The 55995-nt window shown below is 62.6% G+C and carries 56 protein-coding genes, 4 pseudogenes and 1 riboswitch; of the genes and pseudogenes, 23 read left to right on the top strand and 37 right to left on the bottom strand.

What is annotated here, in order from left to right; genetic code table 11:
* Positions 1–156 precede the first annotated feature (156 nt).
* From BFL43_RS06005 to BFL43_RS28430, 3 genes and pseudogenes are all read left to right on the top strand, one after another.
* The gene (locus BFL43_RS06005; RefSeq protein WP_084889687.1) at positions 157–1398 is read left to right on the top strand and encodes an IS701 family transposase; all 1242 of its coding nucleotides are present in this window, start codon (positions 157–159) and stop codon (positions 1396–1398) included.
* A gap of 25 nt (positions 1399–1423) precedes the next feature.
* Positions 1424–1516 (top strand): annotated as a pseudogene (locus tag BFL43_RS29860) (RNA polymerase subunit sigma-70); the annotation flags it as partial.
* Between the two features lie 120 nt (positions 1517–1636).
* Positions 1637–1924 (top strand): hypothetical protein, encoded by a 288-nt coding sequence (locus BFL43_RS28430; RefSeq protein WP_143695131.1) that lies wholly within the window; start codon positions 1637–1639, stop codon positions 1922–1924.
* A gap of 325 nt (positions 1925–2249) precedes the next feature.
* Here the strand turns inward: BFL43_RS28430 and BFL43_RS06020 are convergent, their stop codons facing one another.
* Positions 2250–2792 (bottom strand): TetR/AcrR family transcriptional regulator, encoded by a 543-nt coding sequence (locus BFL43_RS06020; protein WP_084891689.1) that lies wholly within the window; start codon positions 2790–2792, stop codon positions 2250–2252.
* Positions 2793–2849: 57 nt separating this feature from the next.
* Between BFL43_RS06020 and BFL43_RS06025 the strand changes: the two genes are divergently transcribed.
* Together BFL43_RS06025 and BFL43_RS29375 are read left to right on the top strand one after the other, a co-directional pair.
* Positions 2850–3671: an SDR family NAD(P)-dependent oxidoreductase gene (locus tag BFL43_RS06025; RefSeq protein WP_206186621.1), complete on the top strand. Its 822-nt coding sequence runs from the start codon at positions 2850–2852 to the stop codon at positions 3669–3671.
* A gap of 193 nt (positions 3672–3864) precedes the next feature.
* Positions 3865–4011: pseudogene (locus BFL43_RS29375) on the top strand (patatin-like phospholipase family protein); the annotation flags it as partial.
* 855 nt (positions 4012–4866) lie between these two features.
* Here the strand turns inward: BFL43_RS29375 and BFL43_RS06040 are convergent.
* The 8 genes and pseudogenes from BFL43_RS06040 to BFL43_RS06075 all read right to left on the bottom strand — a co-directional run bounded on the left by BFL43_RS06040 (position 4867) and on the right by BFL43_RS06075 (position 13360).
* Positions 4867–5649 (bottom strand): ABC transporter ATP-binding protein, encoded by a 783-nt coding sequence (locus BFL43_RS06040; RefSeq protein ID WP_143695132.1) that lies wholly within the window; start codon positions 5647–5649, stop codon positions 4867–4869.
* Positions 5646–6641, bottom strand: a complete 996-nt coding sequence (locus BFL43_RS06045) for an iron ABC transporter permease (protein WP_240498100.1) — start codon at positions 6639–6641, stop codon at positions 5646–5648. The genes BFL43_RS06040 and BFL43_RS06045 overlap by 4 nt, the downstream gene beginning before the upstream one ends.
* A 116-nt stretch (positions 6642–6757) precedes the next feature.
* Positions 6758–7783, bottom strand: coding sequence for an ABC transporter substrate-binding protein (locus BFL43_RS06050; protein WP_084891694.1), 1026 nt, complete (start codon positions 7781–7783; stop codon positions 6758–6760).
* 134 nt (positions 7784–7917) lie between these two features.
* A riboswitch (cobalamin riboswitch) is annotated at positions 7918–8049 on the bottom strand.
* Between the two features lie 108 nt (positions 8050–8157).
* Positions 8158–9090, bottom strand: a complete 933-nt coding sequence (locus tag BFL43_RS06055) for a carbamate kinase (RefSeq protein WP_084891695.1) — start codon at positions 9088–9090, stop codon at positions 8158–8160.
* Between the two features lies 1 nt (position 9091).
* Positions 9092–10111 carry an ornithine carbamoyltransferase gene (gene argF / locus BFL43_RS06060; protein WP_084891696.1) on the bottom strand — a complete coding sequence of 340 codons (1020 nt, stop codon included), beginning with the start codon at positions 10109–10111 and terminating at the stop codon, positions 9092–9094.
* Positions 10108–11340 (bottom strand): annotated as a pseudogene (locus BFL43_RS06065) (arginine deiminase). The gene argF and the pseudogene BFL43_RS06065 overlap by 4 nt, the downstream one beginning before the upstream one ends.
* Before the next feature lie 31 nt (positions 11341–11371).
* Positions 11372–12814, bottom strand: coding sequence for an amino acid permease (locus BFL43_RS06070; protein WP_084891697.1), 1443 nt, complete (start codon positions 12812–12814; stop codon positions 11372–11374).
* A 279-nt stretch (positions 12815–13093) separates the two neighbouring features.
* Complete coding sequence (locus BFL43_RS06075; protein WP_084835907.1) at positions 13094–13360, bottom strand: metal-sensitive transcriptional regulator; 267 nt, start codon at positions 13358–13360, stop codon at positions 13094–13096.
* A 246-nt stretch (positions 13361–13606) separates the two neighbouring features.
* Between BFL43_RS06075 and BFL43_RS06080 the strand changes: the two genes are divergently transcribed.
* The 4 genes from BFL43_RS06080 to BFL43_RS06095 are packed head-to-tail and all read left to right on the top strand — an operon-like array spanning position 13607 to position 17048.
* A complete protein-coding gene (locus BFL43_RS06080) occupies positions 13607–15676 on the top strand; it encodes an MMPL family transporter (protein ID WP_143695133.1) in 2070 nt (689 codons plus the stop codon).
* A 35-nt stretch (positions 15677–15711) separates the two neighbouring features.
* Positions 15712–15942, top strand: coding sequence for a DUF2892 domain-containing protein (locus tag BFL43_RS06085; protein ID WP_084891698.1), 231 nt, complete (start codon positions 15712–15714; stop codon positions 15940–15942).
* Positions 15943–15983: 41 nt separating this feature from the next.
* Positions 15984–16385 (top strand): DUF302 domain-containing protein, encoded by a 402-nt coding sequence (locus BFL43_RS06090; RefSeq protein ID WP_084891699.1) that lies wholly within the window; start codon positions 15984–15986, stop codon positions 16383–16385.
* A 54-nt stretch (positions 16386–16439) separates the two neighbouring features.
* Positions 16440–17048 carry a DsbA family protein gene (locus BFL43_RS06095; RefSeq protein WP_084891700.1) on the top strand — a complete coding sequence of 203 codons (609 nt, stop codon included), beginning with the start codon at positions 16440–16442 and terminating at the stop codon, positions 17046–17048.
* Here BFL43_RS06095 and BFL43_RS06100 read toward each other — a convergent pair whose 3' ends face one another.
* From BFL43_RS06100 to BFL43_RS28830, 11 genes are all read right to left on the bottom strand, one after another.
* A complete protein-coding gene (locus tag BFL43_RS06100) occupies positions 17049–17936 on the bottom strand; it encodes a universal stress protein (RefSeq protein WP_084891701.1) in 888 nt (295 codons plus the stop codon). It abuts the gene before it with no gap.
* A complete protein-coding gene (locus tag BFL43_RS06105) occupies positions 17929–18336 on the bottom strand; it encodes a hypothetical protein (protein WP_084891702.1) in 408 nt (135 codons plus the stop codon). The genes BFL43_RS06100 and BFL43_RS06105 overlap by 8 nt, the downstream gene beginning before the upstream one ends.
* Before the next feature lie 112 nt (positions 18337–18448).
* A complete protein-coding gene (locus BFL43_RS06110; RefSeq protein ID WP_084891703.1) occupies positions 18449–18883 on the bottom strand; it encodes a pyridoxamine 5'-phosphate oxidase family protein in 435 nt (144 codons plus the stop codon).
* 49 nt (positions 18884–18932) lie between these two features.
* Complete coding sequence (gene adhP, locus BFL43_RS06115) at positions 18933–19961, bottom strand: alcohol dehydrogenase AdhP (RefSeq protein WP_240498093.1); 1029 nt, start codon at positions 19959–19961, stop codon at positions 18933–18935.
* A complete protein-coding gene (locus tag BFL43_RS06120) occupies positions 19958–20437 on the bottom strand; it encodes a hypothetical protein (RefSeq protein WP_084891704.1) in 480 nt (159 codons plus the stop codon). The genes adhP and BFL43_RS06120 overlap by 4 nt, the downstream gene beginning before the upstream one ends.
* Before the next feature lie 131 nt (positions 20438–20568).
* Positions 20569–22155, bottom strand: a complete 1587-nt coding sequence (locus tag BFL43_RS06125) for a hypothetical protein (RefSeq protein ID WP_084891705.1) — start codon at positions 22153–22155, stop codon at positions 20569–20571.
* Positions 22152–23069, bottom strand: a complete 918-nt coding sequence (locus BFL43_RS06130) for an ABC transporter ATP-binding protein (protein ID WP_168176540.1) — start codon at positions 23067–23069, stop codon at positions 22152–22154. Before BFL43_RS06130 ends, BFL43_RS06125 begins: the two co-directional genes overlap by 4 nt.
* Entirely contained in the window at positions 23066–23608 is a 543-nt protein-coding gene (locus BFL43_RS06135; RefSeq protein ID WP_084891707.1) for a flavodoxin domain-containing protein, read from the bottom strand. The genes BFL43_RS06130 and BFL43_RS06135 overlap by 4 nt, the downstream gene beginning before the upstream one ends.
* Entirely contained in the window at positions 23608–25137 is a 1530-nt protein-coding gene (locus BFL43_RS06140) for a DUF4389 domain-containing protein (protein ID WP_084891708.1), read from the bottom strand. Before BFL43_RS06140 ends, BFL43_RS06135 begins: the two co-directional genes overlap by 1 nt.
* Before the next feature lie 24 nt (positions 25138–25161).
* On the bottom strand, positions 25162–26115 hold the full coding sequence (locus tag BFL43_RS06145) for a universal stress protein (protein ID WP_168176541.1): 954 nt from the start codon (positions 26113–26115) through the stop codon (positions 25162–25164).
* Positions 26116–26219: 104 nt separating this feature from the next.
* Positions 26220–26390 (bottom strand): hypothetical protein, encoded by a 171-nt coding sequence (locus BFL43_RS28830; RefSeq protein ID WP_168176542.1) that lies wholly within the window; start codon positions 26388–26390, stop codon positions 26220–26222.
* 216 nt (positions 26391–26606) lie between these two features.
* On the opposite strand from BFL43_RS28830, the pseudogene ppsA reads away from it, so the two are divergent.
* Positions 26607–28927: pseudogene (ppsA, locus tag BFL43_RS06150) on the top strand (phosphoenolpyruvate synthase).
* Here ppsA and BFL43_RS06155 read toward each other — a convergent pair.
* The gene (locus BFL43_RS06155; protein WP_346425945.1) at positions 28897–29805 is read right to left on the bottom strand and encodes a 1-phosphofructokinase family hexose kinase; all 909 of its coding nucleotides are present in this window, start codon (positions 29803–29805) and stop codon (positions 28897–28899) included. The pseudogene ppsA and the gene BFL43_RS06155 overlap by 31 nt on opposite strands.
* Before the next feature lie 81 nt (positions 29806–29886).
* Positions 29887–30897, bottom strand: a complete 1011-nt coding sequence (locus BFL43_RS06160; RefSeq protein ID WP_084891711.1) for a nitroreductase family protein — start codon at positions 30895–30897, stop codon at positions 29887–29889.
* A gap of 153 nt (positions 30898–31050) precedes the next feature.
* On the opposite strand from BFL43_RS06160, the gene BFL43_RS06165 reads away from it, so the two are divergent.
* The 3 genes from BFL43_RS06165 to BFL43_RS06175 are packed head-to-tail and all read left to right on the top strand — an operon-like array spanning position 31051 to position 34224.
* Positions 31051–31824 carry an SDR family NAD(P)-dependent oxidoreductase gene (locus BFL43_RS06165; RefSeq protein ID WP_084891731.1) on the top strand — a complete coding sequence of 258 codons (774 nt, stop codon included), beginning with the start codon at positions 31051–31053 and terminating at the stop codon, positions 31822–31824.
* Positions 31821–33284 carry an AAA family ATPase gene (locus BFL43_RS06170; RefSeq protein WP_084891712.1) on the top strand — a complete coding sequence of 488 codons (1464 nt, stop codon included), beginning with the start codon at positions 31821–31823 and terminating at the stop codon, positions 33282–33284. The genes BFL43_RS06165 and BFL43_RS06170 overlap by 4 nt, the downstream gene beginning before the upstream one ends.
* A gap of 16 nt (positions 33285–33300) precedes the next feature.
* Positions 33301–34224 (top strand): hypothetical protein, encoded by a 924-nt coding sequence (locus BFL43_RS06175; protein ID WP_143695134.1) that lies wholly within the window; start codon positions 33301–33303, stop codon positions 34222–34224.
* A gap of 46 nt (positions 34225–34270) precedes the next feature.
* Here BFL43_RS06175 and BFL43_RS06180 read toward each other — a convergent pair whose 3' ends face one another.
* Positions 34271–35149, bottom strand: coding sequence for a universal stress protein (locus BFL43_RS06180; protein ID WP_084891714.1), 879 nt, complete (start codon positions 35147–35149; stop codon positions 34271–34273).
* Positions 35150–35374: 225 nt separating this feature from the next.
* Between BFL43_RS06180 and BFL43_RS06185 the strand changes: the two genes are divergently transcribed.
* Both BFL43_RS06185 and BFL43_RS06190 read left to right on the top strand, forming a co-directional pair.
* Complete coding sequence (locus tag BFL43_RS06185) at positions 35375–37090, top strand: GAF domain-containing sensor histidine kinase (RefSeq protein ID WP_084891715.1); 1716 nt, start codon at positions 35375–35377, stop codon at positions 37088–37090.
* A gap of 108 nt (positions 37091–37198) precedes the next feature.
* Positions 37199–38080, top strand: a complete 882-nt coding sequence (locus tag BFL43_RS06190) for a universal stress protein (protein ID WP_084891716.1) — start codon at positions 37199–37201, stop codon at positions 38078–38080.
* Between the two features lie 56 nt (positions 38081–38136).
* Here BFL43_RS06190 and BFL43_RS06195 read toward each other — a convergent pair whose 3' ends face one another.
* The 5 genes from BFL43_RS06195 to BFL43_RS28440 form a co-directional block, all read right to left on the bottom strand.
* A complete protein-coding gene (locus tag BFL43_RS06195) occupies positions 38137–38577 on the bottom strand; it encodes an Hsp20/alpha crystallin family protein (RefSeq protein WP_084891717.1) in 441 nt (146 codons plus the stop codon).
* 113 nt (positions 38578–38690) lie between these two features.
* Positions 38691–39674: a hypothetical protein gene (locus BFL43_RS06200; protein WP_084891718.1), complete on the bottom strand. Its 984-nt coding sequence runs from the start codon at positions 39672–39674 to the stop codon at positions 38691–38693.
* 39 nt (positions 39675–39713) lie between these two features.
* Positions 39714–40310 (bottom strand): hypothetical protein, encoded by a 597-nt coding sequence (locus BFL43_RS06205; protein ID WP_084891719.1) that lies wholly within the window; start codon positions 40308–40310, stop codon positions 39714–39716.
* A 126-nt stretch (positions 40311–40436) separates the two neighbouring features.
* Entirely contained in the window at positions 40437–41087 is a 651-nt protein-coding gene (locus BFL43_RS06210; RefSeq protein ID WP_084891720.1) for a response regulator transcription factor, read from the bottom strand.
* Positions 41088–41181: 94 nt separating this feature from the next.
* A complete protein-coding gene (locus BFL43_RS28440) occupies positions 41182–42069 on the bottom strand; it encodes a universal stress protein (RefSeq protein ID WP_168176543.1) in 888 nt (295 codons plus the stop codon).
* Between the two features lie 193 nt (positions 42070–42262).
* Between BFL43_RS28440 and BFL43_RS06225 the strand changes: the two genes are divergently transcribed.
* Entirely contained in the window at positions 42263–43150 is an 888-nt protein-coding gene (locus BFL43_RS06225; RefSeq protein WP_168176544.1) for a universal stress protein, read from the top strand.
* A 9-nt stretch (positions 43151–43159) separates the two neighbouring features.
* Here BFL43_RS06225 and BFL43_RS06230 read toward each other — a convergent pair whose 3' ends face one another.
* The 6 genes from BFL43_RS06230 to BFL43_RS06245 are packed head-to-tail and all read right to left on the bottom strand — an operon-like array spanning position 43160 to position 48468.
* Positions 43160–43705, bottom strand: coding sequence for a GNAT family N-acetyltransferase (locus BFL43_RS06230; RefSeq protein WP_084891722.1), 546 nt, complete (start codon positions 43703–43705; stop codon positions 43160–43162).
* Positions 43702–45444, bottom strand: a complete 1743-nt coding sequence (locus BFL43_RS29380) for an HAD-IC family P-type ATPase (RefSeq protein WP_346425946.1) — start codon at positions 45442–45444, stop codon at positions 43702–43704. The genes BFL43_RS06230 and BFL43_RS29380 overlap by 4 nt, the downstream gene beginning before the upstream one ends.
* 54 nt (positions 45445–45498) lie before the next feature.
* Complete coding sequence (locus BFL43_RS29385; RefSeq protein ID WP_240498094.1) at positions 45499–46470, bottom strand: HAD-IC family P-type ATPase; 972 nt, start codon at positions 46468–46470, stop codon at positions 45499–45501.
* Positions 46454–46894 (bottom strand): helix-turn-helix transcriptional regulator, encoded by a 441-nt coding sequence (locus BFL43_RS28445; RefSeq protein WP_143695136.1) that lies wholly within the window; start codon positions 46892–46894, stop codon positions 46454–46456. The genes BFL43_RS29385 and BFL43_RS28445 overlap by 17 nt, the downstream gene beginning before the upstream one ends.
* Positions 46881–47912: a zinc-binding alcohol dehydrogenase family protein gene (locus tag BFL43_RS06240; RefSeq protein ID WP_084891723.1), complete on the bottom strand. Its 1032-nt coding sequence runs from the start codon at positions 47910–47912 to the stop codon at positions 46881–46883. The genes BFL43_RS28445 and BFL43_RS06240 overlap by 14 nt, the downstream gene beginning before the upstream one ends.
* A 19-nt stretch (positions 47913–47931) precedes the next feature.
* A complete protein-coding gene (locus BFL43_RS06245; protein ID WP_240498095.1) occupies positions 47932–48468 on the bottom strand; it encodes a flavodoxin domain-containing protein in 537 nt (178 codons plus the stop codon).
* Positions 48469–48662: 194 nt separating this feature from the next.
* Here BFL43_RS06245 and BFL43_RS06250 point away from each other — a divergent pair, with 194 nt between their 5' ends.
* The gene (locus BFL43_RS06250) at positions 48663–50954 is read left to right on the top strand and encodes a heavy metal translocating P-type ATPase (RefSeq protein ID WP_084891734.1); all 2292 of its coding nucleotides are present in this window, start codon (positions 48663–48665) and stop codon (positions 50952–50954) included.
* A gap of 105 nt (positions 50955–51059) precedes the next feature.
* Here the strand turns inward: BFL43_RS06250 and BFL43_RS06255 are convergent, their stop codons facing one another.
* Both BFL43_RS06255 and BFL43_RS06260 read right to left on the bottom strand, forming a co-directional pair.
* Positions 51060–51335: a DUF1876 domain-containing protein gene (locus tag BFL43_RS06255; protein ID WP_084891735.1), complete on the bottom strand. Its 276-nt coding sequence runs from the start codon at positions 51333–51335 to the stop codon at positions 51060–51062.
* A 37-nt stretch (positions 51336–51372) separates the two neighbouring features.
* On the bottom strand, positions 51373–51711 hold the full coding sequence (locus BFL43_RS06260; protein ID WP_143695137.1) for a hypothetical protein: 339 nt from the start codon (positions 51709–51711) through the stop codon (positions 51373–51375).
* A gap of 251 nt (positions 51712–51962) precedes the next feature.
* Here BFL43_RS06260 and BFL43_RS06265 point away from each other — a divergent pair, with 251 nt between their 5' ends.
* The 6 genes from BFL43_RS06265 (at position 51963) to BFL43_RS29140 (ending at position 55417) form a co-directional block, all read left to right on the top strand.
* Positions 51963–52868, top strand: a complete 906-nt coding sequence (locus tag BFL43_RS06265) for a slipin family protein (RefSeq protein ID WP_084891725.1) — start codon at positions 51963–51965, stop codon at positions 52866–52868.
* An 11-nt stretch (positions 52869–52879) separates the two neighbouring features.
* Complete coding sequence (locus tag BFL43_RS28835; protein WP_168176545.1) at positions 52880–53050, top strand: hypothetical protein; 171 nt, start codon at positions 52880–52882, stop codon at positions 53048–53050.
* Positions 53047–53637 carry a hypothetical protein gene (locus BFL43_RS29135; protein ID WP_206186622.1) on the top strand — a complete coding sequence of 197 codons (591 nt, stop codon included), beginning with the start codon at positions 53047–53049 and terminating at the stop codon, positions 53635–53637. Before BFL43_RS28835 ends, BFL43_RS29135 begins: the two co-directional genes overlap by 4 nt.
* A 170-nt stretch (positions 53638–53807) precedes the next feature.
* Entirely contained in the window at positions 53808–54296 is a 489-nt protein-coding gene (locus BFL43_RS06275) for a hypothetical protein (RefSeq protein WP_240498096.1), read from the top strand.
* Complete coding sequence (locus tag BFL43_RS06280; RefSeq protein WP_240498097.1) at positions 54289–54993, top strand: HEAT repeat domain-containing protein; 705 nt, start codon at positions 54289–54291, stop codon at positions 54991–54993. The genes BFL43_RS06275 and BFL43_RS06280 overlap by 8 nt, the downstream gene beginning before the upstream one ends.
* Positions 54994–55000: 7 nt before the next feature.
* Entirely contained in the window at positions 55001–55417 is a 417-nt protein-coding gene (locus BFL43_RS29140; RefSeq protein WP_206186623.1) for a hypothetical protein, read from the top strand.
* Positions 55418–55505: 88 nt separating this feature from the next.
* On the opposite strand, the gene BFL43_RS06290 is transcribed toward BFL43_RS29140, so the two are convergent.
* Positions 55506–55889 (bottom strand): SHOCT domain-containing protein, encoded by a 384-nt coding sequence (locus BFL43_RS06290; RefSeq protein ID WP_084891739.1) that lies wholly within the window; start codon positions 55887–55889, stop codon positions 55506–55508.
* Positions 55890–55995: the final 106 nt, after the last annotated feature.

Here is a 55995-nt window from a genome sequence, read left to right on the forward strand (position 1 = left end):
TACTACAGCCGTAGATAGGTAGTTTCGGCGTGTTTGCGCTGGTAGGCGCGGTTGCCGCGGCATGATCTCGAGTTTGTGAAGACATCCAGATCAGCTGCGGCAACCGCAGCACTGAGGGTAGACCATGAGCGGTGGCATGCGGGCCTGGATGGGTTGTTGGAGTCGTTCTCGTCGCGGTTCGCGCGGGTCGAAGCACGACGCAACGCCGGTGCGCTGGTGCTGGGTTTGCTGGCCGATATAGGTTCCAAGAACTGCTGGACTATCGCCGAACTATCGGGCCATGGCACCCCTGACCGACTGCAGCACTTGCTGTCCCGCGCTAAATGGGACGCTGATCTGGTCCGCGATGACGTTCGCAGCTATGTCATCGACCACCTGGCCGACCCTGATGCGGTGCTTGTCGTTGATGAGACCGGCGACTTGAAGAAGGGCACCAACACCGTTGGGGTACAACGCCAGTACACCGGAACCGCCGGACGCACGGAGAACTGTCAGGTCGCGGTCTACCTGACCTACGCCGCCGCTCGCGGACACACCCTGATCGACCGAGCGCTGTACCTGCCGCAGCACACCTGGGCCACCGACCCGCAGCGAAGGACCAAGGCCGGGGTCCCTGACACGGTCGAGTTCGCTACCAAACCAGCCCTGGCAACCACGCTGGTCGAGGCGGCCCTCGACGCCGACGTTCCGGCCTCGTGGGTCGCTGGCGATGAAGTGTACGGCGCAGACCCGAACCTACGAAAAGCGTTGCACAACAGACAGATCGGCTACGTCCTGGCCGTCGGATGCAATCGGCAGGTCCCCACAGCCGCCGGGAAGATCCGGGTCGATGCCCTTGCTGAGAATCTACCGCCGCGGTCCTGGCACAAGATGTCTGCCGGCGCCGGTAGCAAAGGACACCGCTGGTACTCCTGGGCCTTGATCGCGACCACCGAGCGTCCCGATGTTGGCCTCTGTCACGTGTTGGTGCGGCGCAACGATAGCTCCGGCGAGCTCGCCTTCTATCGCTGCTACAGCCCGGCACCGGTGCCGCTGAACCAGTACGTCCGAGTCGCCGGGCGGCGGTGGACGGTCGAGGAATCGTTCCAGAGCGGCAAAGGCCTGACCGGTCTGGATCAGCATCAAGTGCGGACGTGGACGTCCTGGCACCGCTGGATTACCTTGGTCATGGCTGCGCACGCCTTCCTGGCCGTGCATACCGCCACTGAACGCCTGGCCCAACCCTCAGAACCTGGACTGATCCGGTTGTCGGTCAACGAGTTCCGCAAACTCTTCACGATCCTCGTCCTCACACCACTGCATGCCATCGCTGACCCCCTCCGCTGGTCACTCTGGCGACGAAAACACCAATACCGAGCCCGACAACACCACTATCAACGCAGGTCACAACAACAATGAACCCTATCTACGGCTGTAGTACTACGTGCTGCATGACCTGTTCGACATTCCGTTCGGCCGGGTCGCGGAGGTTCTCGGCGTTAGTGTGGCGGCGGCGAAAAAGCATGCCAGCAGAGCGCGTCAGCGAATCGATCCACCGCCAGCGGGTCGTGACACGGTTTCGGCCGCAGAAGACGCTGTGGTTGATGCGTTTCTGTCTGCGGCGGCGGGTGGCGATCTCGGCCGCATGCTATCTCTGATGGCCCCTGACTGTGCGCGGCATGCAGATGCAGCCCTCATCCCCGACGGCGCGCAAGCCGTCGTATCCGGAGCCGTCGCAGTGGCAGAAGAAACCCGACTCTTCGCCGAACGCATCCGTGCCAGCACAGCCATCATGGTCGATGGTCGTCACGCTTTCGCCATAGCGCCGGGGGGACACCTCATCGCAATCATCGACATCGCCACCAAGGACCGGCTCGTCACGCGGATCGACATCACTCGCCCGACCGTGCCCACAGTTCTCAGCATGCCGTCTACGACGTCTTGACCGGCAATGCCTACTTCCCGCTACGTTCGGGACTGTGAGATCTCGTAGTCGATGGGGAGTTGAATCAACTGTGAACCGGCGCAGGCAATTCGGTCTGGTGTACGTAACTGTGGCGGGTTCGTGCGGTCATATCAACCGCATCGGTCACCAGGTCAGCGCGCATGTGGTCGGCCACCGCACAGCCCAATGCCCGTTTGGAGTGCACGTCTTCGATTACGCACAGGTCCACGTCCGGGTCAAACATCGGTTGACCGGAGTGTGGTCGGGAAACCCAGGATCGTACATTCACACTGTCGGCGCGAATTGCTCTGGCAAAGCGTGTATTTCAGGACGCAGCGCGCAGCGTAAGAGCGACGTGACCTGCTACCCATGCGGCGTCGAATGGCCCGGTACGGAGCAGCCATCGATGAAAGATGGGGCCTATGAATACCTCAGTGACGGCATCGGGATCAGATACGTTCCCTTCCCGTAGTCGATCTGAGATGCCACTGAATTGCGGGCGAAAGAGTAGATCGCGATATTGCGCGGCGAGATTCTCATCTGCCTGTATCTCGGCTGTGACCGCCCGAAGTAAGGGTTCTTGGGTGGGATCGGTCAACTCTGCGATGGTCGCAGCCGCCAGCGTCTCCAAATCTGCTGCCAACTTACCGGTATTGGGTACTGCGACAACCCCAGCCGCGTTTGTGCTCCGAGACAGCAAGGCGTCAAATAGAACCGCTCCGGTAGATGGCCACGTTCGGTAGAGGGTCTGCTTGCTGACGCTCGCGCGCGCGGCTATCCCCTCCATGGTTATGGCTCCGACCCGGTTGTCGCGGGTAAGAGATAACACCGCTTCAAATACCTTGCTGCGGGTTCGGGACGTCGCCATAGCCGCACTCTACTTAGAAACGAGACGGAACGTCCATTTTCGGCTAAGGTGGCTGGCATGAGCGAACCGCAGACATGGATGATCACCGGGGCCAATCGGGGGCTGGGCCGCGCACTCACACTCGCTGCTTTGCGCGCCGGCCACTCAGTTGTCGCGACCGTGCGCAGCGCGCACTCCCTACCTGAGCACGACCGCCTCCACGTGCAGACGCTCGACGTGCGCGATCGGCGTGCGGCGCAGCAGGCAGTGGAGTTGGCCGCAGCACGCCTTGGCGGTCTGGACGTCCTGGTAAACAACGCCGGGTACGGACTAATCGGGGCAATCGAGGAGATCGGTGAAGACGAAGTACGTGCCATCCTCGACACCAACTTGTTGGGACCTCTCTGGCTGAGTCAGGCTGCTGTTCCGATCATGCGCGGTCAAGGCGGCGGGCACATCGTGCAGGTTTCCACCGTTGGTGCGGTGGGCACGATGCCAATGCTGGGGCTCTACAACTCCTCGAAGTGGGGACTGGAGGCGTTCAGTGAAGCGATGGCATCGGAAGTGAAAAGGTTCGGCATCCGCGTGACGCTCGTTGAACCCGGCGCGCTCGACACTGACTGGGCTGGCGGGAGCATGCGGTTCAGCACACCGTCAAGCGAATACGATGCGCTGCGGACCGACCTGTTCGGCACCAATGAAATCCCCTGGCCGCCGGGCGAGTCCGGCGAAGGAACAAAGCCTGAAGATGCAGCGTCAGCAATCCTTGCTCATGTCGCGGCAGAAGGTGACCAGCGCCTTCGCCTGCTCGTGGGCGACGACGCCCCCATCCAGGTCCACGAAGCGCTACAAAGGCGGCACGAGGACTACGCCCGCGACCCCCGCTACCTCGCCGGCTAGCGCACGGGTCTGATCGCACCTCTTTCGGGGATCCCGAAAACAAGCTTTGACTCGCATCGACGTCGTGGTTCTGGCACCGTCGCGGGAGCCACGCGCCAACAAGAGTCGGCCAAAGCGATCGGGGCCGACTCTCCTGGGTGGCACCTTGGTGGAGGAGGCCGCGGCGCTGAAGACTTCCGTGGTGCATATCGCTTTCGCGGACGACGCCTCCGTCGATGCGTTCGGCGTGAACCCGCTCGATCCCTCGACACGACGTGCGTCGGCGACGGCAGGTAGGGCCCAAGGTGCGCGGGAAGCTCGGGAAGTGGTCGAGTTTCTTGGCCTATCCGCGGACGCCTGAGTGTGTCAGCGCACCGGACCAATACGTGTCAGCAATGCGCGACGGCTTGACCACTTGACGTGCTCCGCTCCGGAGGTGCTCCGCCCTCAGCGCACTAGAAGCGGAGCGCTTGCTGGAGTTCGAGCCATGTTCGTTACTGCGCGTTCGCGGTGATACCTAGGCCTGCCGGTGAATCAGGTTGCTGCGGGGCGTCCGGATCGGACGGGCTGCCGAGGCCGTCGGGGGCAACTCGTGCATTTATCGCCGCCGGTTGTTTGGTAGATCAGGCAGCATGAGGTGCGTCGTATGATCGGCGTGCCGGAGGGCTGTCTGGATGTCTCAGCACTCGTGGTTGGTGGTGTGGTCGTGAATCGTGGGCGTATGAACGGTGGGCGGCATAGCGCTGCGGCGAGCGTGCAGGCGTCGGGGATTCGGTTGAGGGCTGTGCCTGCATCGAGTGCACGGTTCGCCACCGAATCGGATGCGATGGCCCACAGGGCACGCGGCGCTGCACCGGATATGGCTGCCAAGGGCGTGATGATGTCGGCGTACGCGCCGACGAGCGCGTGCGAGTAGCGTTCGGCGCCGTCGACGGTCCCCGAGGAGTGGGTTGTTGCCAGGTAACCGTTGCCGCGCAGAGTAAATCGAAGTTGGTGAAGGTGTGGTGCCGGTGCGCGTCTTGTCGTCAGTAAGGCTTCGATGGGGTGTGCGATGAAGGTTGAGCTGGCCGAGTACCACCAGAGGGTGGCGTTGATGCGCGCGTTGGCACAGTCCCACCGTCGACCGGTGTCGGTGATGCGGTCGGAGAGCCATGTTGGATCGGTCAGCAGTGTGCCGCGAAGGGGCCGACCGTCGTTTCGGTGTGGTGGGTGGTTGTCAGACATCAGCGAGGCCGTGGATGTCGAGTGTTCGTCGCCCCCGTTTGTTCGAGATGACGTGCGCATTCACTCCGAATACTGTTGCGAGCAGGTCGGGTTGCAGGACGGTGTCCGGGGTGCCGACGGCGACGAGTAGACCATCGTCGAGGACGGCCATCTGGTCGCTGTAGGTGGTCGCCATGCTCAGGTCGTGCAGGGTCACCAAGACTGCTGTTCCTTGCTCTGCCAGGTCGCGGAGGAGTTGCAGGATTGTCAGCTGATGACGCAGGTCGAGGTGGTTGGTCGGCTCGTCCAGAAGCAACACCTGTGGTTGTTGGGCCAGTGCCCGGGCGATGGAGACTCGTTGTCGCTCACCGCCGGAGAGTTCGAGAAGGTCGCGATCTGCTAGGGCGGTGAGGCCGACTTTGTTGAGGACGTCGCTGACCACGGAGCGGTCCTGGACGTTGAAGGATTCGAGCCACCGTCGGTGTGGGGTGCGGCCGAGCTGTACTGATTCGCGGACGGTCAGGCCCCCCAGCGAGGCCGGTTCTTGAACACTGGCTCCAATGGTGCGCGCCAGATCTCGCCGGTGCAGGGTGCTGATGTTGTTGTCGCCGAGTGTGATGGAACCGGCGTGGACGGCCAGGGCTCGGTAGCAGGTGCGCAGCAGCGTTGTTTTGCCGCTGCCGTTGGGCCCGACCAACGCCAGTACTTGCCCGGGTGCGACCTCGAGGTCGACGCCACGTAGAACGGTTCGTTGGCCCAGTCGTGCGTGCACCGTGTGGGCGCGAAGCCGGTTCACTGTGGTTTTCCGTATCGGTGCCACAGCATCACCAGAAACAGTGGGGCGCCGATGAGACCGGTGACCACACCGACAGGTAACTCGGTGGAGTTGAGGACTGCTCGGGCGATGATGTCGGCGACGACGAGCGCCAGGGCGCCGGACACGGCAGCGACAGGAATCAATCGGGCGGAGTTTCGGCCTACCAGGTAGCCGGCGGCATGGGGTATCAACAATCCGATGAACCCGATGGTGCCCGAGACTGCGACTGCCGCGGCGGTCAGCAGCGACACGGCGAGCAAGGTCAGGATGCGGAAACGCTGCACGTTCATGCCCAGGGCAGCGGCACCGTCATCACCGACGAGAAGCAGGTTGAGCTGGCGGCTGCACGCCACAACGCCGGTGCCCACGACGAGCAGGACCGCCGTAGGGATGGCGAGCATGGTCCAGGTCGCGTCCCCGAAACCTCCTGCAAGCCAGCGCATCACGGTCCCGATCTGATGGTCGTTGCCGATGACGAGCAGGGTGAAGGTGATCAGGGCAGAGAAGACCATCGACATCGCCACCCCCACCAGGACGATCGCGGTCACCGCCTGGGTTCGGACGCTGATCGCGATGGCCCCCGCCAAGGGGAGCAAGGCGCCAAGGAATGCCGCAGCAGGCAGCGTGAAGACGCCCAGAGCGCCGCCGCCTACCCCGAGGACGGTCACCAGCACCACCCCGAACCCCGCACCCGAGGACACTCCCAGCAGGAACGGATCCGCCAGGGGATTTCGGGTTACCGCCTGAGCGACTGCGCCGGCGATCGCCAGTGCGGCACCCACCACGGCTGCGGTCAACGCCCGGGGCAGCCGTGAGTCGATCACGATGGCGTCGCGGGCTTCGGTCCACCAGATATCGAACGAACCCGGGGCGATGCGCTGGCCGACGATGGCCCAGACGTCCCCGAAAGGGATGTTGACCGTACCCACCGATACGGCGCCGGCGACGGCCAGCGCCAACCCGCAGAGCATCGGCGCCAGGATCGTCCACAGTGGCAAACGTTCTCGGGTCTTGATCTCTGCGGTGTCGGGCGCAGGGGCGGGCGTAGCTCGTGTTTTTGCGGTGGAGGTGGTGACACTCATCGGCGTTATCGGGCAGTGGTGAACGCGGCGGGGTGTAGCCCGCGGGCGATGGCTTCCACTGACGTTGCCAGGCGGGTACTTTCGAAGAAGTCGTCGAGCGGTACGACGACTATCCGGTTGTTGCGGATTGCGGGCGTGGTGGCCATGATCGGTTGGCTCTTGAGGTAGGCGATCTTGCCGTCGGCGTTGGTGTCGCCGTAGTCGAGAACGACGATGGCCTCGGGGGCGCGTTCGCCGACCACTTCCCAGCTGGTGGTGAAGTACGGCTTGGGTCCTTCAGGGGTGATGTTCTGTGCGCGGGCGTAATCACCGATGAGGTTGCCGACACCGACGCCGCCGACGGTGAAGGGCTGGTCTTCGCCGGAGTCGTAGAAGAACGTCCGCGTGGGTTCTACGCCTGCGGCATCGAGGCGTTCGCGCACGGCATCGAGCCGCTCGGTGATCGACGTCGTCAGCTTTTCGGCGGCGTCTGGTACTCCCAAGATGTCGCCGAGTTGGGTGAAGTCGGTGCGCAGCACGCCAATGTCGGAGAAGCCGGCGGTGCAGTATTCGGCAAACAGGAAGGTCTCGATACCGTTCTCCTCGAGACGGTCTCGGCCCAGTCCGTTCTTGTCGTCGAATGCGCTGCGCATCCCGCCCACAACCAAGTCTGGATCGAGATCCCTGATCTGTTCGAACGTCGGGTATTCCGCGGCCAACGATGGAATGGCTTTGAACTGTTCTGCGACCTCGGGTAACGGATTGTCCTTCTCGCCATAACCCATGCCCACGATCCGGTCGCCCACGCCCATCTGGATCAGGGTTTCGGTGACGTGATCGTTCATCGACACGATCCGTTGGGGCGGGACGTCGAAGGTTGCCGGCCGGTCGCAGTTGGTGATGGACACCGGCTCGGCAAACCCGGCGACCGTCGTCTCGCTCGGTGCGGTGTCCTCGCCCCGAGAGCAGCTGGTCAGGGCCATGACGGCGGCCGTTGACAGTGCAACGAGCGCGAGCGTACGCAAGTGGAATGACGGGGTGCTGATCGACATCGGACCTCAAGATCTTGCTCAGGTGGTGTACGAGTCGATCCAGCACGACAGGGGTCACCCTGGGCGCGTGCGCACACGCCAGAGATCAACCAGCTGCCTCACTGGACTCCCATTCGCAAACCACGACGACATAACGGAGTCACAAGCCCCCATGCGGGCGATCGGGCTCACCGTCAGATGACGGCCTACCGTTGCGGGACAGCGCCGGACTTCGACCGGCTTCCCCCACCATGGGTGCTAGCAATGCAAACTCACTATCGCACCGACCGGTGCAAGGACGAGCGGCAGGGTAGGCCCTAACCGATCGAAAGCGCCGATCAACGATACTTTCGATGCGCCGTACACGTTGAAGACGACAGCTGGAACGAGTGGTGCTAGATGCGAGCGGGTGTGGAGTGGGTGATACCACTGTATTGGGTGCTGATGGTTGTGCCGGCATCTGCGCTGAGCAGTTGCGGGAGGTCAGCGAGAGCGCCGATCGTCGAGATTCCCCCGGCCCAGGCGAAATCGCACGCCGCTGCCACTTTCGGTCCCATCGAGCCGGCTGGAAAGTCCATCCTCTCGAGTGCGGCCGGGTGCGCTCGAGAGATCGGGCGTGGACGGCGCGTTCCGTAGCCCTCGATGACTGCGTCCACGTCGGTGGCGATGATCAGGAGATCTGCATGGAGGTCTCGGGCCAGCGCGCTGCTGCTCAGGTCTTTGTCGACGACGGCTTCGACTCCGACCAATTGGTGCGCGTCGTCGACCATGACGGGCACACCACCACCGCCGCAACAGATCACGGTGGTTCCAGAGGTCAAGAGTTGTCCGATCACTGCGGACTCGAGAATGTGCAGTGGCACCGGCGAAGCCACGACCCGACGCCACGACGGTCCGTCCGGACGTACCGTCCAATGATGTTCTGCCGCGAGCTGTCGTGCGGTATCTGCGTCGTACACGGGCCCGATGAACTTGGTGGGATGATCCAATGCGGGGCCGCCGTCGACGTGGGTGAGGGTGACCAGTGTCGCAATCGATGCCCCGATACCGAGCGTGTTCCGCAGTGCCCGTTCGAGTTCATAACCCAGAGCACCCTCGGTCTCCGCGCCGAGGATGTCGAATGGATCATCACGGCCTTGGGCTGTAGACATCAGGGCCAAATCTCCGACCTGGGGTCCGTTGCCGTGGGTGATCACTACTTCGTGGTGCGCGGTGATCGGTGCAAGCGAAGCAGCAGCAGCTTCGATGGCAGCCGTCTCGGCCGCGCGGGACAGCGGCTTCCCCCGTGGTGCGATGGCGTTGCCGCCCAACGCGATCACGATCCGCATGTCAGCGGCCCAACGCTGCGACGAGAACGGCCTTGATGGTGTGCAGTCGATTCTCGGCTTGATCGAAAACAATCGACTGAGGTGACTCGAACACCTCATCGGTCACCTCCAACGCGGTCAGGCCGCGACCGGCCATCGCTCGGGCCCCATCGTCGGTGGCGGTGTTGTGAAATGCTGGTAGACAGTGCATGAACCGCACATCGGGATTTCCCGTGGCGCGCATCATCTCTGCGTTCACTTGGAACGGGAGCAGCGCGTCGATTCGTTCGTCCCAGGATGCCTGTGGCTCGCCCATCGAGAGCCATACGTCCGTGTAGAGGAAGTCGCAGCCTGTCACAGCTCCCAGTGGGTCGTCGCTGTACTGCAGACTCGCTCCGGTGTGGGTGGCGAACTGTTCGGCAACGTGTCTCGTTGCCGTGGTGGGCCAACGCGATTTGGGGCCGATCATGCGAACGTCCATGCCGGCCATGGCGCCTGCGACCAGCAAGGAATTGGCCACATTGTTGCGGCAGTCGCCAAGATATCCGACAACGATGGGCCGATCGACCGGGCCGACATGTTCGGTCATCGTGAGTACGTCGCAGAGTGATTGGGTGGGATGCCATTGATCGGTCAAACCATTGAAGACGGGTACGCCGGAGTGGATTGCGAGATCCTCGACGGTGGACTGGGCGAACCCGCGGTACTCGATGCCGTCGTACATCCGGCCGAGTACTCGGGCGGTGTCAGCGACTGTCTCTTTGTGTCCGAGTTGAGAGGCCTGCGGGTCCAGATAAGTGACGTGCGCTCCCTGATCGTACGCGGCGACCTCGAATGCGCACCGGGTCCGGGTGGAGGTCTTCTCGAAGATCAGGGCGATGTTCCGGCCGGCGAGGTGCTGCTGTTCGAGCCCGGTGCGTTTATCCGTCTTGAGATCGCGCGCAAGGTCGAGCAGTGACATCCATTCCGGCACACTGAAGTCCGATTCCTTCAGAAATGACCTCCCGGAGAGATCGGTGGTGACTGCTGCTGCGGCGGTCATGACGACACCGCGTCGCGAACGATGGGGCAGGTCATGCACCGAGGCCCCCCTCGACCGCGTCCGAGTTCGGACCCGGCGATTCCGATGACCTCGATTCCGTTGTCGGTCAAGTAGGCGTTCGTGGTGGTGTTGCGTTCGTAGCCGACGATGACCCCAGGTGAGAGCGCAAGAAAATTGTTGCCGTCGTCCCACTGTTCGCGTGCGGCCCCACTTCTGTCGATCGGGGTGCGCAGCACCCGAACTCGTTCGAGCTAGAGTGTCTCGGCGACCACGGTGAACAGATCGTCGTTTTCCTCCACCTTGTACCCACCCGAAGACCCGGTGGCGGTGAGAGTGAATGAGCGGAGCTGTTCGGGCAGGAACGGATAGACGCAGAAAGTGTCTCGGTCGATCATCGTCATCGCGGTGTCGAGATGCATGAATGCTCGCGTCTTCGGCAACTCGACCACGATCACCTTCTCGGCAATCCCCGTCTCGAAGAGACGCTCGCTGAGGATCTCGACGCCTTGTGGGCTGCTGCGTTCCCCCATTCCGATCATCACCGCGCCATTGCCGATGACGGTGATGTCGCCGCCTTCGATGGTGGCCGGTTCGTGCGGTAAGGAGTCATTGCCGTAGAGAAAGGTGAACTCGGACCCGGTGAAGCGTGGATGGAACGTGTAGATGAGACGCGAGTTCAGCGTTTCGCGCTTGCGCGCAGTCTTCGCCATCGGATTCACGCTGACTCCGTCGTACATCCATGCCGAGTTGTCGCGCTGGAAAAGATGATTCGGTAGGGGAGCCAATACGAAGTCGTCGTCGGCGAGATATTCCCACAGCAAGCTCGAGATGCTGACCAGCGGCAGCAACTCACGTTTGGTCACGCCGCCGATCAACAGATCGGTCAACTCGCGAGCAGGGGTCGCTTCGATCAGCGCCTGCAGAGGGCCCTCCAGAGAGGGACCGAACCGATTCTCGGTGACCAGTCGCTCGGCCAGAAAATCGCGGGCGCCGATGACATCGAGAGCCTCGGCCAGCAGATCACCGTATTCGTGAACCACGGTCCCGTGCTCGCGCAACACAGTTGCGAATGCAGCGTGCTCTTCGCGGGCACGTTGTGCCCACATGATGTCGTCGAACAGCAGGCTGTCGACATTGTCGGGGGTCAGGCGGTCGAGCTCGGGTCCAGGGGAGTGCACGATGGCCTCGCGGAGAACGCCGACCTCGGAATCAACATGAAGTTTGTTCACGGTAGTGCCGTCCTGTCTCTTGTGCTGCGGGTTATTTCGCGGAATCGTCGGATGTCGAGGCGAGAGGGATGGGCGGGAGCATGTGCTTGCGTTGCAAGGCGTAGACAGGGACGCCGAGTGCGAGGGCGCCGGCGGTCATCAAGAAGGGGCCCCAGACGACGTACCAGTCGGCTCCGGTGTTGCGGGAGTAGTAGATGAACGCGCCGGAGAAGACCAGGGCAATCACTGCCACCAGCATGTCGCGGAGGGTGCGACTGCGTTGCTGCCGGTTCTGAGTGGTTCCCCGATCGCGTACGGTCCAGACGATCTGTGCCAGAGCCGAGAAGGCGTAGGGGACTGCTGCGGTGATGCCGCTCATCAAGACCAGCGTGGTGAACACGGTTGCCCCGCTGGCGCCCATGAAGCTGATGACGACAGCAACTGAGGCGAGCACTGTCGAGGAGACGATGCCGAACGCCGGCACCTTCCGCCGTGATTCGCGGGCGAAACGTTCAGGGAATAGGCCGTCGTGTGCGGCCGCCCGCGGCATTTCGGCGCAGATGAGAGTCCATCCGGTCAAGGCGCCGAGTCCGGAGATGATGACGGCGATCGCCACGAGGTTACCGGCCCACCCGCCACCGAACATATGATCGGCTGCAACTGAATACGACGCCTTGTTCGCGTCGAGCGAGAGGTCTTGCGTCGAGATCATGCCGAAGATGGCGACCATCGACAGCAGGTACACGAGCGCGCTGGCCGAGGTGCCCAGGATGGTCGCACGCGGAACATTGCGTTCCGGGTTGCGCACTTGGCCGGCGGCGACCGCCGCGGTCTCGACGCCCAGATAGCTGAACAGACAGATGGCCATCGCGCCACCGATCGCCGACCACGTGGAGTCGCCGCTGACGTTCCACGGGGTGAAGTTGGCGCTCTTGACGAAGAACAGGCCGACAGTCGCCACCAAGAGCAAGGGCAGGAACTTGAGGACGGTGGTGACGACCTGGAAGCTGCCGACATTCTTCAGGCCCGTGAGGTTGACGGCTGCGGGTACCCACAACCCGACCAGGGCGATGACGATGGACCACCCGGTCGAGCCGCCCTTGTTGATGAAATGTTCGACGTAGTAGACCCAGCCGACGGCAATTGCAGCATTACCGGCCCATGCGGTGATCCAATACGTCCAGGCGTTGCCGAAGCCGACCGCATTGCCGAACGCCGCACGCGCGTAGGCGTAGGGGCCTCCTTCAGCGGGGATGCGTCGGGTCAATGCTGCGAAGAGCAGTGCCAGCGCCAGAGCGCCCACCGTGGCCAGGCCCATGGCAACCAGGCTGATCGGACCATAACCGGATAGAGCGTAGGGGAGGCTGAAGACACCGACGCCGATGATGCTGCCAACGATGAGTGCTGTTGACGTCACCAGGCCGAGCCGAACGTTTTTGTCCACGGGGCCGCCCGGAGGAGTGCCGGCACCGGGCGCCGATTCTTTCAGAGCCATCTTGAGATCCTTTGTCCCGAAGGGCCACTGATCGGATGTCAGTGCGCTACGGGAGAATCGTCGCGAATCGTCTGCTACTCGAACAAGTGCCGACCGGACACCGAGAGAGGACCTTGGTCACCGGGTTGCGCCGTCGTCGATTTGATGGTCGATGCACGCGCGTCGCATGTGACAGAGGGCCTGTTCATTGATGACTTACGGCTGCGGTGCCCGGATCGCGGCCGTGGTGGGGTACTCCATGGAGTATGTGGCGGGGAAGCGAGCCGATGCGGACGTCGGTTACGCCAGCGCCAGAAACAGCTTCTCCAGTTCGGCTTCGGTCAACGGTGCTTGGTCACCGTCGGCACCGTTGATGCACTGCCGCATACCCGAGGCAACGATCTTGAAGCCGGCGCGGTCAAGCGCACGGGACACGGCGGCGAGTTGGGTGACCACATCCTTACAGTCCCGGCCGGCCTCGATCATGGCGATGACCCCGGCCAGCTGTCCCTGTGCTCGCCGCAAGCGATTGAGCACCGCGGTCATTGATTCTTCGTCACCGGTCACGGTAGTGGTCCCTTCACTCTTATCGCTTCTTGAAAGGGTACCCCAGGGGGTACTCGGGGTCGACGACGAAGCGCACTTGACGGCAATGCCCTATGGGGTATCGTGGGTCGGGTCAAGTACCCCCGGGGGTATATGGGACCTCTGCGAGGAGCAGTCAGCATCATGGCGACCACCACATCCACCGACAGTCACCCACGGTCCCCGTCGGGGGCTCCACCCAGCGCCCTCGGGCGATGGGGCGCAACGATGGCTGCACACTCAAGGCTGGTTTTCGGCGTCTGGTTCTTGCTGCTGATCGGGCTGGGTGCGGCGGCGCCGTCGGTGTTCTCTTCGCTGGCGGGCGCAGGCTGGCAGGCCAACGGTTCGGAGTCGGTACAGGTTCGTGAATTGGCGCAGCAGCATTTTGGTGGCAATTCGTCGGCGGCCGTTCAGGTGGTGGTCCACTCCGACGCTCTCCGTGTCCAAGATCCTCGAATGCAGCAGACGCTGGCCGAGGTCACAGCGATCTTCGCCGGCGACTCTCGATTCGGTGACGTCGTGGCGCCGCAGCCAGGTATGACGATCAGTCGCGATGGCCATACCGGCATACTCATCGCGGGTGCTGATGCCAACACCGACGACATGGTTCGCGCTGTCGATGACGTCAAAGCTGAACTGACCGGGTTGTCCGGCGACGGGATCGAGGTGTATCCAACAGGGGCGTCGGCCCTGTGGAGCGACTTCAACAAAGCCAATCACGATGCAATGATCAAGGCGGAGTTGTTCTCCTGGCCGGTGACGCTTGCCATCATGGTGTTGGCGTTTGGGTCACTCGTGGCGGCCGGTCTTCCCCTGTTGTTGACGATTGCAGGATTGGTTGCCTCGGCAGGCGGTCTGGTCCTGCTGAATCAGGTGACACCGATTTCGGTGTGGGCCATGAACTTCGCGATGATGTTCGCCCTCGCCCTGGGTATCGACTATGCACTGTTCGTCGTTTCGCGGTTCCGCGATGCAATCGAAGACCGCACCGATATGATCGCCGCGGTCGCTGAAACCATGGGCACTGCAGGCAAGGCGGTCATGTTGTCGGGCATCACCGTGTTGGTGAGCCTGTCTGCTGTCCTCATAGTGCCCGCTCCCGCGGTGCGGACCATGGCCATCGGCATCATGCTCGCGGTCGTATTCGTCTTGGCCGCCACTGTGACCTTGTTGCCGGCGGCATTGGGAGCGCTGGGACCGAAGGTGAATGCTGCATCGTTGCCGTACGCCAAGCGGCAGAGACACCATTCACCTCTGTTCGACTCCTGGGGACAGACGCTGCACAAGCATCCTTGGCCGTTCGCGCTCGGATCGATGGCGGTGCTGATCGCGCTTGCGATCCCGGTGCTCGGGCTCAAGGTGGCCATGCCGTCCATCGAGGTGGTCCCCGAGGACGCGCCGGTGCGCCAGGGTTATGAGCTGGTGCAAGAACAAATGGGTGAAGGTGCTCCGGGAATGTTGCAGATCATCGCCCCGGCCGCCGACGCTCAACAGGTAGCAGCCTCGGCCTCGGCGACCTCCGGGATCGAGATGGTCACCCCACCGGTGCCGGCATCCGACGGCGCGGGTTATGTGATGTTCCAGGGACTGCCGTCGGTGGATCCATCCGATGCGCGGCTGGCCACGATTGTGGACGAACTCCGTGCGGCAGTTCCCCAGGGAACGATCGTCGGCGGGGCGCCGGCAGAGAACCTCGATCTGCAACAGGCACTCAACTCGTATTTTCCGGTGATCGTGACGGTGATCTTGGTCCTGGGATTCGTCCTGCTGCTGGTGGCATTGCAGGCGCCGCTGATCGCACTCATCGGCACCGTTGTCAGCCTGTTGTCAACCGCCGCAGCATTCGGGGTGGCGAAGTTGATCTTCCAAGACGGCTATCTGTCAGATCTGCTCGGCTTCACACCCCAGGGATTTCTGGACGGCTGGGGCCCGGTGTTCTTCTTCGCGATGATCTTTGCGATCGCAATGGACTACACAGTCTTCCTGCTCGCCACCGCGAAAGAACACTTTGAAAGAACCGGTGATCCCGAAAGGGCACAGATCGACGGCATGGCGCACTCCGGTCGGATCATCTTCGCCGCTGCGGCGGTGATGGTGGCGGTGTTCTTCACATTCGCGCTCGCAGAACCGTTGCCGCCCAAGGAGATGGGCATCATCCTCGGCGTCGCTGTTCTGCTGGACGCTGTCTTGATCCGTCTCATGCTGCTTCCCGCGCTGCTTCGATTGACCGGCCGAGCCGCGTGGTGGTCACCGACCTGGCTACAGCGAATCCTGCCCACGGTCAGCTTCTCTCACTGATCACAGTCGCATACTGAACCGGAGGACCAGAATCGATGAACACTCATACGACCGCCCCGAACTGGACCGTGGAACGAGCCGTTCCCCTGATGGCCGGGATCGTGGTGTCGTCGAGTCTTGTGCTGGCAATCACGCTCTCGCAGTGGTGGCTGCTGTTGACGGCCTTCGTGGCCGTGAATCTGCTGTTCTACAGCGTCGTAGGGTGGTGTCCCGCCAGCAAACTCATGCACCGCCTGGGCTTGCCCTACCAGGACGAACTGCACTGACTTCCGCGCGATTTACACCCTGATGAAAGGAAGATCCGATCATGACATTGTCCATCTCCACAGTGGTGAACAGCCCGTTCAAGGACACGGTCGAAAAGACCCGGGCCGTGTTGGCTGACCAAGGGTTCGGTGTTCTCACCGAAATCAATGTCACCGAGACGTTGAAAACCAAACTCGACAAAGACATGGAGAACTATCTGATCCTTGGCGCCTGCAACCCTGTGCTGGCGCACCGGGCACTGGGCGTGCAACGCCAGATCGGGCTCCTGTTGCCCTGCAACGTGGTTGTCCGCTCCGACCCCGCTGATCCAGCATTGACCATCGTCGAAGCCATGAACCCGAACCTCATGGTGCAAGTCTCCGGCGAATCCGGGCTCGCCCCCATTGCCGACGAGGCAACGGCAAAGCTGACGGCCGCGATTACCGCGCTCACGAACTCGTAACCGGATCGAACCCAGGCGACGCCGTGACCCGGCGCCACAGAGGAGTACGACATCATGACCGCAGTTGAATTCTACTTCGACCCAGCATGTCCGTTCGCTTGGGCAGCCTCACGCTGGCTGATCGACACGGGACAACGGCGAACAACGGACATAGGTTGGCGGCAAATGAGTCTCGCTGTCCTGAACGAACGAGCTACCGACCTCACCGACCAACAGCAACACCACATGGACGTGTCCCGACAATTGGGCCGAGTCCTTGCCGCCGCGCACCATGAACACGGCGACGTTGTCATCGGACCGCTCTATACCGCACTGGGGAACCGCATCCATGATCAAGGTGAACCCGTCACCACGGCCGCAGTCGAAGCCGCCCTAGCCGACAGCGGCCTGGACCCCCACCTTGCCAACGAGATGACCAGTACGTTGTACGACAGCGCCGTGCGGGTCGCACATCAGGAAAGCCAGGACAAACTCGGCAGCACCGGGGGCAGCCCCATCACCTGCCTGAACGGACGATGCTTCTTCGGCCCCGTTCTCACCGCGATTCCCATTAAGACGCAGGGCGACAAACTGTTCGACGCCTTGGTGGCTATCGCGGACGTAGCGGAGTTCGCTCAGCTCCAACGTCCGCATAGCGGACCACCCACCTTCGACCGACCCTGACTAGGGCACAACGAGAACAGAGCAGTCAGCGTGGTGTACGAGGTTCTGGCTGACAGAACCCAGAACAGCACCCACGAATTGCCCGCGACCGCGGGACCCGACCACCACCATCTGTGCGGTTTTCGACAGTCCAACCAGACCTCTTGCCGGTGTCGAGTCGGCGCACACCCGGTGCACGGTCACGGCGGGATACTCCTTTGCCAGCGGCGCGATCAGGGCGTCGATCCATTGTTGTTTCTCGCGCTGAATCGCGTCCCAGTCGACGAACGCCGCGGCGTAGCCAAGCCCGACCGCAGCGTACATACTCCAGAAGTGGGCGATGACCAGCGGTACGTGCAGCGTGTCAGCGTAGGAGAACGCGTGGTGCGCGGCCCTGGTGGCGTAGTCGGACTCATCGACACCCACCACGATGGGCCGGGCACCGTCTGCTGCGGCGAACGGCTCCCTGCGCCACGCCACCACGGGACATCTGGCGCGGTTGATCACCCGAATTGTTTGACGGCCCAACAGCATGTCCCCTGCAGGACCACTCCAATGCGCACCCAGCACGACTGCCTGGGCGTGTTCGGACCGGTCGGCGAGCACGTCAGGAACCGGACCTTCGACCAGCAATCGGCTCACCGGTAGCGATACACGCTCTTCCCGCACCACTGCTTCAGCTTCGTCGAGTTGTGCGTTCCCGACTTGGTGCAACTCTTTATCCAAGTTTTCGGAACTCAACGCCAATGCGGTCGGAGAGAACCAAGGGAAGGGCGGAATCGCGTGGACAAGGTGCAGCGGAGCACCGCGAGCCGCGGCCAACGTCGCCCCCCATCTGCACGCGCCCAGGGCCGCCTCCGAGCCATCGACTCCGACGACCACAGGGAGCTGGTCACGATTATCATTCATCTTCGATCCTCACGTTGTATAGGAATGACTTCTGAAGCTCGAGAGAGTCGTCCGAAACCTGATGTGCGAAGTACAGACCGGCGACAACCAGGGTGACCCCGATAGCCGCTGGTACCACCAGCAGAGGGTGGACTGCGTGGATGTGGGTCATCTGTATGACGACCCATCCGAGGAGCAATGCTCCCGCCATCAGGGTGGTGCCGGCCGCCTGATCGGTGCGGAAAAGAAGATCGTAGGTTGCCCGGGCCATCGGTACGCCGACAATGATCGCCAGAAACACACCGAGAACGACTGGACTCTCCCACGGCATTCGACGTTCGATCTCTTCGCCGACGTATGTCCCACCGCTGATGACGGCCACAGCCGCGGCAAAGGCGGCCGCACTCGAACCAAGTGTCATTACGGCTGCCGCGGCCTCGGAGTGACTCCTTCGCGAACAGTCGGGGCGCGAGCATTTTGTGCTGGTGCAGGCGCGATCGACAATCATTCGCGATCCTCAGCGCCTTGCTCGGTCAACGCTCAGGTTCTTCGCCGAAACGCACGTACCGGCCGTTCACTTCGCCGGGTTGGATCTCGACAGTGTTGTACTTCGTTGTCGGCACCCAAGAACGTAGCTCGAGGGCGTCGGCGACAGCGATCTCCGCGGAGGTCCTCAGGGTACGGGCAGTGCCGTGTATGACCACGCTCCATCCGGATTCGTCGTCGACGTGGTCGACTTCGAAGACAACCCGATCGTCGATGGTCAATTCGACGAGTTTTGTGCCCTCGGCGGTGCGGAACAGCACCCGATGCGCATCGATGAGGTAGTTGATCGGGAAGATGTCGATACGGTCGCCGACTGTGACAACAAGTCGTCCGAGTTGCTCCTGCCGCAGTAGTTCCCAGCAGTCGGCCTCGGTCAGCTTCTGGACGAGGTCTGCTCCTGCTGAAGTGTCGTACGTAGACATCGCCGTCCTTCCTTTTGGCCATCGGCACGCCGGTGGATGGATTGTTGAACTAGTTGAGGTCCAGCACTATTCGCCCGCTGATATCACCAGCGGACATGTCGGTGAAGATGTCGTTGATCTCGTCCAAATGCCGCAGCTTGTACGTGGGGTGAATCAGTCCGCGAGCAAAGAAGTCGAGCGCTTCGGTCATGTCTCTGCGCGTGCCGACGATGGAACCACGCACTGTGAGCCCGAACAGCACGGTGGTGAAAATGTCGAGCGGGAACTTCTCGGGCGGTAGGCCGACCAGTGAGACGGTGCCGCCGCGCCGCAGGCTTCCTACCGCCTGCGGGAACGCGTGCGCGTTGACAGCCGTGACCAGGGCGCCGTGGACTCCTCCGCCCGTACGCTCGATGATCTCGGCGGCCGGATCCTCGACCGACGCGGCATTCACGGTCACCTCCGCGCCGTGCTGAACGGCGAGGTCGAGTTTCGCATCGTCGATGTCGATGGCGACAACGCGTCGTCCCATCGCCCGCGCATACTCCACGGCTATGTGGCCAAGTCCACCAATGCCCGAGATGAGGACCCAATCGCCGGGTTGCGTATCGGTCATCTTCAGGCCCTTGTAGACGGTGACACCGGCGCACAGAATGGGCCCGACGGCTGCGACGTCGACACCGGCGGGGATGATCGGGGCGTATCGCGAGTCGACCAGCATGTGGGTTCCGAACGAGCCATCGACCGAATAACCTCCATTGACCTGGTCAGGACACAGCGTCTCCCAGCCGGTTTGGCAGTATTCACAGTCGCCGCATGCGCTCCAGAGCCAGGCATTGCCGACGGTGTCTCCGACCTTGAGGCGGGTGACCTGATCACCGATCTCGATGACGGTTCCCACGCCCTCGTGGCCGGGTACGAAAGGGAGGGTCGGTTTGACCGGCCAATCGCCGTGGGCAGCGTGCAGATCGGTGTGGCAAACCCCCGAATAACGAACCCGTACGAGCGCTTGGAACGGGCCGGGAGAGGGTAGCGGGACGTCGCCGATGACAAGCGGTTCCGTGAAGCTTTGAACCAGCGCGGCTTTCATGGTGTTCATCGTTTGTTCGATCCTTCTGTCGGGTGCCGTGTTGTGGTGTGATCTGACCGGGAGACTGCACGTTCGCGCCTGGACTCCAACACAAGCCCCGTGATGGCCAGCGCGATGCCCGTCACGGCGAAGATCACTCGTAGGGGGTTGAAAGCCTGAATGATGATCACTTGCAGGATGATCCATCCGAAGAGCATCATTCCGGCCGCGATCAATATCGCGGGACCACGTGGGGACCGGGCACGTAACGCTGCCGCCGCCAGCGCCGTGGGAATGGCGACGATGATGACCAATGCCAATCCGGCCAGCAGGCGGCTGTCCCAGGGAAGCCGTCCTTCGATGTCGTCGCCGAAGTCGATGCCCCCGCCGGCAATCCCGACGGCACCGGCAACGGCCAGGAGCGCTGTGAGTGCCGATACTATGACGGCCACCGTGTTCAGGGTGTTACTCGATTGTCGGCGCTGGGTTGCCGAAGCTGTGGTCATGGCTACTCCTGCTGGTTGATCTTGTCGTCTCGAGTCAGTTCTCATTCAATTCGGTCGTGGGCTGGATCAGCAGGGCATTTCGACGTCGCTGCAAGGGACCTTGTGCCGTCTGGGACGGTTCGCTTCCCACATCAGCCAGGGACAACGTCGCGGTGGTCGAAGGCTCGGATTCCAGCGAACGTTGCGGCTGCGGCGACGCCGAGCATGAACACCGTTGCGGGCACAGCATCCAGGTCGGCCAGGGTCGGGGTGTGGCTGAACGGCGAGAGATTCTCGATCGCGAAGTTTGTGTCGATGAGAGGACCGAGGATTCCCGCGGTGACGACTGCGACCAGCAAAGCCCACACGATGGCTTGGGCGTGCCGGGTCAGTCCATACACCAGCACAGCGACCGCAGCCATGAGCCAGATCGCCGGCACCTGTCCCACTGACGCTGCGATGATGTGCCCGGCATGACCGGTGTCGCCGGTGTTGACGACGTCGAAGGTCGCCAGTACTGCCCCCGCGGCACCCATGAGGACAACACTGCCGCCGGCCGCGATCAACAGATGTGCGGTCACCCATCGGCGCCGCGATGGGGTTGCGGTCAGCAGTAGGTCAAGGTGGCGCGCAGATTCCTCATGGGAGATCTGCAGAATGACGTAGATTGCGAAAGCTGCTGCGAGCAAACCGATGTATCCCAGTTCTGCGGAGTACAGGCTGTCCACGACTGCGCCGGAGCCACCGAGTCGGCTGAGGTAGTCGGCCATGGCCTGGTTTCCGAGGAAGGAGTCCGCGTTCGCCGCGACGTTCCCGACCACGGCACTGAGTGCCGCGATCCCGATGGCCCATGTGAGGAAAGCTGTTCGGATCAGTCGCCAGACCAAACCTGATCGGGTCCTGATCAGTTCATCTGTCGACTCGTCCGGTCTCGACCAGGACGCGGCGCCCACATCGCGTCGCCGGGCCAGTGGGACTCCGCAGAGGGCGACCACGACCGTTGCCACCCCGAGAAGTGTCAACGGCCACCATTGTTCTTCGGCGAAGGGCCGAACCTGCTGGGCCCAGCCCACCGGGGACAGCCAACGGAGCCAGCTCAGGAAGCTGCTGCTGTCAGCCAGTGCGCGGATCAGATATGCACATCCGATGAGTACGAAGATGGCACTCCGGGCCGCCCGAACGGTCCCGAAGACTTGTGCGCACAGAACGCCGGTGCTCGCGAACAACAGGCCAACCATCGTCCAGGCGGCCCCTACGGCCAGGGCCCCGGGGGTGGGGAGGCCGACGGCGAGCAGCGAGATGCTCGCGGCCGCCCCGAATGCGACGCTGACCGCCGAAGCGCTGACATATGCGTTGATCACGAGTGCATTCCGCGCTGCACCCGCTGCGATCAACAGGTCGGTTCGTCCGGACTCCTCGCCGGCGCGGGTGTGGCGGATGGCGATGACTGCTGTGATCACCCCTACGGCGATCGTGCCCATCATGAAGGGTTTGAGGATGGCCATCTCGCCGAGCGAGACCGTCGGAGACATCCGCCCATACAGGGTGGTAACCGCGGGTGTCGCGTTCAGTGCCGACACGGCAGCTGCGCGCATCTGACCGGAACCGTACAAATCCTTGGTCGCGTCAGCCGAGACCCAGGTGATTGTCGTCAGCAACACGACCCAAGTTGCCGCCAGGACGCGGTCTTCGCGAAATGACAGCCGCAACAGGGTTGCGCACGCGTGCGCGGTCCTCATGGCGTGGCAGCCGCAGTCGTGTCCGGCGGTTGCAGATACTGGCGTAGGAAAAGATCCTCGAGGGTGATGGGTGTAACGCTCAGGTCGGTGACACCAATGGTTCCGAGCGTTGTCAGCAGATCGTTCAGGGCGTCGCGATCTACGGTGCACGTGAGGTGGTCAGCGCTCACGGTGACGTCATGCACACCCCGATGCGCTACCAGAATGTTTCCGGAGCCGACTGTTTCCGCCCGCACCTGGAGTCGCGTCAGTTCTCGGAAGTGTTGCAAGGTACCCGATTCAACACTTCGTCCACCGCGAATGATGGTGACGCTGTCGCACAACGCTTCGACCTCTGCCAACATGTGACTGGACAACAAGACCGTGACGCCGACGCGACGGCGCTCGCTGATGCACTCGCGAAAAGCGGCCTCCATGAGAGGATCCAGACCGGTCGTCGGTTCGTCGAGGATCAGGAGTTCAGCGTCTGACTCCAGTGCAGCGATGAGCGCAACCTTCTGCCGGTTTCCCTTCGAGTACGATTTGGTCTTCTTGGTCGTATCGAGTTCGAACCGGTCGATGAGTTCGGTACGGCGGGGCGTGTTCGGCCTGCCGTGCAAGGACGCCAACATCGTGAGTACCTCACCGCCGGTCAACGACGGCCAGAGGCTGACGTCTCCCGGCACGTAGGCCAACCTGGGGTTGACGATGTCGGCGTGACGCCATGGGTCGTACCCGAATACCTCCACCGAGCCGGCATCTGCCTTGGCAAGTCCGAGAAGAATCCGCAGCGTCGTGGATTTGCCGGATCCGTTGGGCCCCAGAAAACCGTGCACGGATCCGGCGGTCACGGACATGGACAGCCCGTCGAGTGCGCGGGTGGTGCCGAAGTTCTTGGCGAGGTCGGTGATGGCAACGGGGATGTCCATGCTCATGCCGATCTGTGGACTGCCAGAGCGTTGGCGATGCGTAGCGCCCAGCGGTCGATGTCCGCATGGTCGGTGGCGTTGCCGTATCGGCCACCCATCAGCCGGAAGACGATATTGCCCAGACCCGACCACTGACCTGGAGCAATCGCACCAGCGAAGGACCGATGGCCCTGGATGTCGGAGAGGTTGTGCAGCAGTGCGAAAGCGATGGGCTCAGGTATGTGGCGCCGGAGCAGTTGTGCCAGCCGCGGTGAGAGAAGCGAGCTGGTTTCTCCCACCGAGGAGACCGAGAAAGTCCACACATACTTATCGCGCAGCGCATCGTGGATCAGAAGGTTGTCGACTGCCTCCTCAGCCGCGGGGAGCCACTGGCCGTTGTGTACCGCACTCCCCAGGATCAGGCAGTCGTAGCTGTCGACGGATGCCAGTTCGTCAAACGACTCCAGGTCGACCGCGTGGCCCAGGTCCCGCAATCGTTCGGCGATCCGCTCTGCAATCGAAGCCGTGGACCGGTGTGCGCTGGCGTATCCGATGACGACGCGCATCAGCCGTTGAACCAATCCCGTGGATGGGGCGGCTGGACTGCCCTGTCGGTACTGGCCATGGCTGACCCGGCCGGTTGCAGCTTTGATGGTGAATCGACCTCAGGGGCTTGCAATGGTGCCGAGTCCGGCTCGTCGGCCCCCTGGTCCAGACGCATCGGAGGGTAGTCATCGCGCATCAGGGCGGCGTACGCGATCACCCGATAGGCCCAGCGGTTGATACCCATCACGAAGTCGAATAATCCTTGGGGATAGCGTGCCGTGAACAGCAGGCAGATCGCGACGATGGCTACGACCAAGCCGAGTACCGAGCTGAAGAACCACGGCTGCCCGGCGGCCCCCACATCGCCGTTGTCTCCGGCAATGCGAAATCCTGCGTACCACCCTCCGGCGAGGACGGCAAGGATCACGTAGTGAGGAATCGCGAGCAACCACCATTTGACGAGAACCAGACCGCGCGAGAGCGTTTCCGGATAGTCAACGGTCAAGTCGGCCGGATAGTCCGTGCGCCGGAGTGTGAAGGGTGGGTATCGGTCGGTCGCCAGCGCAGAGTAGGTGTAGAACTGCACGCGCCAAACCCAGCGAAGTACGCCAACGTTGAACTCGAAGATGCCGCGCGGATATCGGCCGGTGAAGAGAATGGCGAATCCGGCCACCACAGTGGTGATCACAAAGGCGATGCCGAGGAACATCAAAACGATGTAATGAGGAATTGCCAGCAACCACTTCACGAGCCACAGCCAACGCGAGAGGGGCTGATCGAGTCTCCCGGTGAGCGTGATCGGAGAGGCTCGTCCGATGTGGGTCGTGTCCACCGGCGGGCCACCGGGTGTGGGCCCTACGGACCTCGGCTGCAGCTGGCGGCCCAACCCGATAGCGCCAAAGACGATCAGCGGCGCACCGACGAGCAACAAGACGCCTGCGCCCACGAGCAGCACTGCCGCCAGCGGCCCGAGGAAGTCGAATCGAACTCCCGCTTGAAGAGCTACCGAGACTCCGGGACTGCCATCGGCGTTCATGACAACCGTGGTCCAGGAGCCGTCTTGCAGGTCCCAGGACAATTGTTGCCGGTCAGGTCCGGCGCTCTGAGCGGCCCAGAAGGTCTCTGATGTCGGCGCGCGGGCCGCCGTGGAACCGGGCACCTGCTCATACCGAACGCGGAAGGGATCGAAATTGAGGTCGCCGATCACGGTGTGCGCAACATCATCCAGATATTGCTCGACCTGTTCGGTGGGGCCGACGCCGACAAAGACCGCACTGCCAGGATCGGCGGGGGTGGCCCGCAAGGTGATACGCCCCAGATCGTCGACCCCGAGCAACTCGGGCCTGCTCGCGGAGTCGAAGATGTGAATGTCATCGGACAACAAGGCGGCAGACGAGGTCTGAAACTTCTCTTGTGGGAGCGTGATTTCACCGCCGTCGCGCTGAATATAGTAGCCCCACAACACAAATCCTGCAGCGGTGAGAAGCGCGAGCCCACACAACGCCGATAGGCATCCGGTGATGAGCATGACCACTCGGCTGGTACGCATGGCGATCTCCTCGGAGGTGTCTGATCAGTGACGGGTTGTGGGTTTGGTGGCGAACGCCCTACGAGGAAATCGGTGGAGAAGGGCCCGCTCGTTGTCGGGCCGATGACGGGCAATGAGGGTGGGACAGGGCAATTCGTGCATCAATCGCTGGCTGGTGGAGCCCAACAGCATGCCCGTGAATCCACCGAGCCCGCGGCTGCCCACCACAAGGAGCTCGGCATCGCGACTGAATTGGGTCAACACTTCGACCGGATCGCCATGGGCACTTTGAAAACTCACCGCAACGTCGGGGTAGTCCTGTCGCCAGCCGGCCAACTGCTCAGTCAATACCGCAGTTTCAGCGTTCTGGAGATCGATCGACCGAGAATCGCCGGCGTCGACGAACGCTGAGTGGAGCTGGTTCTCCTGCCAAGCGTGTATGGCCATCAGCGGCGCTCCTCGACGGTCCGCTTCGTCAAATGCCGCGGCCACCGCCTCGAGGCTCGCGGGTGAGCCGTCCACTCCGACGACGATGTGGTGTTGGGGTGTGGTCGCCCCACCTGCCACCGGCACCAAGACGACTGGGCAGCGTGCATGCGTGGCAAGCGCGGAGGAAATCGGATCATGGCGGAGGCCGCTGCTCGTGTGCGCACCGAACACCATCATCGCGGAGTCGGCTGATTGCGCGATGAGCTTGTCTCGCACACCTCCTTTTAGAACCTGCGATGCTATGTCGAGATCGCGAACCCCCGCCTGGTCGGCGATGATGCGCGCAACGACGCTTGCCTCGGTTACGACTCCCTGGGCGGTACGGGCTACGTCGTGGCAATACTCCGCCGGTAGACGCCATGCGCTCATGGTGGGCTCGAGGTCCTCGATGACCGTCACAATTTGCAGCGGGGCGCCACGGACAGCTGCTTCGTACGTCGCCCATTCGACGGCGGGGTAATCTTCATCGCCGGCAACGACACCGACTGTGATCGGCAGGTTCTCAGACATGGCACTCCTTCGTTTGACTCGAACTATTCCGTTCGTCATGGCCGGACCCAAGTGCCGGTGGTCCTCGGTTCGCCGGAACAAAGTCCTCGTCGAGCGGATTCGGGTCAGGGTTCGGTATTTCGAGGTCGCATGGTGGACCACCACCAGTCCTCCAGGGGACTCGGATCGGGCCATTCGATGACGTCCTCCGATGCGGTGCCGGACTGTGCCTCAGGCGGTTCGGCGTCCGGACGTATCACATTGCTCTTCACCTCAGCCGTGTCGTCACGGTGCATTGTGGTTCTCCTGTGCGAACGGGTCTCGGGGGTTTCGGAGGGCGGCAGTCGCCCACCAGTGCAGCGCCTTGCAGGCGGCGGCTCTAGAGTCCAAATGCCCTAACGGGTGATCTGTGGGGGTCTGTGGTCCAAAGTCCTTCGAATGCTGCCGATCGACCCCGCGGGGGAGAACAATGGCCACTGTGCTCGCGGTGGTGAATGGTTCAGCGTGGTGTCATGACCTACACACATCTGTTTTCGGAACTTGGCCTGGCGCAGGCTTCTGAGGTCGGTGGCAAAGGCGCGAACCTGGGTGAACTCACTAGTGCCGGCCTGCCGGTGCCGGCGGGATTCGTGCTCGGTGCCGAGGCGTTCAATCAGTCCATGGACGAGGCGGGCGTGTACTCGCATTTGCTCGTGGCTCACGAGGCCGCCCTGTCGGCGGTCGGCGACGACGTCCGCCTTGCTGAGTTGTGTGAGCAGATGGCAGAGCTGGTGACGAAAGCGGGTATGGATCCGCATGTGCACGCTGCGGTCAGCGTGGGATACCAGGAATTGGGTAAAGGCGACGACATCACGGTCGCGGCCAGGTCTTCGGCTATTGGAGAGGACGGAAGCGCAGCGTCTTTCGCCGGTATGAACGCCTCGTTCACCAACGTAGGTTCGGAGACTGAGCTCATGTGGGCAATCCGGAGATGCTGGGCGTCCCTGTTCACGCCGCGGGTCATCACGTACCGGACTACTCAGCACCTTTCTGCGCCACCGGCCATGGCTGTCGTTGTTCAGCGCATGATCGCACCGACCACATCGGGCATTGTGTTCACCGCCGATCCGAGCACCGGAGACCGCGCCCGGCTGGTGATCGAAGCAGCTCGCGGTCAGGGCGAGGTTGTTGTATCAGGCGCGGTGGAGCCTGACACCTACGTCGTCGACAAGCAGGACCTCGCAGTGCTCAAGGTACGAGTAGGCGATCAGGAGTTCGAGATCGTCGAAGGGGTCGACGGTCACGATCACCAAGTACCACTCGCAGCAGACTTGCGACGTCGGCGCGTCTTAGACGATGAGACCATTCGTGATATCTGCACTCTTGCAGTCGATGCTGAAAATTACTATGGCAGTCCGCAAGACATCGAGTGGGCCATCGATCACGACGGGACCATCTGGATAGTCCAGTCTCGTCCCATCACCACACTCGCCCGCCCGAAAACAGCCATCCATCGCACGGGAGGTGATCATCGCGAGGTATTGCTGCGCGGTCTGCCGGCGGCTCCGGGAGTCGCCAGCGGACCGGTACGCGTCCTGACGAGTCCGCACGACGGACACCTGCTCAAAGACGGGGAAGTCCTTGTGGCCCCATGACCAACCCCGACTGGCTACCGACCATCAGGCGCGCTGCGGCGCTGGTCACAGATAGCGGTGGAGTGACGTGCCATGCTGCGATCGTCGCCCGCGAGGTCGGTGTGCCCTGCGTTGTCGGCACACATTCGGGCACAAGCGATCTCCACGACGGAGAACTCGTGACGGTGAACGGGCAAACGGGGGAGGTCGTATCGGGCGTCGCGAAACCAGTCGCCTCGACGACCTCGTCTGCGCCGGCGGCGACAATCATCTCTTCACGGGGGGAAATCACCGCAACCAAGGTCTACGTCAACCTGACGTCACCCGAGAACGCAGACCGTGTTGCCGCTCAGGATGTCGATGGCGTCGGATTGCTCCGTGCCGAGTTCATGTTGACCGAAGCGCTGGACGGGCGACACCCGCGGGCGGTGATCGCCGACGGTGACCAACAGATGTTCGTCGACAACATGGCCACCGCGCTCTGCCGTATTGCCGGACCGTTCGGTTCCCGGCCAGTCGTCTACCGTGCCAACGACTTTCGTACCAACGAGTTTCGCGAACTGACCGGTGGTCAGCAATACGAACCCGTCGAGCACAACCCGATGATCGGGTACCGCGGATGCTACCGCTATCTGCGGGACCCAGATGTGTTCAAGCTGGAATTGCAGGCGCTGGCCGCTGCCCGGGAGAACCATCCCAACATCCACCTGATGATCCCGTTCGTGCGAACCAAGTGGGAACTCGAACGCTGTCTGGAACTCGTCGACGCCAGCGCATTGAAGGATCATCGAGACATGCATCGATGGGTCATGGCCGAAGTGCCATCAGTGCTTTACTGGCTACCCGAGTACGTCTCCGCGGGAATCGATGGTGTCTCCATCGGCAGCAACGATCTGACACAGCTGATCCTGGGTGTCGATCGAGACTCGGAGACGTGCGCAGAACTGTTCGACGAACGGGATCCCGCCGTCCTCGATGCCATCGACCGCATCATCGCTTCTGCCCGCAGTCTGGGCATCACGTCCTCGCTGTGCGGTCAGGCCCCTTCGACACATCCGGAGTTCGCTGACGAGCTGGTAAGAATGGGTATTTCGTCCATCTCGGTCAACCCGGACGCGATCGACGACGCACGCAGGCAGGTTGCGCGCGCCGAGAAGCGGCTGCTGCTCGCTTCAGCCCGTGCGGAACATCAGGCCGCTTCAGCGACCGCGCGTGCGTAGAGTCGGTCCACTTCGGCACGCTCGGCCGGCTGGGTGCCGGGCGTGAGCAATGTCGCTGCTCCCGCTGCCGTTCCGAACCGCACAGCTTCGATGAGGGTCCATTCCCGTGCCAGCCCGTAGGTGATGGCTGCGACCATGTTGTCGCCCGCTCCGACGCCGGTGCCGGATGGAACCGGAATTCCGTCGAAATCTGTTGCACTATCTGCAGTGACAAGCAACGCACCCCCGCGACCCAGTGAAATCACCACGATCTCGCACACTTTTGCGGCGATGAGGTCTCGCGAGGCAGCCACCTGTGATCGACGATCTGCAAGGGCGGCACCGACGTGGTCGCGGAGCTCCCGAATGCTCGGCTTGAGCAGGTGTGCGTTCGTCACATGCCGTAGAGCAGGACCCGAGGTGTCGACGATGATGCGACAATTGTGTCGTGCAGCGATGGTCGCGATGCGTGCAAAGAACGCGCCCGAACACCCGGGAGGCATACTCCCACTGACCACGAGATAGCCGTCGGTGGGCAGGTTTTGGTCGACTACCCGCAGGCACCGACGCTCTTCGGGCATGCGTAGGACGGGCCCGGGCAAGACGAACCGATACTGATTGTCCGTCCACTGCTCGGTGATGGTCATGCTCTCGCGGGTGGGTTCGGCGATCGAGACTGCGTGGACCTCGACGCCGTCATCGGCGAGCAAGGCTCGCAGGTGCGCACCCGAGTGACCTCCGGATGTGACCACTGCCGCGGCTGCCGTGCCCAGTGAGACAAGTGCTCGCGCCACGTTGACGCCACCTCCTCCCGGGTCGTAACGGGGGACACCGCATCGCATCTTCTCGGTCGGCATCAATTGGGGCACCGAGGTGTGAATGTCCAGTGCAGGATTCATGGTCAGAGTGAGGATTCCAGGCATAACGATCGTCCCCCGAGGTGTCGTCGTCGACTCAATGGTCACTGCGGCCGGGCGTATCTACGTGACGGGGACGTTCGAGTCGATACCCACTACGACCGCGGTCACCGGTCGGCGCGGAGTCGGCGGCAGCGGATCGGCGTTCATCGGTGCCCAACCGGTACGGATGATCAATTGCGGAAAGCTGTGGGTACTCGAGACATGTTGTTGAATGAGGCGGCGTGTATGGGGGAGTTCGAGTGGCTCGGTGAAAGCACACGTGGCCAGACCCATCGCGGTTGCCTCGAGAAGGATGGCGCTGGCAGCTTCTCCGGCGCGAACCTGAGATGCCCGGTCATCCCCGGGTGTGCTCACCAAGAGCAGGACGCCGGCATCGTCATCGGACTCGACGTGCGCCGTCTGTTCGAGTGATGGGGCCGCGAACGCCCGGGTCGGCATATTGCGGCTACTGTCGTCGGCGGGCGCTGGCGAAGCCGGAACATTGGCGCCTGGCACTCCGTCTTCAATGCGGTGGTTGCCACTCCACAGCGCCATTTCGTCCTGGTAGAGCGGGTCTTTCGCGTGGGCTTCGGCGGCGGTCACCGCGGCCCGGCGAAAGAAGGTCGACATCTGGGCACGGTCGAGGACGACGCCTTCTGCGGCCGCTCGCTTACCGAGCGTGGCGAGGTGGGCCTCCGGTACCGGCCACGAGCTGTACCAGCGGCGGTCGGATCGGCGTCGGGGTATTGCAGCAGCCAAAGCGACCACATGCTCTGAGGGATTGTGCGGATGTAGTGCCAGTGAAGCGATGTGGTAGGGGTCCTCGGTGATCGGAAGTCTGGTCACTTCGGCACGCCAGCCCAGGGCCTCCAGGGCTATCCGCATGTGGTGCAACATGATCCCGCAGCTGACATACAGGTCGCGGCCATCTGGATCTGTTTGCATCAGGTGTAGGTCCGGGTCTGCATACAGGTGCACCGAACCGGTGCTCACCCGTATTCGCCACGGCTGGGAGTTATGGACCGACGGCGCGCGCAGCGCGAGCTCGGCCGCCGACGTGATGGTGGCGGGATCAGGCAAATGCTGAGACATGAAGGGGCTCCAATCGTTCCTGTTCAGCGTGTTGCACCCAGGAAGATGGCGCTAGGGGGATAAGTGCCCTGACGAAGGGACTTTGTCCCGTCGTCGCCATTCCCCGAGCCATCCATGCTGGACGAAACGCATCCGGACAACCAAGGACTTGACATGGGAAGCTTCGAAGGTAGAGCGGCACTGGTCACGGGTGGGGCCCGCGGTATCGGTGAGGCAACGGTCCGTGCACTCGCGGCGGTCGGGATAAACGTGATCGTTGCCGACGTGCTCGACGAGGAGGGCGCGGCAGTGGCGGCCTCTTTGGGCGCGTCGGCGGTCTATCAGCACCTCGATGTGACCGATGTCGACAATTGGAACGCTGTCCTGGCCCAGAGCGAACGGCAGTTCGGTCCGTTGACCGCGCTGGTCAACAACGCCGGCATCCTCGAGTTCGGAGGTGTAGGTGACCTCGAACCCGCCGCATTCTGGCGGGTACTCGACGTCAATCTCGTCGGTCCATTTCTCGGAATACATTGTGCGGCAGCATCTCTACGTAGAGCTGGTGGTGGAGTCGTGGTGAACGTGTCGTCGACCGCGGGTCTGATGGGTTACCAGAATCTAGCGGGGTACGTAGCCAGCAAGTGGGGGCTGCGCGGGCTGACCAAGGCGGCCGCGCTCGACTTGAGTGAAGCCAACATCCGGGTCTGTTCAGTGCATCCAGGGCCCATCGCCACCCCCATGACGGCCGGATTGGATGCCTCCGTAGCGGCAGGCCAACCGATCGCACGTTTCGGGCAGCCGGAGGAAGTGGCAGCGATGATTCGTTTCATGATCGTCGAGGGCACTTACAGCACGGGATCAGAGTTCATCATCGACGGCGGCGCGGTCACCGGGACCGGGCCGGTAGTCGCACCATCTACCGCCGAGGTGCCGGCGGCAGCACGATGACCTCGCCCTTCGACCACGTGCCCATCGAGGTTCGCGAGACCCATTCCGGGGTGGTCATCCTGTGCGGCGATCGGGCGATCAAGGCGAAGAAGCCGATCACCACAGCGTTTCTGGACTTTGGATCGGTTGCAAAGAGAGATGCGGCATGCGTCCGGGAGATCGCACTCAACCGGCGGCTGGCTCCGGATGCCTACCTCGGACTCGGTCACCTGCGTTCACCTGATCATCCACCCGAGCCGCTAGTAGTCATGCGACGCATGCCCGAAGAGACGAAGCTGTCCCGACTCCTCGACGACGGGCGGGCAGGTTCAGCGGTGATCGAGGATCTCGCCCGCCGTGTCGCGCGTTTCCATCAGAGTGCGGTCCGCAGCGCGGCAATCGATACCGAAGGCACTCCGAATGCGTTGCGGCGCAGATGGGCTGACAATCTGGACGAGATACTCGACCTGGATGTCAGCGCGGGTGACGTCGAGTTGGTCGAACACATTCAGGCGCTCGCCATGCAGTACATCGACGGCCGCTTGATTCTGCTGACCGAAAGAATCAGCGCCGGCCGGGTGATCGACGGACACGGTGATCTCTCGACCGAAGACATCTTCTGTGTTGAAGATGGCCCCCAGATCCTCGATTGTCTTGATTTCGACGACCGCCTTCGGTTCGTCGACGGCATTGACGATGCTGCGTTCTTGGCGATGGACATCGAATACCACGGGCACCAGGGACTGGCCCGGAGATTCGTGAGGGCCTATACACACGCAGCAGGAGACGACGCGCCGTCGACGTTGGTCGACCACTACATCGCCTACCGTGCTCTGGTCAGAGCCAAGGTGGAATTGATCCGTGTCGCTCAGGGGGTTTTGTCAGCTCACGACAGCGCGCATCGCCACCTCAGACTCGCTCATGAACACCTCATGCGCGGCCGGGTTCGGCTGGGCTTGATCGGGGGACTGCCAGGGACGGGTAAGACCACCGTCGCCACCCGCCTTGCCGAAAAAGTCGACGCGGTTCTCATCTCGAGCGATGTAGTCCGAAGAGAGCTCCTCGAAGCCGGGGTCATCACCGGCGATCGCGGAGGGTACGGGGAGGGCCTCTACTCCGAACAGAACAAAGCAGTCGTCTATGGGGCTCTGCTCGAACGAGCAAACATGTATCTGCTGGTCGGCCGGTCGGTGGTCTTGGACGCTTCGTGGACCGATGAGACCGAGCGGGACTTTGCGATTGCCCTGGCGAACAAGACGTTCTCATCACCACGTGTGATGCGCTGCGCCGTCGACGAAGCGACAGCAAACGAACGGATCAGCAGTCGTCGTGGATCGGTTTCTGACGCGACGCCCGAGATCGCGCAAGCCATGGCCCGGTACGCCTGTGCGGAGGTTTGGCAGGGTTCGTCCATCATCGACACCTCGGCCACCGTCGATGAATCGGTGGAGGCAGCGGTCGCAGTGTGGTCGCGCCGGTGATCGCAGGCGGGCGCTCGTGACAGATGACGAGGTCGTCGAATGGCTGCTGCGTGAGAGTGATCCGGCCATTCGGTGGCAGGTGATGAGCGATCTCGCCTCTGGCCGGCCAGAAGATTCCGACCGCGAACGCAGCAGCATCGCACACCGGGGGTGGGGGCGGCAATTGCTCGCCGCCCAGGACGAATCAGGCATCTGGGCCGGCGCGTTGTACAGCCCGAAGTGGACGTCGACGACCTATACGCTTTTGCTACTGCAGCGGCTTGGTCTGCCTGCTGGCAACAGTCAAGCTCTGCTCGGCTGTCGACAACTGTGGACTGGCGCTCGATTCGTCGGTGGTGGCCTCACCTTCGCCAAGACTGTTCCTACGGCCGAGATCTGCATGACCGGCATGCTGGTGTCGTTGACGTCCTACTTCGGCTACGGAGATGACCGACTGGACGCGACGGTGCAATGGCTGCTCGAGCAACAACTCGACGACGGAGGCTGGAATTGTGAGTCCCTTCGGACGGGATCCCGGCACGGATCCTTCAATACCTCAATAGTCGTCCTCGAGTCCTTGCTCACCTATCAATGCACCACCGGGCAGGTTCCGGTTGACGATGCGCTACATCGGGGTCGCGAGTTCTTTCTACGCCACCGACTGTTCAAGTCCCATCGCACTGGCGACATGATCGATCCGGCGTTCACCCGGTTTCCGTTCCCGCCCCAATGGCACTTCGACGTGGTACGCGGCCTCGAGTTCTTCCGGCTCAGTGGAGCCGAACCTGATGAGCGACTCAGCGACGCGGTTGCGGTCGTCAGGGCCGCTCGAAGCAGGGACGCAACATGGCGCCATTACCGCCCCTATCCGGGCCGGTACTGGATGACGATGGAGTCGAAGGGGCCGAGCAGATGGAGCACATTGCGCTGCTTGCGGGTGCTGCAATGGTGGGATCGCTGAACCGCAGCCGACCGGACCGTCTGGGAGTCGCCGGCCCCGGACCTCCTCAGTGCCTGCTGGGCACGACCATGACCGGGCACTGCGCCGAGTGCAGAACTTTGCGGCTGGTGGAACCCAGAAGCATGCCGCTGAAACCTCCGCGACCGTGACTGCCGACGACGACCAACTGAGATGCCTGCGCATGGTCGAGCAGCGCGTGGACGGGACGGTCGCGAACGACCGCCCGGCGGACTTTGACGTCCGGGTACTTCAGACGGAGGTCGCCGATACTCTTTTCCAGGACGTCCTCGGCTTCGTCGCGTTTGGTCGCCCATCCAAACAGGTCAACACCGGCTGAGGCGTGGACCAGGGCAAAGTCCGCGCCCGACCACGCGTGCACCACTGTGAGACCGACCTCGCGAGCTGCGGCTTCGTCAAAGGCCACCTCGAGCGCCGGTCTGCTGGCCGCCGACCCGTCTGTGCCCACGACGACCGCGCGTCGACTGGCTTCATCGGTGGCGGTCCATCCCCGCACCACCGTCAGCGGCACGTGGGTGTGTGAAGCCAGCGCAGAACTCACCGACCCCAGGACGGCTCGATTGACGAGCCCGATACCACGGCTGCCGACCACCGTCATCCGGGCCGACGCGGAGAGATCCAGCAGAGCAGGGATCGGGGGGCGGGTGTCGACAATTGCGGAGATCTTCAGTCCCGAACTCGCCGAATGCCTGGCCATTGCCTCCGCTTCGGCGAGTGCCGATTCGGATCCGGATCGTAGAGCCTCGAAGTAGGCAGCGGGCAACACAGCATCAGCCGGCGGGCACGTTGAGGAGACCAGCAGCAGGTCGGAGTGGTGCAACTCAGCATCCGCAGCGGCCCACCGCACGGCATCCAACGCTGTCGATGAGCCGTCGACACCGACAACAGTGGGGGCATTTGTGGTCATCTCGGTCCTCCTGGTCGTTCGATTGACCACACCAGTCAACCTCGCGGGGTCAGCAGGCCGAACCTGGCAAAAACCATCGGAACAGGTGACCTTAGTACTCGAAATGGGTTACGAATGGCGCACGGCGCTAACGTGGTTCGCGATCCTGTAGATATTGGCTGAGCATTTTGTTACGCTCTACTGTCGGCCAGCGCAACGCTCGTGGGCACTCGGTATCGGGGAATTATGGAGTCGTCGTCAAGGGCATCCGACAGCGTGCGCGAAACGCTGTCGCAACTACGGTTGCGTGTACTGCTCGATGAAGTACAAGATCGCATCGGTCAGATCGCGCAAGCCGGTGAGCAAACCGACGGCCTGATCGAAGCGATGCTCGTGGTCACCGCAGATCTTGATCTGGAGACGACGCTGCGTTCGATCGTTGCATCAGCAGTGAAATTGGTCGATGCCCAGTATGGCGCGCTCGGGGTCCGAGGCGAAGGGCACCATCTGAGCGCTTTCATCCATCAGGGTATCGACGACGACACACGCATCAAGATCGGGCCGTTACCCACCGGGCGAGGAGTGCTGGGTCTGCTCATCGATCAGCCAAAGCTGGTGCGACTCAACGATCTCTCCCAGCATCCGGATTCGGTTGGCTTCCCGCCGAACCATCCGCCGATGACCACCTTCCTGGGCACGCCCATTCGAGTTCGAAACGAGATCTTCGGTAACCTCTATCTGACCGAGAAGAACGGTGGAAAGAACTTCACCGAGGACGACGAGGTTGTGATCCAGGCGCTGGCGTCCGCCGCCGCGGTGGCAATTGACAACGCCCGCCTGTATGCGGAGTCGCAGTCACGGCTCGCCTGGATCGAGGCGACGCGCGATATTCGGACCGAATTGCTGTCCGGAGCCGACATCGACAGCGTGCTGAATATGGTTGCTCGAAAGGCGCTGGTGCTGACCGACGCTGACGTTGTGTTCATCGCGAGACCGGAAGACCTCGAACTTCCGCACGAGCAGGTTTGCGACCTGGTGATCACCGTCGCCGAAGGGGAGGACGCAGCTGACCTGCTCGAGCGCACCGTACCGGTCAACGGGTCGACGTCGGGTGCGGCTTTTCTGCATCGGACGGCCTACCTGCGGGACAAACTGGCCTATCCGCCGACCGGCTCGTATGCACAGCATTATGGTCCGGCAATCGCTGTGCCGCTGAGCACTGCCGACAGCATCAGCGGAGTGTTGGTCGTCGTGAGAAAGGCTGGACGTCAGTCGTTCACCGAGGAGCTGCTCGGACTGGTCTCGAACTTCGCCGACCAGGGAGCCCTCGCGTTGTCCATGGCCGAGGCGATCCGGCGTAAGCGAGAACTGGAGGTCTTCGCTGACCGAGACCGGATTGCCCGGGATCTGCACGACCACGTCATCCAGCGCATCTTTGCCGCCGGCATGAGTCTGCAAGGCACCCTGCAACGCACCCAGTCGCCTGAGGTGCGTGGACGGCTCACCGAGACGATCAACAATCTGCAGGACATCGTGCAAGAAATAAGAACGACCATCTTCGATCTGCAAGCCGACGGGCAGGACTCGTCTACTCTGCGGCAGCGAATACACGAGGTGGTCGACCAACAAATCGGCGACGCATCAGTCAAAGCATATGTGCGAATGTCTGGCCCCTTGACGGTCGTGGAACCAGCCCTGGCAGAGCATGTCTTGGCGGTTGTGCGCGAATGTGTCAGCAATGTCGTTCGCCACGCACATGCGCAGACCCTGACCCTGAATGTTTCGGTAAATGACGACCTGGTGGTCGAGGTCGTTGACGACGGGGTCGGTATGTCCGGCGACATCACTCCCAGTGGCGTGGCCAACATGCGGCAGCGGGCCCGGGAACTCGGCGGCGACCTGACTCTGACGCCGGGCGATGACGGCGTCGGACTCGTGGTCCGGTGGTCAGTTCCGCTGTGATCGTCTTTTGGTGACGAAAGTCCTCGCAAGTCAGGCGCAACGCCAACATCGCTCAGCCTCAACCAGTTCTACTTTCGAAGGGACAACAACTTCGAAGGGAACGCAGATATGACTATCGAGATTCAGGCTGGGGCGGTGATAGTCGGAGTCGACGGTTCGGAAACCGCCCTCGGCGCCGTCCGGTGGGCGGCAAAGTTTGCTCAGAAGTCCGCTGCGCCAGTTCATCTGATTCATGCATTGCCCACCGATGAGTGGTACGTGGGATTGGGGAGATCGGCGCTGATCAGTGAGCGGGCGCTCCTGGATCAACTCCGCGAAGTCGGCGCAGATCACCTGAAACGGGCGCGCGAGGCGGTTGGCGAGGTGGACCCAGGGGCAGAGGTCACCTCAGCCATCTGCGACGAATCGGTGGCTGAGTACGTCCATGCGCATTCGCAGCACGCCGCGATGGTGGTGATCGGATCGCGGCGCTCGGGCCCTGTTCGCGACATGCTGCTCGGCAGCCAGGTCATCGCCGTCACCAATGCCGCACAGTGTCCTGTCGTCGCCTGGCGCGCTCACGAGAGCAAGGGCGGCGACGTCGTCGTCGGCGTCGACGGCTCAGAGCATGCGGACAAGGCGCTACTCGCTGCCTTCGAGTACGCCCACCTGATGGGTGCTCGCCTGGTGGCAGCACACTTTTGGCAGGTGTCCGCGATGGTCGGTATCGGATACAGCGGCGCGTTGATCGACTGGGAACAACTGCGCGACGACGGCACGGCCTGGCTTACCGAACATGTCGCAGTGGTGCGAGACAAGTTCCCCGACGTCGAAGTCGCGATACTGTACGGCGATGCGTCCGCTGCACGCGGTCTCGGTGAGCTCTCCGCCGCGGCGGGCCTGTTGGTGGTCGGGTCACAAGGACGCGGGGCCATGACGGGGACCATCCTCGGCTCGGTCAGCCAGAACGTCCTACACCACTCGCAGTGTCCCGTCCTCGTCGTACACTGACCGCACAACTGAAAAAGGGTGAACCGCGAAAGCGGTTCACCCTCTTTGTATTCGGTTTACTGGCTGGATTCGGTGACTACCACGGGGATGTGTTTTCCCGGCGAGGTTGCTGCTGCCAGCGGCACCGTGACGGTGAGGATGCCTTGGTCGTAGGCCGCCTTCACGTCGTCTTCGATGTACCCGGCCGGCAGTGCCATCGTTCGAACGAACGAACCGTAGGCGAACTCTGACCGGGCGTCGCTCTCGGCGCGGGTCTGACGCTCTGCCTTGATCGTGAGCATTCCGTCCCTAACGATGATCTCGACGTCCTTGGTCGGATCAATACCCGGCAGTTCGGCCCGTACCAGATACTCGTTCTCGCCGAGCTCGTCTTCGACACGAATCAGGTGAGAGTTCGCACGTAGCGCGCCGATCGCCGGGAATGCGGCGAACAGATCTGCTACGTCGGGCAGTAACGAGTGGATGGGGTTGTGGCGACTGGCCAAGATGTTGTTCATGGCACTCCTTTTCACTGGTGGATTGATCAATTACATTGAAGCGAAACCGTATTGGCGATGTCAGAGGCGCAAGTCCTTGATTGAGGAACCGATTGTCCCAGGATCAGAGCTCATCAGTCGACGGAGAGGAACTCGTCGACATCCCGCCTCGGGCTGCGCGCGGGCTTCTCATCTGCGTGCGAGCGCACACCGAGACGCACCATGATCTGTGGAACGCTAGCGTCCTCGAGCAACGCGCTGATGAGGGTGGTGCTGTCGGGCGATTCGAGGACATGTGAAAGCGTGCAGCTGCTCAGTCCCGCGATGGTGGCCTCGATGAGCAGTGTGGACAAGGATTCACCGCAGCGGAGCAGGTCTTCCCGGGTGCTGCCACGGGTGGCCAGGACGACAACGGTTGCTTCGTCGGACTCGACATCGGGCCTGCGGGGCTGACCGCCCCCGATCACAGGAAAGTCCCTGCCGACAGCGACGCGCTCACTTTCCGATGCGGTAAGCAATGCCGCGGCCGGGATTCCGTCGTGCTCGACGACTGGTCGCCGGGTCCACCAGACCAATTCGTCGTGATAGTTGATGTCATAGCGCCGCAGCGACGCGCTGAGTTGCGATGCCTTCGCGAGCGACGGCGCGCTGCTCACCGGTAATACTGTGATGTTTGTATCGTTTTGGGCGGCAGCCACTCTGGTTACATCGGACACGGCTATAGCTGGAGGTGTCAGCAGGGGGAGCCGGTCGGTGAATCTCTCGCGGATCGCAACCGCGCGGCGACGGTGCCCGTCGAGGATCGGCAGGCGGCCGGTGAACTCGACCGTGGCCAGATGATCGGGCCGATTCGGGTTGGGAAGTCGAGCGACGTCGACGCCCCATCCGTAGGCGGAGGCAGCGGCGCAATAGTGATCGAGGGCGGCACCCAGACTCAGCACCATCTGCCGCTGCTGAGGATCGGCGGCCGGCACGGACCGCGACACGTCGGCGTAAAGGCGTAGCTCATCGCCGTGAAGCCGCCACCGCCACGGCTGGGTGTTGTGCACTGACGGCGCCCGCGAGGCCAAGGCCAAGATCTCGTGCAGGTTCCGCTGATCCGGACAGGTAATGGACATGGTCGCTCCTTGGGTGAAGGCGGTGCGGGGGATCGGAGTTCATCGGGTGCTGTCGATCGCGCCGGCTTGCCACTCCGCCTCCCACGCCGCAAACCGTCGTTTGTCACCGAAGGTGCGCACCGAGAAGATCAGGAGCAGCCACACTCCGACGATGGCCAGACCGGTGGTCAGGCCCACGGCGATGGCTTGGGCGACAGCGTTGCCCACTGCTCGGGGTTTGTCGACTGGCGTGCCGTTCTGGTCGATCCAGATGGTTCTGTGCCCGCCGGGCTTGTCTGCCGACTTCGACTCGACGCTGCCGGTGACGCTGCGTCCATCGGTTGAGGTCCAGGTCGCGCTGACCGGTTCCCGAGACTCCTGCGCGGTCCCGCGGATGGTGGCGGTGACCGAGTGGCGGGACTGCTGTTCCAGCAAGACCGATTGTTTGTCGTTGGCGTAGGTGGCGCTGCCGACCATGAACGCGATGGTCAACGAGCACACAGCGAGTGCTGTGGCGAGCAGCATGATCAGAGACTCGAGGCGGTCATAGGGTCGGATGAGCCTGTTGGACGACAAGTGCATCAGTCGCCACAGATGAAGCTCCCGCGATAACAGACTCAGCATGGTGGTGGCTCCCGTCGCCTTGATGTGCGTCAACCGGTTTCACTAGAAACCGTATGACGCGGGGGCCTGACGATCGCCTGTCCTTGGTTGCCGCTATCGGGGCCTTTGGTCATCAGTGGTGGGGACCTGTGATCGCGAGATCACGAGCGATGTCATCGGTCAGTCGCGCTGGGGTGGGTTGGGACTCTTGATCTTGGAGGCGTAGACGGCCGCCTGTGTCCGCCGCTCCATGCCCAGCTTGGCGAGCAGGCGGGATACGTAGTTCTTGACGGTCTTCTCCGCCAGGTGCATCCGGGCGGCGATCTGGCGATTCGTCAGCCCCTCACCAAGCAGATCCAGCAACGTTCGTTCCTGCTCCGTGAGCCCGTCTAGCGGCCCGGGCGCGTCCTGTCGAGCCCGAAGCCGATCCATGAGGGCAGCCGCGGCACGGTTGTCGAGAAGTGACTTGCCGGCACCCACATCGTTGATGGCTTTGGTCAGATCCATGCCGGTGATGTCCTTGACGACATAACCGCTGGCGCCGGCCAGTATCGCGTCCATCATGGCCTGGTCCTCGGTGAACGATGTCAGCATCAGACATTTGAGACCATCGAGTTTTGTCAGTAGTTCCCGGCACAGTTCGATGCCATTGCCATCAGGCAACCGGACGTCCAGCACGGCGACGTCCGGGCGCAGCGCCGGGATCCGGGCGAGCGCCTGCGAGCAGGTACCTGCTTCGCCGACAACGGTGAGGTTGGGATCAGCGTCGATGAGCTCGATCAACCCACGGCGCACTATCTCGTGGTCGTCGACCAGGAACACTGAGATCATCGTGACTCCTTAGGCGTCGCCGGGTGGCGGCTGTGCACCAGTGTAGGGAGCTTTCGGTGATTTGCTGTGACGTTCGTCTGGTATCGGCAGATCATTAGCGCGCAACGATCACCGGGCAGGTCACCGTGTGGAGCAGCGCCCGGCTGGTTGATCCCAGTAGGCGTCCGGCGAACCCACCTCGACCATGTGAACCGACCACGAGCAGGCACGCGTTGTCTCCGGCATCACGCAGCGCCCCTACCGGGTCACTGTTGAGAACTTGTTGAGTGACAGCGACATCCGGGTAGCGATCTGAGTGTCCGGCCAGGCTCTCGGCGAGAACGGCCTGTTCGGCTGTGCGTGTTTCCTTCCACGACAGCCTTGGCGTTTCGGTTCTGAACACCGACTGGATCTTCGTGAAGTTCCAGGCATGTATGGCCACCAGGTTCGCGTTGCGCAGCGACGCTTCTTCGAACGCGACATCGACGGCTTGTGCACTGCATCGGGATCCGTCGACCCCGACAACCACGGTGTTGGGCATGCTCTCGCGCACCGAATCGAGCTGCTCACCGACGACGGCCACCCGGCATCCGGCATGGGTGGACACCGCTTCGGCGACCGAACCGAGCAACCCCGACACTCGGCGGGTCTCACCGTACGCGCCGACCACAAGGATTTGAGCAGTTGCGGCGAAGCGCTGCAATCCGATTCGGGCATCGCAAAGCAGCATTTTGGTGTCCACTGCAATGTCGCTGTCAGCCTTCAAAATTTCGGAGACCGCCAAGGCCGACGCCTCGGCGAGGTCCTTGTGAGCGTGCTCCTTGAGCTGTTCGTAGTACCGATCAGGCCACGGATAGTCACTGAGAGCGAGGATGTCGTCATCCACGCAGCACACGATCGTCAGGCGAGTGGCATGCAATATGGCCTCATGGGCGGCCCATCGGACTGCGTCGAGCGCGGCTGCTGACCCGTCGATTCCTACCACTACTGGTTTGTTCTCCATGGTGACTCCCGTGTCGAAGGACGAATTCGTTGATTGTTCGACCGTTTCGCGTGTGCGTGGTCGAGGTGTAGGGCACCTGGGCCCCACCGCGAGTGCCCAATGGCACTTGGTCCCCGTGCCACGACGACGCAGACTGAGAGGAGAAGCCTCACAGAACAGCGCCTCGACCTGTTGGTGCGCGAAAGGTGTTGCCATGAACAATGTTCAACGGTTGGTCGTAGGCGTCGATGGTTCCGAACACTCTCTCGACGCCGTGCGGTGGGCCGCGACGGACGCAATCGTGCGTGCGGTGCCGTTGACGATCGTGACAGCGGTCCGGGAGAAGGCGCAGAACCTCTCCGACGCAGTCAACTTACGCGTTGATACCCCGCAGGTGGTCCGGCGGCAAGCGGAACGAACTCTCGAAACAGCGTCTGGGGTCGCCCGGGACACCGTCGGAACCCACGCCCTCGCGGTCACCACAGCGGTCGTGGAGGGCGCGCCGACCGACGTCATGGTGCGCTGGGGCAGTGACACGACACTGTTGGTGGTCGGCTCGCGCGGGCTGGGCGAGTTCACGGGCGGACTGATCGGATCCGTCAGCACCGCTGTGGTCGGCCACGCGCGTTGCCCGATCGCTGTCGTGGGATCGGCGGAACGAGCCGTCTCTGCGAGCCTGCCCGTGGTCGTGGGCCTAGACGGTACCGGGAACAGCGAGCCTGCCCTGGCCCAGGCGCTCACCGAGGCTTCGGCGAGAGGCGTTGACCTGGTGGCTGTTCATGCCCAGATCGACTTCGATCCCGATCGCGCACTACCCGAAGGTCTCGCCAACGCGATGTTCCCTCCGGACGTGTTCGATGACTTGACCCTCGCCGAGAATCTGGCCGGGTGGCAGGAGCAATTCCCGGATGTGCGTATTCGCCGCCATGCGGTCCGGGACCGCCCCGTACGGAAGCTTGTCCATGAGGCGGCCAACGCTCAGCTGATCGTGATGGGAAGTCGTGGCCGCGGGGGGTTTCCTTCCATGCTGATGGGTTCGACGAGTCAAGCGGTGCTGCACACCGTCGATATTCCGGTCTTGATCGTCCCCACAGCGCGATGACGATCCTCCTCAGATAGCTGCGGGTTCTTTGAGATCTCCGCCCTGCAGATCGATTTCGAGCGTCATGGTGGTTCCGTCGAGGTGGAGGTGGTGGGAAAGCCCCACGTCGCGGAGAACTCGGATCATGAGACTGTTCTCTGCCAGCACTTCTGCCGTCATCCATCTGATTCCAGCCGATCGCGCGTGGGCGGCGAGATGCTCCAAGAGATCGGTCCCGATCCCGTGGGCCTGGACGCTGTGGTCGACGGTGATCGCGATCTCGACGTCAGGATGTGGCCTGGTCTGTGGCCGTGGTCCACGGACATAATTGGCGATACCCAGCAGTCGATCATCACGGAATGCACCCACGGCGTAGCTGCCCTCGGCACGGCGACAGGTATATTCTGCAACCGTGTTGAGGTGTTTGGGGCGTGCGCCGAAAAACCGCATGTAGGAATCGTGTTCGTTCATTCTCCGGTACAGATCTTCGACCGCGGGAACGTCGTCGTGGTCGAGGTCTCTGAAATGGATGTCGGCGGGCGGAATGTGACGACCGTGCGTTGCCTTAGCACTCATGACAATTCCTTTTCTCTGCCCACAGCGCGGGTATCCGGACTGCTTTCGCTTGGGTGTGTCTTTCGTCGCCGTATCCCGCGGTAGAGTTCGTCACCACCCCACACGATGAACGGGAGTGGTAGCAGCCATATCGCCAAGTGGGCGGGTGGGCAAACCGTCCCGAAAATGTCCTGGAGGAACGGCACCGTGACCACCAGTGCGGCGAAGACAACTTCGAATGCAATGCCCCACAACAGCAAGCGATTGGTCCCGAAACCAATGGTGCGCAGCGAAGCGCGTTGCGTCCGCGCCGCCATAGCGGTGCCGATCTGACACGACACGATTGCCAAGAAGCTCATTGTGGTGGCGAGCATCCACGTATCGTGCAGCGGTCCGCTCGACACCGAATCGCCCAGGTGCCAGCCGCCGTCGACGAGGGTTCCCAGGAAGAGTGCCAGAACGAGCGCAGCCGATACACCGCCTAGAAGACCCCATGAGCGCACCAAGATCTCGCGGCTGACGACGTTCTGGCCCCGTTTGTGCGGCGGTCGATCCATCAGTCCGGGTTCGGCCGGTTCGCGTCCCAGTGCGAGGGCGGGCAGGGTTTCAGTACCGAGGTCGATGGCCAGGATCTGCATCACGGTCAGGGGCAGAGGTATCTGGCCTCCGGAAAGTGCGTACAGCACAAAGGGAATGACCTCAGGAGTGGCATGCGCGAAGATGTAGACGATGAATTTGCGTACGTTGTCGTAGACGCGGCGGCCGGCTTCGACAGCGGTGACGATGGTCGCGAAGTTGTCGTCGGTCAGCACCATCGTGGCTGCTTCGCGTGCCACGTCGGTCCCCGATTTCCCCATCGCGACACCGATGTCCGAGCGTCGCAGAGCGGGAGCGTCGTTGACGCCGTCTCCGGTCATCGCCACAACATGGCCTTGACCACGTAAGGCGTCGGTGATGCGGAGCTTGGCTTCTGGAGAACTGCGGGCGAACACGATTTCGCCAGGTTCGGCCAACAGAAGATCGAGTTCGGCCTCGGGCATCAGCTCGAGCTCCGTCCCGGTCACCACCCGCAAGCTGCTGTCCGCGCCGATCCCGACGCTTTCGGCGATGCCGCGTGCGGTGAGGCCGTGGTCGCCGGTGACGACCATGATTCGAATGCCTGCGGAGTGGCAGGTGGCGACGGCCTCGGCGACCTCGGGTCGTGGTGGGTCCATCAGGGCAACGATCGCCAGAATGGTGAGGCCTTGCTCGGTGTTCTCGCGGCTGAGTGTCTCGACCAACGTCTCATCGATCGTGCGCTCGGCGACGGCCATCAACCGGAGTCCCTCGGCTGCCCATTCGGTCACCATGGCGGTGATCGCAGTGCGATCGACCGATGTCAGCGCGCGGTCGCCGCTGCCGTCGGCGATTGTGGTGCATCGTTGAAGGACTTCTTCCGGCGCACCTTTGATGTTGATCCGGGCCGTGCCGGGTGCTGAACGCGTCACCGTTGACATTCGGCGCAAAGCGGATTCGAAGTGGAACTCCCGAAGCCGATCGGAGGGTCCTCCGGGCTCCGGGCCGACTCCGAGTTCCTGGGACGCGCGCAGTAGCGCCAGCTCGGTTGGATCTCCGCGCTCGACGGTATTGCCGTCGTCGTCCGTGATGATGGTCGCTGAGCAGCAGTCCGCGATGACGTGTGCTGCGCGTGAGGCACACTCATTGCCACCGGTGGGAGGTTCGAGCACGCCCTGGGCCGTCCACATACGTGTAGCGGTCATCTCGTTCAGCGTCAGTGTGCCGGTCTTGTCAGTACATATCACGGTCGTCGATCCCTATGTCTCGACCGCCGAGATCTTCTTCACCAGCGCGCCGCTGCGTGCCAGGACTCGCACACCGACAGCGAGTGCAAGCGTGATGGTCGGCAGCAGACCCTCGGGCACGTTGGCGACGAGAAGACCGATCGCGAAGTTGACTGAATCGCGTAATGACAGGCCGGCGAGCAGGGTTCCGAGCGGAATGAAGGCGAGTCCCATCGTCACCGCGACGGCGGCGATGAGCCACGCTACGCGCTTGACCTGTGTTTCGAGCGGGCTCTCGTCCTGGGTGACCCGCGCAGAAAGGGCGGCGATCCGTCCGAGTTCTGTCTGCATTCCGGTGGCGAAGACGACGGCGTGTGCATGGCCGGTCACGATGGTGGTGCCACTGAAGACCAGGTCTGTTGCTTCGATGATGGGTCCGGTCCCGGCCGCCGTGCGGGTTTCGAGCCTTACGGTGGCGGATTCGCCGGTGAGCGTGGATAGATCGACTTCCAAGGAGCCGTCGAGCAGTCTGGCGTCGGCGGGGATCTTGTCACCTTCGGCGAGCAGAATCACGTCGCCGGGTACGAGCTCGGACGCCTCGACGGATATCTCCGGTGCCTGTCGGACCACTCGTGCGGTGGCGGGGATGAAGGCGGACAACGCTTCTACGGCTTGCTCGGCGTGTCGCTCCTGCACGAATGCGAAGGCTGCGTTGATGATCACCACCACCACGATTGCTATGGCAAGCGGTCGAGAGTCGCTGAACCATGCCAGTACCGCTGCCAGCCACAGCAGCAGCGCCAACGGGTGGGTGATTTGGCGAAGCAGTTGTCGAGCCCAGTGATTGCGATGGCGCCGAGTCAGTTCGTTCCGGCCATAGATCAGCGCCCGTCTCACGACTTCGCGATCGGACAGACCCATGGGGCCGGTGTCCAGGTCACGCAGCAGACCCGGGATTGCTTCTTGTGGGTCTACGGGCGCAGATGTGTCACCGGCGGTGGGCAAGAGAGCGCCCCTGTTCCGGAGTCTTGCGGCAATCCCGTTGGCTCGCGGGGACTTGCACAGCAAGCCTCGAACTGAGGACGGAATGTCCTGGAGCATCGACGACAAGCCCTGATGGTGCCGGGGGGATCGCATCGCCGAAGACTTCGTGGGTGAGCTTGCTCAGAAGTCGCCGATCACGCGCCAGTTCCATCTTGCCTGCCGGCGTTGCCCGGTAGATGTTCTGCATCGTGCCGTCGATCACCCGCTGGTCTTGCGTCAAGAGGGTTTCGGCCACAAGATCGTCCAGGATCTGGCGCAGATTACCGGGCCCGACACGGTAATCGCGACGGAACAGCTCTCGGCTCATCTGCTGCTCGGAGATCACATCGCTGACGGCCCGGTCCAGAATGTGGAAGCGGATCGCGACCCGGTCAAGAAGTCGCATTGGGGAGTCCCTTCTTGGGTGGGACCAATACCGCAGCCCCGGCGAACCGCCCGTCCTTGAGGTCCCGAAGGGCGGTGAGCGCTTGCTCCAACGGATATTCAGTGGTTTCTACGTGGAGTCGGTGATCTTGGGCGAAGCGCAGGAACTGGCGGGCGTCTGCGCGGGTGTTGGACTCGACACTGTGGATCTGTTTCTCGTGGAACAGGTGTCGTTGATAGTTCAGGGGCGGGGTGTCGGTCATGTGGATGCCCGCCAGTGAGAGGGTCCCGCCACGGTCGAGCGCTTCCAGCGCGGTAGGGACGATGTCGCCGATCGGGGCGAAGACAATCGCTGAGTCGAGAGGCTCGGGAGGTTGGTCGTACGTGTCTCGAGCTGATGCGACACCGAGTTCGAGAGCCAGGTCCCGCGCTCGTTGATCACGCGTCATCACGTGCACAGTTGCTCCTTGGTGCATCGCGACCTGCGCCACCAGATGAGCACTACCGCCGAATCCGTAGATGCCCAGACGGCCGCGAGGTGGGAGCTCTGCTCGCTTCAGTGCGCGGTAGCCGATTATCCCGGCGCACAGCAGCGGAGCGAGCTGCGTCGCGGAATAACCGGTCGGCAGTTCCAGGGCGTACGCGGCCTCGGCGACAACGTAGTCGGCGTACCCGCCGTCGTGGTCCCAGCCGGTGTACCGGGAACGCAAGCAAAGGTTTTCGGCTCCGGTGCGGCAGGAGCTGCAAGTGCCGCAGGTGGATCGAAGCCAGGGGACGCCGACCAGATCGCCGACGCGGAAGGCAGTGGAGGTTCCCTCGGCGATGTACAGCACACGTCCTACGACTTCATGGCCGGGAACCACCGATGGTCGGTGGACCGGCAGGTCGCCCTCGGCGACGTGTAGATCGGTACGGCACACCCCGCAGGCCTCGACCGCGAGGAGCATCTCGCCGCGCTGTGGCACCGGCCTTTTTTCGGTCACCAGCTCGATTGGATCGCCCAAGATCGGTCCTGGTGCTGATACTCGCCATGCTCGCATGCCAAAACCTCGGCGGAACTCACCAGTCGTTTCGGACAATGGACATTTCGGCCAATGATCCGCAGATCTCGTCGGCCCATTCACCGATCTCGGATGAGGAGCGATGGTCACCGTCAGTCGCGTGGACGGCGGACGCAACCAGACGCTCACCCCAACTCAGCTCGGCTCGGTCGAGTTTGCCGCCGAACGTGTGATGATCCTGCGCCCACGCGGCACTGGCGATTTTGACCTCAGGTGTGGCCTTGCCACCGTCTGTCTTGCCGTTGTCGTCCACAGGACCGCTGGAGAACAACCAGACCGGGATCGATTCCAGGCGTTCGGTTTCACGATCGACGAGACTCCGAGCACTCTTGAGCCAGCGCCCCATGTACACCGCGCTTCCCAGAATCAGTGCGTCGACGTCGGCGAGGCTCTCGATCTGGTCGGCGTCGAGAACTTCGACCTCGGCGTCAACTTCCCGCACGAGTAGACCAGCCGACAGCGCAGTGCCGAGTTGTTCGCCGATCTCCCGGGTCGACCCGTGCCTGCTGGCCGTTGCCACAAGTACCTTGATCACTGCACTGCTCCATTCGGCGACGTGAACTGTGTCCTCAGTGAACTGCCCGCATCGGCACACGAGGAGAGGACATAGGCCTCTACGCCGACTTCTTTCGTCCCTAGGGCGGCGAATCGGCGGAGCGGAGACTTTCCGGTGGGCATCGAGGAGGAAAAGACGTGCGTGCGGATGACGTGCACAAGCTGCGGCCAGGAATGAACGTGGGGATTTCCGTGGAAACGGCACTCCTCGTGGTCACGGCCGCCGCGTTGACAGCGGGCGGTATCGCGTGGCTTTCGTCGTCAACCGACATCGCCGACGCGCTCTGGATCGCCGGAACCCTCGTGGCTTTGCTACCTGCGGTGTGGTGGGTAGTGGAAGGTCTGCGTCACGGACGGGTCGGCGTCGATGTGATTGCGGTGCTCTCCCTGGTCGGAACCATCGTCGTCGGGGAATTCCTCGCCGGAATACTGATCGCCGTCATGCTTGCCACCGGCCGAGTGCTCGACGCAACGGCGTCGCGACGAGCGTCTCGCGACCTGAGCGCTCTCCTCGCGCACGCCCCACGTACTGCCCGGCGCCGGGTAGGTACGACGCTCGAAGTGGTGGACCTCGACGAAGTCAAGGTCGGGGACGTCATCTCGGTAGGGTGCGGTGAGACCGTGCCGGTCGACGGCCGGATGAACTCCTCCGTTGCAGTTCTCGACGAGTCCATGCTCACCGGAGAATCTATTGCGGTCACCGTGACGTCGGGCGATGACCTACGTTCGGGTGTCGTCAATGCAGGCAACGCATTCGAGATGACAGCGCTGCGAACAGCCGCGGACAGCACCTACGCCGGTATTGTCCGTTTAGCCGACGATGCGTCGTCCGAACGGGCGCCGGTCGTCCGATTGGCTGATCGGCTTGCTGCCTGGTTCCTGCCGCTGACACTGGTGGTCGCGTCCGTGGCGTGGGTCGTCGACGGCTCCCTGACGCGAGCGGTCGCGGTTCTGGTGGTTGCGACGCCGTGTCCGTTGCTGTTGGCCGCGCCCATCGCGATCGTATCGGGCCTGTCGCGATCGTTACGCTTCGGTGTGGTTGTCAGAGATGGCGCGGCACTGGAGAATTTGGGTCACGCCACGACGCTCGTCCTTGACAAGACCGGGACACTGACGACGGGTCGACCAAGCGGCCTTTCCATCGATGTGGCGCCCGGCCAGGACCCCGCGAACATCCTCCGTTTGGCGGCCTCCGCCGATCAGGTCTCGGCGCACGTTCTGGCGGAGGCCATAGTCCGGGAAGCGAAGGCACGGGGTATGACCCTTTCGCTGCCGACCGACGTCGTCGAACAGGCCGGCACGGGGGTGACCGCCACAGTGGATGGCTGCCGGGTTTGGGTGGGTTCGCGTGTTCTGCCCGAGGACGGACCGACGTGGGCGCAGGCCGCGCTGCGCAAGTCCGAACTGGACGGGTCCGTGATTGCCTGGATCGAAGTCGAGGGAATCCTGACTGCGGCCATAACACTGATCGATGAGGTTCGTCGCGACGCGTCGTCGACATTGAGACGACTGCGCGGTGCCGGACTGTCTCGGATCATCATGCTGACAGGAGACCGCGCTCGGCCCGCGCAGGAGATCGGAGCTGTTCTGGGACTCGATCAGGTGTATGCCCAGCAGACCCCCGCCGACAAGGTCGCGCGGGTGCGCGCCGAGCGACGCCAGGCAGTCACCATCATGGTGGGCGACGGAGTCAACGACGCGCCGGCACTAGCCACTGCCACCGTGGGTGTGGCGATGGGCGCGAGAGGCTCGGCGGCCAGTTCGCAGGCCGCCGACGTCGTCTTGACCACAGACCGCATCGACAGGCTTGCGGACGCCATGGAAACCGCGCGTCGCTCTCGACGGATAGCTGTGCAAAGCGCCGGAGTGGGAATGGGTTTGTCGCTGGTAGCCATGGTTGTCGCGGCATTCGGCTTGCTGGCCCCCGCGCCCGGAGCTCTGCTTCAAGAAGCGATCGACGTGATCGTGATTCTGAACGCGCTTCGGGCGCTCAGTGGCGGGAGAAATCGATCCCAGCGGATCAGCAGTCAGACCGATGAACTTCTCCACCGGTTCTCGAAAGAGCACGACGAGATGAGGGGCCGGCTGTCGCTGCTCACCACTGCGGCGCAAGAGCTGTCCAATGGGGAGGTACGGTCGGCGTATCCTGCGCTGCAAGCGGCGGATTCCTTTGTGTCGCAGGTAGTACTCCCGCACGAGCACGCTGAGGACGAGGATCTGTATCCCGCATTGGCGAGGCCACTGGGAAGCTCGGAGGCGACGGCGACGATGAGCCGAATGCACGCTGAAATCGACCGTTTGGGCCGTCGACTCCACACTCATCGCCTACGTGCCGATGAGCACGGCGAGATCAGTCCGGACCAACGCAGTGACCTGATCGCCACTTTGTACGGGCTCCACGAACTGTTGCGGCTGCACTTCATACAGGAAGAAGAAAATTACTTCACCATGGCAGACGAAGCCTGATCGGCGTCCCGCTCGGCAGGAAACCGACCCGCCTATCTCGAGGTTTCACAGCGTGGTTCATTCTTCTAGATGTCGCTCCAGCACACCCGCCGGCGAGGGTTTACATCAACGGTTCAGAACGCCATGGTCGTGCGTGATGTCGGCCACGTCGGCGACACTCGCGCGCAGGAGCTGATCGGCCAAGTCACTGAGCGATCGGCTGGCGGCAAGCTCATCGCCGATCTCGGGCACGTCGGCATCGTGCGGATTCCGTCGGGCGAAGCCGATACCGACGAGATCGGTGTCATCGCGGGCGTGCAGGAGTGCGCGAGCCACGGTTTTGGTGCCGCTGTCGGCCCCAGAATCGACGTAGATCTCTACATTCCACCGATGCTCTTCCATGATGTCCTCCTTGTGATCTGGCTGTGGTCCGTCGTTTTCAGGCACTGAGCGTGTAGTCGTCACGGGCAGGCGGATGCGCAGAAGCCGACCGCTGACACGCACCGGCGACACACCAGGCGAGCAGTTCGTCGAACATCGATGTGCTGGCCGAACGCAATGCAACATCGACTTGTTTGAGATCGGATGTATCGGCCGGTGCGAGGCCTCGGCGGGCGAGTGTCGCGGTGAGTTCAGCGTTGGCCAGGGGGTCGAAACGAGTCCACAACCACGTGGCGGCGACGCGTAATGAGCCGCTGATGTCCGGGAGCGGTCTGTCGTGGAGGGCGAGGTCGAGCATCGGCACAGCCTGGACGGCCATGTCGAGATGACTTGGCACGCCAGCTGAGACTACGCGGCTGGATTTGCTCATAACGAGCAGTGTCGGCCTCGAGCGTTGACAGGAAAAGGGTCAAAGGGCCCACTTCCGGCTGATTGGGTAATCGCATACGAGCACCACTGTTCTCATCAGACGACCGATGGATACATCGGAGTGACATTTGGCCCTCACGGTTGCCGGGCATCAGCGCGAAGGTGACTGTGGAGCCCGCGATGACATGGTCGGCTGGGCGTGAGTGAAAGGGGAGCCACATGATCGGCTGGATCGTGATCGGTATAGTTGTCGTCGTTGTCGCCCTGCTGCTGCTCGCCCTGTCGATCCGGGTCGTCGTGCAGTACGAGCGCGGTGTCTTGCTGAGGTTCGGCCGGGTGATTGGCGTCCGCGAGCCTGGGTTGAGGTTCTTGATCCCGATCGTCGATCGCATGGCGCGGGTGTCGATGCGGGTGGTGACGATGCCCATCCAATCGCAGGGCATCATCACTCGGGACAACGTCAGCGTCGACATCTCGGCGGTGGCTTACTTCCGCGTGGTGGATGCGGTGAAGTCGGTGGTCACCATCGAGAATGTGCGCGCCGCGATCGATCAAATCGCGCAGACCACGTTGCGCAAGGTGGTCGGACAGCACTCACTCGATCAGGCGCTCGCCGACACAGACACCATCAACTCAGACATCCGTCGCATCCTCGACATGACGACGCTGGAGTGGGGAGTGGAAGTCACCTTGGTAGAGCTCAAAGACATCCAGCTGCCTGAGAGCATGAAGCGCGCGATGGCCAGACAAGCCGAGGCCGAGCGTGAGAAGCGTGCGAAGATTATCGCCGCAGAAGGCGAGTCGATGGCCGCTGCGTCTCTGGGTGAAGCTGCGGACACGATGAGCGCTCATCCGATCGCCCTCCAGTTGCGCAACTTGCAGACTCTCGTCGAGATCTGTGTCGAGAAGAACACCACTGTCGTGTTCCCCGCGCAGTTGATGAGCGCGATCACTGACATCGAGAACTTCTTCGTTCGCGAGAACAGCGTTGCCAAGCGAGTTGGTGACTCTGAAGCGGCTGTGCAGCAGACCGATAGAGTCGCACCGATCGACGGTGCCGTCAGAGGCGGTCTCGACTGGCCACTGCCTGCTGTCCCGATAGCCACACCGGCTACGACGCGGTAGGGAGCAGGCGAATGCTCGGTCACGAAACAGCTGATCAAGCCGCACTTCTCGCGGTCCTCTGTCTGTTCACCGTCTGTGTGCTCACGGGAGCGTCGATCTGGGCAGCAGTCTTCCTCGGTGGCCTCGCAGGTCTACAGGTGATCGCCGTCGTCGGAGAGATGACCACTGTGTGGCGGAAATGAGACCACGGCATCCGGCTTGCGCCCCAGGGAACGGCGCGCGGTCCATTGATCGCCAGCGCGGGATCGTTGCAGCCCGCGAACTGTGCGGCTCGATCTACAACACGTCGCGGTTGCTGGCCCACCGCAGGATTCGTCAACCGACGACCAACTTGGAGCGGCGGATCGATTTCGCTGACGGATCGTCGGCGCGGGTCTACCGCGAGACTGTTGTCGATGCCGTCTCGCTCGCCGAACCGGTGACGTTGGCTGTCGGGTTTCGGCTCCGTGGCGTCGGCCAGAACGAGATTGCCCACGCCGTATTCCGGCGTGAAAGCCTTTTCAATACGCCATTGTTCGTCGGATTCCCGGGATTCGTGTCCAAACTTTGGCTCGCCCACGACGGCAACGGCCTCTATCGAGGCCTCTACGACTGGGACGGAGTGGACAGAGCCGAGAGCTACGTGCGCGCGCTGTGGTGGCCGTTGGCACTGGTCAGTGAACGTGAGTCCATCACCTACCAGGTGATACCGGGAATCACCCGCGACACCGCATCCACCCAGCCGGAGTTGTTCAGAGACGAAGGGCAGTGGTGGCGACCCCGGGGTTAGCTCTCAGCCGCTGGGTGGGAGTTGTCACTGCGGGTGAAGCAGTGGGTTTCATGTTCCCGGTGGCCGCCCTGGCCGCCAGTTCATGGTTCATCGACGATCCTTGGCTCCGGTGGCTCCTGGTAATCGTGGCTGGGGGACTAGAGGGCGCTTCGCTGGGATTTGCTCAATCAATGGTATTGCGCAGCAGTCCCTTGCGGGTTCCGGTCCGCGGTTGGACTCTGGCGACAGGAGTCGCTGCCTCGTCGGCGTGGTCCATCGGCATGCTGCCGTCGACGCTGAACGACAGCGGTCACGCAGTCGACTTCGGCCGCCCGCTGGTCTGGGCCGGCACCATCCTCGGGGCCCTGATTCTGTTGTTGTCCATTCCGGTTGCGCAATGGATCGTCTTGCGCCGGGTACTGCGGCGTGCGTGGCGGTGGATACCTGTCAACGTCGCGGCGTGGACGGTAGGACTGACGTTTACACTGCTGCCGGGACCGTTTGTCGACGAGCAGACGGCGGCGGGGGTCATGGTGGTTGCGTTCGTGGTTGGCGGAATATGCATGGCGGCAACCGTTGCCACGTGTACTGGTCTGTGGTTACGCCGTGAACTCGGACAGGAGCTCAGAATCGAGTCGAAGAAGCGGGTAAGCCTGCGTGAATCAGGTTTGAATGCCTGAGGACTTGTTCGCGTCCATGGGCTACGCAGAACTGACCCGGTTTTTGGCCGCGCATTCTGGCCTACCCGGGCCCCGGGCCAACCTGTCGCTGATGAAAGAAGCGGCAGCTTCACTCCCTGATGAAACTCTTGCCCGACTGGCCACAGAGAACGACGAATATCTGCGTTGTTGTGGCGTGCGTGGACTGGGCGAACGGATCAACAGGTCCCCCACAAAAGCGCGCGCGTTGCTGATATCTCAGCTCACCGCCGAGACGCACCACGATTCGTGGCGAGTGCGAGAAGCGGCCGCTATGGCGGGCCAACGTATCGGTGATGCCGATCCGCCACAGCTGCGTGAACTGGTCAGGAGTTGGCTCTCGGATCCACGCGACCCGTTACAGCTCAGGGCAGCGATCGCAACCATCTGTGAGCCGCGGCTTCTGGCCGACAAGACCACGGCGGCAATGGCTCTCGATGCCTGCGATGTGGCGGGAGTCGCACTGGTGGCAAATGACCAGGACACGAGACGATCTCACCCGTGGAGGGTCTTGCGGCAAGCACTGGGTTACTGCTGGAGTGTTGCAATTGCGGCCGAGCCGGAGAACGGATTGCAGCGGTTTGCCGAGCTGGAAGCGAACCCTGACAAAGACCTGGCTTGGATTGTGCGCCAGAACCGGACCAAGAGACGGTTCAGAGCGCTTCGGGACTCGGAGTGATCACGCGGTGGCCGGTCGAGGCGTTGCGACGACCGGTTCGAGCGACCCTGCCGGCGAACTGTGCTCGACCAGCGCGATGAACGCTGACGAACTCCTTAGGTCGGTGCAGCGTGACCACCAGCGCAGGCAGCTTGCACACATCATTGAACGCCTGCGTGTGCGTCACCCAGCGATGGGTATTGCCGATATCGACGAGATCGTGCAGGCTATCTACTGCCGATTCGCTCAAGCCAGGGTTCGTGACTATGTGCCACTCTTGGTTGAGCGTGCCGCACAAGAACACATCGTGAAAGCCAAACACGACTTTACTTCCGCCGCCGTTCCCTGCGGTGCTGTGACCACTGAGTTGCTGGTATCCGAACCGGGGGAGTCGGCGGAAACCGAGAGTGGTCCGCTGCAATTGGCCGAGCCCTGGATCAGATGACACCCCGTCAGAATCTGACGGGGCGTCATCTCGACCGCTTCGACCGACTGTGAGTTGGCGAGGCATCCGGCCTGGCTTTCCAGGTGGCCTAGCTGCTCATGGCTGCGCTCTTCAGCTGTTCGAACTCAGCTCTGTCGATAACGCCCTCGTCGAGAAGCCCCTTGGCGGTGGAGATCTGGTCGGCGGCAGACGTGCCCGCCGCTCGCCTGATGTACGAATCGGTCTGCTGCTTCGCTGCCTCATGAGCAGCCACCGACCGTTGAACCATGCCGCTACCTCGGGCGATGAGGTAGACGAACAGCGCAATGTAAGGAATGAATACCAGGAACAGGATCCAAGCGGCCTTGACCCAACCCGACGAGGACTCGTCGCGGAACAGGTCGACGATGACGTGGAAGAGGATCATCAGGTATGCGACAAACGCAAAGATGACTATCGTGTACCACAAGAAATCCCAAAATGAATCCCACATCGCGGGCCTCCGGTTCCTGGTTATCGGGTAGATGTATGGACAGTGCGTCAGCAATGTGAGCACATTCGCTGAACAGCAACATAAGTGCAGCACCAGTCCGATGTTC

The organism is Williamsia sp. 1135, assembly GCF_002095395.1.
Classification (GTDB): domain Bacteria; phylum Actinomycetota; class Actinomycetes; order Mycobacteriales; family Mycobacteriaceae; genus Williamsia.

What these genes read in the sequence shown, in the direction of transcription:
- adhP (WP_240498093.1), bottom strand. Translation starts at nt 19,961, where the DNA reads ATGAACACCATGAAAGCCGCGCTGGTTCAAAGCTTCACGGAACCGCTT.
- BFL43_RS06180 (WP_084891714.1), bottom strand. Translation starts at nt 35,149, where the DNA reads ATGACCACAAATGCCCCCACTGTTGTCGGTGTCGACGGCTCATCGACA.
- BFL43_RS29380 (WP_346425946.1), bottom strand. Translation starts at nt 45,444, where the DNA reads ATGACCGCTACACGTATGTGGACGGCCCAGGGCGTGCTCGAACCTCCC.
- BFL43_RS06155 (WP_346425945.1), bottom strand. Translation starts at nt 29,805, where the DNA reads ATGAATCCTGCACTGGACATTCACACCTCGGTGCCCCAATTGATGCCG.
- BFL43_RS06020 (WP_084891689.1), bottom strand. Translation starts at nt 2,792, where the DNA reads ATGGCGACGTCCCGAACCCGCAGCAAGGTATTTGAAGCGGTGTTATCT.
- BFL43_RS06290 (WP_084891739.1), bottom strand. Translation starts at nt 55,889, where the DNA reads ATGTGGGATTCATTTTGGGATTTCTTGTGGTACACGATAGTCATCTTT.
- BFL43_RS06085 (WP_084891698.1), top strand. Translation starts at nt 15,712, where the DNA reads ATGAACACTCATACGACCGCCCCGAACTGGACCGTGGAACGAGCCGTT.
- BFL43_RS06240 (WP_084891723.1), bottom strand. Translation starts at nt 47,912, where the DNA reads ATGCGAGCATGGCGAGTATCAGCACCAGGACCGATCTTGGGCGATCCA.
- BFL43_RS06125 (WP_084891705.1), bottom strand. Translation starts at nt 22,155, where the DNA reads ATGAGGACCGCGCACGCGTGCGCAACCCTGTTGCGGCTGTCATTTCGC.
- BFL43_RS06225 (WP_168176544.1), top strand. Translation starts at nt 42,263, where the DNA reads ATGAACAATGTTCAACGGTTGGTCGTAGGCGTCGATGGTTCCGAACAC.
- BFL43_RS06070 (WP_084891697.1), bottom strand. Translation starts at nt 12,814, where the DNA reads ATGGCTCTGAAAGAATCGGCGCCCGGTGCCGGCACTCCTCCGGGCGGC.
- BFL43_RS06200 (WP_084891718.1), bottom strand. Translation starts at nt 39,674, where the DNA reads ATGTCCATTACCTGTCCGGATCAGCGGAACCTGCACGAGATCTTGGCC.
- BFL43_RS06045 (WP_240498100.1), bottom strand. Translation starts at nt 6,641, where the DNA reads ATGCTCTGCGGGTTGGCGCTGGCCGTCGCCGGCGCCGTATCGGTGGGT.
- BFL43_RS06095 (WP_084891700.1), top strand. Translation starts at nt 16,440, where the DNA reads ATGACCGCAGTTGAATTCTACTTCGACCCAGCATGTCCGTTCGCTTGG.
- BFL43_RS06230 (WP_084891722.1), bottom strand. Translation starts at nt 43,705, where the DNA reads ATGAGTGCTAAGGCAACGCACGGTCGTCACATTCCGCCCGCCGACATC.
- BFL43_RS28440 (WP_168176543.1), bottom strand. Translation starts at nt 42,069, where the DNA reads ATGGAGAACAAACCAGTAGTGGTAGGAATCGACGGGTCAGCAGCCGCG.
- BFL43_RS06120 (WP_084891704.1), bottom strand. Translation starts at nt 20,437, where the DNA reads ATGACCACAGCTTCGGCAACCCAGCGCCGACAATCGAGTAACACCCTG.
- BFL43_RS06250 (WP_084891734.1), top strand. Translation starts at nt 48,663, where the DNA reads ATGAACGTGGGGATTTCCGTGGAAACGGCACTCCTCGTGGTCACGGCC.
- BFL43_RS06165 (WP_084891731.1), top strand. Translation starts at nt 31,051, where the DNA reads ATGGGAAGCTTCGAAGGTAGAGCGGCACTGGTCACGGGTGGGGCCCGC.
- BFL43_RS29135 (WP_206186622.1), top strand. Translation starts at nt 53,047, where the DNA reads ATGAGACCACGGCATCCGGCTTGCGCCCCAGGGAACGGCGCGCGGTCC.
- BFL43_RS06110 (WP_084891703.1), bottom strand. Translation starts at nt 18,883, where the DNA reads ATGTCTACGTACGACACTTCAGCAGGAGCAGACCTCGTCCAGAAGCTG.
- BFL43_RS28430 (WP_143695131.1), top strand. Translation starts at nt 1,637, where the DNA reads ATGGCCCCTGACTGTGCGCGGCATGCAGATGCAGCCCTCATCCCCGAC.
- BFL43_RS06100 (WP_084891701.1), bottom strand. Translation starts at nt 17,936, where the DNA reads ATGAATGATAATCGTGACCAGCTCCCTGTGGTCGTCGGAGTCGATGGC.
- BFL43_RS06190 (WP_084891716.1), top strand. Translation starts at nt 37,199, where the DNA reads ATGACTATCGAGATTCAGGCTGGGGCGGTGATAGTCGGAGTCGACGGT.
- BFL43_RS06055 (WP_084891695.1), bottom strand. Translation starts at nt 9,090, where the DNA reads ATGCGGATCGTGATCGCGTTGGGCGGCAACGCCATCGCACCACGGGGG.
- BFL43_RS06025 (WP_206186621.1), top strand. Translation starts at nt 2,850, where the DNA reads ATGAGCGAACCGCAGACATGGATGATCACCGGGGCCAATCGGGGGCTG.
- BFL43_RS06265 (WP_084891725.1), top strand. Translation starts at nt 51,963, where the DNA reads ATGATCGGCTGGATCGTGATCGGTATAGTTGTCGTCGTTGTCGCCCTG.
- BFL43_RS06280 (WP_240498097.1), top strand. Translation starts at nt 54,289, where the DNA reads ATGCCTGAGGACTTGTTCGCGTCCATGGGCTACGCAGAACTGACCCGG.
- BFL43_RS06275 (WP_240498096.1), top strand. Translation starts at nt 53,808, where the DNA reads ATGGTATTGCGCAGCAGTCCCTTGCGGGTTCCGGTCCGCGGTTGGACT.
- BFL43_RS06135 (WP_084891707.1), bottom strand. Translation starts at nt 23,608, where the DNA reads ATGCGCGTCGTCATCGGATACGCCAGCGCACACCGGTCCACGGCTTCG.
- BFL43_RS06170 (WP_084891712.1), top strand. Translation starts at nt 31,821, where the DNA reads ATGACCTCGCCCTTCGACCACGTGCCCATCGAGGTTCGCGAGACCCAT.
- BFL43_RS28445 (WP_143695136.1), bottom strand. Translation starts at nt 46,894, where the DNA reads ATGCGACTTCTTGACCGGGTCGCGATCCGCTTCCACATTCTGGACCGG.
- BFL43_RS06090 (WP_084891699.1), top strand. Translation starts at nt 15,984, where the DNA reads ATGACATTGTCCATCTCCACAGTGGTGAACAGCCCGTTCAAGGACACG.
- BFL43_RS06195 (WP_084891717.1), bottom strand. Translation starts at nt 38,577, where the DNA reads ATGAACAACATCTTGGCCAGTCGCCACAACCCCATCCACTCGTTACTG.
- BFL43_RS06080 (WP_143695133.1), top strand. Translation starts at nt 13,607, where the DNA reads ATGGCTGCACACTCAAGGCTGGTTTTCGGCGTCTGGTTCTTGCTGCTG.
- BFL43_RS06105 (WP_084891702.1), bottom strand. Translation starts at nt 18,336, where the DNA reads ATGACACTTGGTTCGAGTGCGGCCGCCTTTGCCGCGGCTGTGGCCGTC.
- argF (WP_084891696.1), bottom strand. Translation starts at nt 10,111, where the DNA reads ATGACCGCCGCAGCAGCAGTCACCACCGATCTCTCCGGGAGGTCATTT.
- BFL43_RS28830 (WP_168176542.1), bottom strand. Translation starts at nt 26,390, where the DNA reads ATGCACCGTGACGACACGGCTGAGGTGAAGAGCAATGTGATACGTCCG.
- BFL43_RS06210 (WP_084891720.1), bottom strand. Translation starts at nt 41,087, where the DNA reads ATGATCTCAGTGTTCCTGGTCGACGACCACGAGATAGTGCGCCGTGGG.
- BFL43_RS06255 (WP_084891735.1), bottom strand. Translation starts at nt 51,335, where the DNA reads ATGGAAGAGCATCGGTGGAATGTAGAGATCTACGTCGATTCTGGGGCC.
- BFL43_RS06050 (WP_084891694.1), bottom strand. Translation starts at nt 7,783, where the DNA reads ATGTCGATCAGCACCCCGTCATTCCACTTGCGTACGCTCGCGCTCGTT.
- BFL43_RS06140 (WP_084891708.1), bottom strand. Translation starts at nt 25,137, where the DNA reads ATGCGTACCAGCCGAGTGGTCATGCTCATCACCGGATGCCTATCGGCG.
- BFL43_RS06160 (WP_084891711.1), bottom strand. Translation starts at nt 30,897, where the DNA reads ATGTCTCAGCATTTGCCTGATCCCGCCACCATCACGTCGGCGGCCGAG.
- BFL43_RS06130 (WP_168176540.1), bottom strand. Translation starts at nt 23,069, where the DNA reads ATGAGCATGGACATCCCCGTTGCCATCACCGACCTCGCCAAGAACTTC.
- BFL43_RS06145 (WP_168176541.1), bottom strand. Translation starts at nt 26,115, where the DNA reads ATGTCTGAGAACCTGCCGATCACAGTCGGTGTCGTTGCCGGCGATGAA.
- BFL43_RS06185 (WP_084891715.1), top strand. Translation starts at nt 35,375, where the DNA reads ATGGAGTCGTCGTCAAGGGCATCCGACAGCGTGCGCGAAACGCTGTCG.
- BFL43_RS28835 (WP_168176545.1), top strand. Translation starts at nt 52,880, where the DNA reads ATGCTCGGTCACGAAACAGCTGATCAAGCCGCACTTCTCGCGGTCCTC.